We start from the raw sequence: 55994 nt of genomic DNA on the forward strand, positions 1-55994 counted from the left end.
CCGGAACGCCCGATTTCGCCAACCGGACGCAGGGGTGGGCCGTGCTGGTGCACGGCTGCTTCTGGCATAGACACGGCTGCAAGCGGACCACCACGCCGGTGCACAATGCCGAGCATTGGGCCGCCAAGTTCGCCCGCAACCAGGCCCGCGACGCGCGGGTCGAGGCGGCGCTGGCGGCTGCCGGGCTGAAGGTCATCACCATCTGGGAATGCGAGACCCGCGACGCCGCCGCGCTTCAGGCGCGTCTGGCGGGGGAACTGGCGCGAACGCCGCCGCGATCTGATATGGGCGGCCGATGACCCCGACCGACGCTCCCGTCCGCCATTCCCGCCGCGACCTGATTCTGCCCTTCGCCGTCGTCGGGCTGATCCTCCTCGCCTGGACCGTGTGGTGGTTCGTGCTGGCTCGGCAGGTGGAGACGCGGGCGGCGGCGCGGATCGAGGCGTTGCGCCAGACCGGCTGGACGGTCGAAACCGCGCGGCGGTCGGTCGACGGCTGGCCGTTCCGGGTGCGGCTGGACCTGGGCGAGACGCGCGTGCTGGCGCCCTCCGGCCACGGGATCGAGACGCCCCGCCTGATCGCCGAGGCCAACGCCTGGGCGCCGCTCGCCTGGGTGGCCATCGCGCCGGAGGACCTGATCCTGACCCGGCCGGACAAGGGGCGCGTCCGCATTTCCGGCGACGGGGCGCGGATGAGCCTGGTGGGGATCGACAGGCCGTGGCCGCGTTTCGCCCTGGAACTGATCCGGCCGACCTTCACGCCCTTGGGCCGGTCCGAGGCCTTCCCCATCTCCCGCGCCGGGCACGTGTCGCTGGAGACCAAGCCGGGGCCGCAGGACGAGGCCGTAGACGTCCTGTTCCAGATGGTCGAGGGGCGCGGGCGGGCCGGCGGGCCGGTCGAGGGCGTGACCGACAGCGGCCTGCTGAGCGCGCGGATCGAGTTCCGCATGCAGAACGCCGAGGGCCTCCGCACGCCTTCGAACGACGGCCTGATGGCCGGCTGGAGCCGGAGCGGCGGCCGCTTCACCCACGTGCGCGGCATTCTGGAGAGCGGCGAGAACCGCGCCCTGATCGAAAGCTCGGATCTGTCGGCGCGGGAAGACGGGCGCCTGGAGGGGCGGATCACCATGCGGGCCGACCGTCCCGCCGCCGTGGTCTCGGGTCTGGCCGGCGGCGGCGAGGGCGCGGCGCGGCTGGCTGGGGCGGCGGGCAGCGACGTGGCCCTGACGCTGGAGTTTCGCGACGGCCGCGCCTTCCTCGGTCCGTTCGCCGTGGCCCCTGCGCCGCGCCTGTTCTGATGCTGGTCGAACCGCAGGACGACCCCGCGCGGGCAGCGGCGGACGCGGCCCTGCTGGCCGCGCTGATGGACCGCTTGGCTCTGGCCGCGACGACGCCGGACGCCGAGGCCCTGGCCCTGCGCCGCCTGCTGGCGGGGGCGCCCGACCGGGCGGAGGCGATCAAGGCGCTGTGGGGCCGGATGGACCGCGGCCCGCTGCACGTCCACAGCGCCGACGCCGCCCTGCTGGCCGCCGACCGGCACGGGCTGGGCTTTCAGATGCACGAGACGGCCGACAAGGCGCTGGCGGCCGTGGAAGCCGGCGGCGCGGCCCTGATCGGCCTGTCCGGCGTGACGCCGTGGTGGGGCCGTCTGCTGGCGAGGCCGCACCTGCGGGTGGTCGGAGCCCTCCCCGACGACGCAACTCGCACGCCGCGCGCCCTGCGGGTCTCCACCGCCCGGCCCGGTCCGACGGGCGACGACCGCACCTTCTGGGTCACCGACGCGGGCCAGGGCGATCACGCGATCCTCGCGTCGCTGGCGCAGAACGGCCTGGCCGGCACGCCTCTGTCGCAGGCGGGCGGGTTGAAGCTGTTCCTGCTGGCGGGCTATGTGCAGGCCGAAGACCCGCGCCTGATCGGGCTGCCGGGAACCCTGTCCGGCGTCGTCGGCGCCGCCCCCGTGTTCTGAAAGCGCCCCATGACCGATCTCCCCACGCCCAAGCCCGGCATCCTCGACATCGCCCCCTACGTCGGCGGCAAGTCGAAGATCGACGGCGTGGCCGAGCCGATGAAGCTGTCCTCCAACGAGAACATGCTGGGTGCGGGCGAAAAGGCGCGCGCGGCCTATGAGGCGGCCATCCGCAACATCCACATCTATCCCGACGGCCGCGCGACGAAGCTGCGCACCGCGGTGGCCGAGCATCACGGGCTGGAGCCCGAGCGGTTGATCTTCGGCAACGGCTCCGACGAGGTCTTCGCCCTGCTGAACCAGACCTATCTGACGCCGGGCGACGACATCGTGACCGGCCAGTACGGCTTTTTGGCCTACCGCATCTCGGCCCTGGCCAATCAGGCGAGCGTGCGCCTGGCGCCCGAGCCGGAGTTCAAGGTCACGCCCGAGGCCCTGCTGGAGCAGGTCACCGGCCGCACCCGCATCGTCTACGTCTCCAGCCCGTCGAACCCGACCGGCAGCTACAACACGCCGGACGAGATCCGCCGCCTGCACGAGGGCCTGCGCCCCGACGTGCTGCTGGTGATCGACGAGGCCTATGCCGAATACGTCACCGAGCCGGACTGGGAGACCAGTTTCGAACTGGCGCGGTCCAGCGAGAACGTCGTCGTCACCCGCACCTTCTCCAAGATCCACGGCCTGGGGGGCCTGCGCATCGGCTTCGGCTATGCGCCGCTGAAGGTGGCCGAGGCGGTGGATCGCATCCGCCTGCCCTTCAACGTCTCGGTGCCGGGCATCGAGGCGGCGGTGGCCGCGCTGGGCGACGAGGCGCACCAGAAGGCGTCGCGCGACCTGATCCAGACTTGGCGGCCGCGCCTGACCCAATCGCTGCGCGGCTTCGGCTTCGACGTCCTGCCCTCGGCCGGCAACTTCGTTCTGGTGCGCTTCGCCGACGTGGAGACCTGCCAAGCCGCCAACGACTGGTTGAACCAACAGGGCATCATCGTCCGCCCCGTCGGCGGCTACGGCCTACCGGACTGCCTGCGCATCACCGTCGGCACCGACGACCAGAACCGCGCGGTCATCGACGCCATGAGCGAGTTCGCGGCGAGGTAGGGTTCCCTCTCCCGGCTGGAGAGGGCTTGAGCGCACGGCGGCGAAGCCGTCGTCCTGGCGCGAAAGGGTGAGGGGCTCATCGGCGCTCGGTCGGCTTCCAGCCGACCCTCATCCTCCCACCGCTTCGCGGCGGGCCCCTCCTTCTCCCAACGGGAGAAGGAAAAAGAAGCCTCACCCCCTCCTGAATACGCGGCTCGAGGCCCAGCCCGTGAACGCCGCCAGCAGGACGCACAGCACGCCGTACAGCCATGGCCGGCGGTGCGCGAACTCATAGACGTCGCGCTCCAGCCCGACCTTCTGCACCGTAAGCGTCAGGTTGGACGAGGCCACCGGCCGGCCGTCCTGGAACAGCCAGACTTCGGCGAAATAAGCGCCCGTCGGGGCCGTGGTCGGCAGGTCCAGCTGGGCGCGGAACAGGCCGCGATCCACGAACTCCACCCCGTCCGGCCGGGTGTCGTAGAGGCCGCCCTCCTCCCGCAGCCGGATCACGGCGCGGCGCCAGTCCAGATAGTCGTCGCCCAGACGGCTGACGACGACGTCGCGCACGCCGTAGCGGGTCTCGACCCGACGCTCCTCCGGCGCGGCGATCCTCAGGTGGTCGACGCCGACGCCCAGCCGGCGCAGCTGGCCGAAGTTGGCGATCTCCGACAGCGGCCGGGTCGAGGCCGTCATGTAGAAGCCGGGCGCACCCTCGAACACCACCGGCCGGCTGTTCAGCCAGAAGGGTCCGGCCTGCACCTTGCGCACCAGACGCAGGGGCGCGTCGGGGCCGCGTACCACCACGACCACGTCCACGGGGGCGTCGGTCGGGTTGAAGACCGCGCCGTACAGCACGATCGACGCCCCCTGGAAGCCGGCGTCGACCTTGACCTCCGCATCGGTCAGGGCGGCGGAGACGCGCACCGGCTCGGCGGCGTTCAGCGTGTCGATCGACCGCTCGATGACCACCGCGGGATCGGGAGGGGGCACGTCCTGGATCATCAGTCCGGCGCCCCTTCTCCAGGAATTCCAGGCGCGATCTCGAACATGTCGGATGGCCGGACGATCAGCTCCATGCCCATGTAGATGCCGACGCCCAGAACGATCAGGCCCAGCGCGGCGCGCAGCTCCTCCGCCCGGAAGCGGCCCGACCACCGGGCCCCCAGCTGAGCCCCCACCACCCCGCCGAACAGGAGCAACGAGGCCAGCACGATGTCCACCGTCTGGTTACGCCCGGCCTGAAGCACCGTGGTGACGGCGGTCGTGATGATGATCTGGAACAGGCTGGTCCCGACCACCACCGACGCCTTCATGCGCAGGACGTAGAGCATGACCGGCACCAGGATGAAGCCGCCGCCCACGCCCATGATGGCCGACAGCACGCCGACGAACCCGCCCAGCGCCATGGGCGGAATGGCCGAGACGTAGAGGCCGGATTTCGGGAACCGCATCTTCCACGGCAGGCCATACAGCCACAGCGGACGACGCCGTTCCTTGCGCTCCGGCGCCAGGCCGCGGCGGCGTCGCAGGATCTGCTCCAGGCTCTCCTTCAGCATCAGGCTGCCGATGACGCCGAGGAACAGAAGATACGACAGGGCCACGATCAGATCGGCCTGGCCCAGCAGGCGCAGCCAGCGGAACAGCTCGACCCCCAGGAAGGCGCCCATCACCCCGCCCGCGGCCATGATCCCGCCCATGCGGAAGTCGACCTGGCCCGCGCCGGAATAGGCGATCACGCCCGAGGTGGACGAGGCGACCACGTGGCTGGCCTGGCTGGCCACGGCCACGGTCGGCGGCACGCCCAGGAACACCAGGATCGGCGCCATCAGGAAGCCGCCGCCGATGCCGAACAGTCCGGACACGAAGCCGACCACGGCCCCCAGCATCAGCATCAGGGGCCAGTTCACCGAAACCTCGGCGATCGGCAGATACAGGTCCAAAGGTCGGGCCTTCGGCTGGGTGTGAAGGGAGGCCGCTCCGGGGAACGACGCCCCGGTTTAGGCCGCCTCGCGCGCCGACGCCACCGGCGGCACGCGGCGCGCGATCATTCGGGGCTGCGCGTCTGGAAGTCCGCCGCCGCCTGACGCGCCGTGGCGCGCTGTGCGTCGGTCAGGGACGAGGCCAGGCCCTCGGCCTCCTCACGCGCCTGGGCGTCGCCGCCGCGGGCCGCGATCAGCAGCCAGCGATAGGCCGCCGCCGGATCTGCGGGCGTGCCGCCCTCTCCGGTCTTCAGGATCAGGCCGACGTTGAACTGGGCGTCGATCAGGCCGCCCTCGGCCGCCTTGGTGATCCAGTCCAGACCGGCGCGGGCGTCGCGGTCGCCGCCCTGGCCCTCGAACAGGAACATGCCGTAGCCGAACATGCCGCGCGGATCGCCCGCCTCGGCCGCGCGCCGCAGCCAGCGCCGCGCCTGCACCAGATCCGGCGTCACGCCCGCGTCGCCGGTCTCGTACAGGCCCGCCAGCGTCAGCTGGGCCGGCGCATGCCCCATCTCGGCCGCGCGGGTCAGCGTGTCGACGCCGGTCAGGTCGTCGGCGGCCAGAGCCTCGACCGCCTGGTCGTACAGGGCGGCCGCTTCGGCCAGCACGTCGGGCGAGGGCCGCGCGGCGACGGCGTCCGTGGTCGCCAGCGCCAGCGTCGTCGGCGCTTCACCGCCGGTCAGGCCGGCCCAGGGCGCCGCGCCGTCTTCCAGCCGCATGAAGCCGTAGATGCCGCCGGTCAGGGCCACGGCGATGGCCGAGGCGCCCAGCGCCTTGCGCACCGTCGATCCCGCCGCCTGCTTGTCCAGCCGTTCCTGCAGGCGCGACTTGCCGCCCTTCTTCAGGCCGAAGCCGGTGCGGGCCGGGGCCTCTTCCGCCGGCTGGGCCATGGCGGCGCGGGCCTGGTCGATGGCGGCGCGGGTCGAGGAGGCGCGGCCCGCCTGGGCCGCCGCACGCAGGGCGCGCGGATCGACGAAGTCGGTCTCGGCGGCGAAGTCGTCCGCGTCCAGATCAGGCGCCGTCGCGGCGAGAGCGTCCGACACGTCGGCCCCGCCGAAGGCCGCGGAGCCTGCGGCGGGAGCGGCGCGGCCGAAAGGTCCGGCCATAGGTGCGGGCTCCGGCTCGGACGCGAAGGCCGGCTCGATCGGAGCCGGCTCGGGCGCGGCGGCGAACGGCGCGGCGAAGGGAGCCTGCGGCAGCGGCTCCGGCTCGAACGACTGCAGGCCGTCCGAGAACGGATCGTCCAGCCCCAGATCGACGTCGGGGAAGGCGGCGGCGCGCCAGTCGGCCTCGACGGGCGGCGGCTGGGTGGGGGCTTCCGGGATGGGCGCGAACACCACATCGGGTCGTGCCGCGGGCTCAGGCACGGCGGCAGGCGCGGGCGGCGGCGCTGCGGCGGCGCGCGTCTCCAGCGCCTCGCGGGCCTCGGTCAGCAGTCTGGCCGTGCGCTCTTCCGACAGGCGCATGCGTTCGGCCAGTTCGCCCGACGCCCGGTCGTAGCGCTGCTCGATCCGCCCGGCGCCGTCGGCCAGACGGCGGCCGATCTCCTCGATCGCCTGCGCCGATTTGCGCTCCGACTGGGCGATGCGGTCCGACAGGCGGTCGGAGATGCGCGTGATCTCGACGCCCAGCTTTTCCAGCGCCAGGGCGTGGCGGTCCTCGGCGGCGGCCTGGCGCTGTTCCAGCGCCTGGGCCTGACGCTCGCCCTGCTGTTCGACCACCTGCATGCGGCCGTGCAGGTTCTGGCCGATGCGCAGCACCTCGCGGCCCATGGCCTCGATGCCCTGGGCCGACTTCTGCTCGGACGACTTGACCTGATCGCCGATGGCCAGAACCGCGCGCTCGATGCGGTCCATCCGCCCTTCGGCCTCGGCGGCGTCCATGCGGCGCATCATCTCGGCGCGGTTGGCGTCCACCTGACGGCTCAGCGTCTCGGCCAGTTTCTCGAAGCGGGCCGCTTCGCGCGCGCCCTCGGGCTCGACCCGCTGCTCCGCTGCGTGCAGGCGGCGATCCAGCTGTGAAAAGCTGGCCTCCAGCCGACGCAGGGCCTCGGCCGTGCCGCTCTGAGCAGCGTCCAGCCGACGGCCGACCTCGCTGAGCATGTCCGTGCCGGCGCCGGGCGCGCTCTTCTCCACCGCCTCGATCCGGCGGCGCAGCTCCTCGGCCTGGCGCGCCTGACGGTCCTCGGCCTCCAGCAGGCGACCGGTGATGGCCTGCAGGCCCTTTTCGACCTTGCCGAAGGTCTCCTGCGTCGTGGGGCCCGTCTCCTGCTCGAAGCGGCGCAGGCGGCGGTGGCCCTCCTTCAGCTCGTCGGCGACGTCGTCCAGACGGCGGGCCAGCACGCCCGCGCTCTTGTCCTGTTCGTCAAGGCGGCGCAGCAGACCGGAAACGGCCTGGTCCACGCCCTGGATGGCGATGGTCGAGCGGCGCTCGGCCGCCTCCAGCCGCGCGGCGATGGCGTCGACGGAGGCCCCGATACGGTCCCAGCCGCGCTCCTCCATCTCGTAGGCGTCGTCCAGCCGGCGGCTGCGGCCGCGCCGCTCATAGCTGTCGGCGGCGTGTGGACGGCGGCCCAGCGGCACCACGCCGTCGTCGTCCTCGTCCTCCATGATCATGGAGTTCAGCCATTCGCCCAGCGTCATGCCCGAGCGACGCGCAAGGTCCTTGGCGATCTCGCGGGCCTTGGGGTCTATGCCCTTCACGCTCCACGGGGACGCCGCTGCGCTCACTGATTCGCCTCCCGACCTGTGGGCTCACGCTACATGACCCAGATCGAGGGTGTAAACGCGTCGTTAACCCCAAGATGTGGGGGCGCCGCGACCTTCCTGTGGATCGTCCCGCCGCCTTCCGTCGATCTCGCCCGGCGTCGGTTAACGCCCGCTTAAGATTAAGGAGTCCGTAAGCTTTGCCGTCGGCCGCCGGCTTGCGCTCCGTCGCCGTCGGCGCCATCTCGCCGCGACCATGAGCCTGACCCTGACGCTGATCCTGACGGCCCTCACCACGGCACTGGTGTTCTACGCCGGCTGGCGCGGGGCCCAGCTGCCGAACATCTCCAAGGGGCCGCGCATGATCCCCTGGCGGTTCGTCATGCTGATGTCGGCCGCGCTCGGCGTCCTGCTGCTCATCCACCTGGCGCGTCTGGCCGCAGGGGCGGAATAGGCGGAACGGGCGCGCCGGCCGGGCATTCAGCGAGGGAACCCTCAGGAGACCTCCCCATGTCCCATCACGACGACCTGACCCCCGAAAAGGCCGAAGCCGAGTTCTGGAAGGCGCTGGAGAAATCCAACACCGGCATGCTCGGTCTGGACCGCCCCGGAAACCACGCCCAGCCGATGACGGCCTATCGTGAGGAGGAGACCGGCACGATCTGGTTCTTCACGCGCGACGACACCGACCTGGCCCGCGACGTGGCGGCGGCGGGCGAAAGCGCGGCCATGTTCCACTACGGATCCAAGGACCAGAAGGTCTGGGCCTGCATCGCCGGCGAATTGACCGTGCACGGCCACGACCGCGAGATCATCGACCGCTACTGGAACCCGGTGCTGGCCGCCTGGTATCCAGAGGGCAAGGACGACCCGCACCTGATGATCCTGCGCTTCGATGGCGAGGACGGCCGGATCTGGGTGTCCGACGGCGGCCTGGTGAAGTTCGCCTTCGAGATCGCCAAGGCCAACCTGACCAAGACCCTGCCCGACGCCGGCGGCGTCACGGACGTGCGGCTGAACTGATCAGCCGCGGAAGCACCAGGCGAGGACCGCCTTCTGGGCGTGAATGCGGTTCTCCGCCTCGTCCCAGACCAGCGAGCGGGGGCCGTCGATGACGGCGTCGGTCACCTCCTCGCCCCGGTGCGCCGGCAGGCAGTGCAGGAAGACCGCGTCCGGCGCGGCGGCGTCCATCAGGGCGTCGTCGACGCCGTAGCCCTCGAAGGCCTCCAGCCGCGCCTCATAGTCCTGATCGCCCATCGACACCCAGGTGTCGGTGACGACGACGTCGGCCCCGTGCACGGCCTCCTGCGGGTCGCCGGTCAGGAAGACGTCGTCGCCGCCCTTGGCCAGATCGTGCAGGTCGGGGTGATACTCCGCCGGGCACGCCACCCGGAACTGGAAGCCGAACAGCGGCGCCGCGTGCATGAAGCTGTGGCAGACGTTGTTGCCGTCGCCGACCCAGGCAATCGTCTTGCCGGCTATCGGCCCCCGGTGCTCCTCGATCGTCATCAGGTCGGCCAGGATCTGGCAGGGATGGCTGCGGTCGGTCAGGCCGTTGACTACCGGCACGGTGGCGAACCGGGCGAAATTCTCGACGTCCTCATGGCTGTTGGCGCGGATCATCACCGCGTCGACCATGCGCGACAGCACCCGCGCGGTGTCCTCCACCGGCTCGCCGCGGCCCAGCTGCATGTCGCCGGCGTTGACGATGATGGACGCCCCGCCCAGCTGGCGCATCGCCGCGTCGAAGCTGAAGCGCGTGCGGGTGGAGTTCTTCTCGAACACCATGGCCAGCACCCGGTCCTTCGCCGGCGCGTCCGCGTCCACCCACCCCTTCGGCCTGCCCTTGCGGGCGGCCTTGCGGGCATGCGCGTCGTCCAGAATGGCGCGCAGCGTCGTTGCGTCGAGGCGGTGGATGTCGAGGAAGTGCCGGGTCACGCCGCCATCTTCCCTCTGGCCGCCTCGCAGGTCGCCTCGAAGCGGGCCACCGCCTCGCGGGCTTCCTCAAGGGTCAGGTTCAGCGGCGGCAGGATGCGCACGCAGTTGTCGCCGCCGCCGGCGACCAGCAGCTGTTGGCCGTCGCGCGCCCAGCCCATGAATTCGCGGTTGTTCGGCACCAGCTTCACCCCGATCAGCAGACCCTTGCCGCGCACGTCGACGATGACGTCGGGATAGCGGTCCTTCAGCCCCACCAGCTGCTGCTTCAGATAGCCGGCGACCTCGTTCACATGCGCCAGGGTCTCGGGCTTCGACACCTCGCCGAAGGCCGCCAGGCCGACCGCCATGGCCAGAGGGTTGCCGCCGAAGGTCGAGCCGTGGACGCCCACGACCATGCCCTTGGCCGCCCGCTCGGTCGCCAGGCAGGCGCCGACGGGGAAGCCGCCGCCCAGCGCCTTGGCGACGGCCATGATGTCCGGCGCCATGCCGGCCCACTCATGCGCCCACAGCTTGCCGGTCCGGCCCATGCCGCACTGGACCTCGTCGAAGATGATCAGCACGCCGTGTTCGTCGGCCAGTTCCCGCAGGCCGCGCAGGCATGGCTCGGGCATGGCTCGGCAGCCGCCCTCGCCCTGGACCGGCTCGACGATGACGGCGGCGCAGGTCGGGCTGGCGAGCGCCGCCTTGATGGCCTCGTGATCGCCCCACTTCAGCTGGTGGAAGCCCTCCATCTTGGGCCCGAAGCCCTCGGTGTAGCTGGGGTTGGCCGCGGCGTTGATCGCGCCGTAGGTGCGGCCGTGGAAGCTGCCGTCGAAGCCGTAGACGTCGATGCGTTCGGGCTGGCCGTTCGCCACGTGGAATTTCCGCGCCGTCTTCAGGGCGCACTCGACGGCTTCCGTGCCCGAGTTGGTGAAGAACACCACGTCCGAGAACGACTTGGCGCACAGGTCGTCGGCCAGGGCCTCCTGGTCCGGGATGCGGAAGATGTTGGACACGTGCCACAGCTTCTCGGCCTGGGCCTTGACCGCCTCGACCAGCACCGGATTGGCGTGGCCGAGCGCATTCGTCGAAATGCCCATGACGCAGTCCAGGTACTCCGTCCCGTCGGTCGACCAAAGTCGGGCGCCCTGTCCGCGATCCACCTCCAGCGGCGCGCGGTTGTAGACGCCCATCAGGTGCTCGGTCGACACGGCGGTATCCTCCCGGAAAAGCGACGCGGCCCCGAGCGCGCCTGCGCCGGGACCGCCTTCAGTCTCGATGCCGTCTTGTCGAACCGGGGGAGGAGTCAGTCAACCCCGCGCGGGCGTCCGTGCGCGACCGGCTTAGTGTGCGGCCGCTCTCTATCGCGCGAGGGTTCATCACCAAGGACACCAAGGAGGCACGAAGGACACCAAGGTACCGAGCGCGGCGCAGCCGCCTTCAAGGCTCTTGAAGATCAAAGACGCTGCGCGTCGATGCGCGCCTAGGTCTCTTTGTGTCCTTCGTGCCTCCTTGGTGTCCTTGGTGATGAACCGACCGTCGAGGCCACGCGCTCAGCTCTTCAGCCGCCACCCCGACTTGAACACCGCCCAGCACGTCCAGGCCAGGACGACGGTCAGGACCGCCGCCATGATCCCGCCGATCAGGACGTCGCTCTCGGCGCGGCCGATGAAGCCGGCGCGGAAGCCGTCGATCAGGTAGAACATGGGGTTCCAGTGGCTGATCGTGGCGAAGGGTTCGGGCAGGCGCTCGACCAGATAGAAGGTGCCCGACAGGAAGGTCATGGGCATGACCACGAAGTTCTGGACCGCCGCCAGCTGGTCGAACTTCTGCGCCCACAGGCCGGCGAACACGCCCAGCATCCCCATGATCAGGCAGGCGGCCAGGCCGAAGCCCAGCACCATGGCGAGGTTCGAGATCGACAGGCCCGCGAACGGCAGGACGCAGATCGCCGTCACGATCCCGACCACCAGGCCGCGCGTCGCCGCGCCCAGGGTGAAAGCCGCCGTCACCTCCAGCGGACTTAGCGGCGGGGTGAGGAAGTCGGTCGCCGTCCCCATGATTTTGGCCTGGATCAGGCTGGACGACGCGTTGGCGAAACTGTTGTTCAGCATGGCCATCATGATCAGGCCCGGGGCCACGAACTCCGGGAACGGCGTGCCGTGCAGCGGGGCCCGCGTCCCCTGCGTCGCGACCACGAAGACCAGCATGTAGAGCAGGGTCGTCACCACCGGCCCGGCCACGGTCTGGGCCCCCACCTTCCAGAACCGCCGCACCTCCTTGAGGTACAGGGTCCAAAACCCGATCCAGTTGACGCCGCGGTGTTCCAGCGGCTGCGGCGGAGCGGGCGGGGTCAGGGCGTCTGCGGACATGGGCCGACAGATGCGCCCAGCGAGTCCCGTCCGCAACCCTCTCCCGGTGGGAGAGGGCTTGAGCGTCCAAGAGCGAAGCGACTGGAAACGCGAAAGGGCGAGGGGTTCGGCGGGGCCCGATCGGACACCTTAGCCCCCTAACCCTTTCGGCTTGGCGGCTCGCACACTCGCCGAGCCTCAAGCCCTCTCCCGCCGGGCCAAGAGAACAGATCAACATGTTTGCATTATAAACTTGTCTGTTAGATACAGCCGCATCCAAGGAGGAGGCGTCATGTCCCACACCCCAACCACTGGCGAACGGCTGCACGGCCTCGACGCCGCGCGCGCGATCGCGCTTCTGCTCGGCGTCGTCCTGCACGCCATGATGGCCTATCTGCCCTTTCCCGTATGGCCCGTGCCGGACGCCCAGACCTCGGTCGGAGCCTATCTGGTCTTCTTCGTCATCCACCTGTTCCGCATGACCGCCTTCTTCGTCATCGCGGGCCTGTTCGCCCAGATGCTGATGGCGCGGCGCGGCCCGTGGGGCTTCACGAAGAACCGGCTGGCGCGGATCGCCAATCCGCTGTTCGGCATGTGGTGGGTGGTGTTCCCGGCCATCGTCGCCGTGATCGTGTGGAAGGCCGCGATCGACAACGGCGGGGCCATCCCGACCGACGGCCCTCCGCCCCCGCCGCTGACGCTGGAGACCTTCCCGCTGACGCATCTGTGGTTCCTGTGGGTGCTGCTGATCTTCTACGCCGGCGCCCTGATCCTGCGTCCCCTTGCGCGGCTGCTCGACCGCAACGGCAAGCTCGCCGACCGTCTGGCCGGCTGGATGATCGGCCCATGGACGCCCCTGATTCCGACCGTGCCCCTGGCACTGGCCCTTAACGCCCACCCCGACTGGTATCCCATGTTCGGCGTGCCCACGCCCGATTACGGCTTCGTGCCGAACGTGGCGGCCCTGGTCGCCTACGGCTCGGCCTTCCTGATCGGCTGGCTGCTGGCGCGGCGGCTGGATCTGCTGCCCCGGCTGACCCGGCTGTGGCCCCTGTTCCTGATCGTCGGTGCGGCCACGGGCGTCGCGGCCTTTCAGCTGGCCGGCGGACTTCAGCCGGTGCTGGAACCCCAGGCCGACCCCTCGATGAAGATGACCCAGGCCTGGGTCACGGCCTTCGCCACCTACGCCTCGGCCTTCGGCTTCCTGGGCCTGTGCGTCACGGCGCTCAGCCGCGCCAACGCCGTGATCCGCTATCTGTCCGACGCCTCGTACTGGACCTATCTGATTCACCTGCCGCTGGTGATGGTCGGGCACGTCCTGCTGCTTGACATGGCCTGGCCGTGGTGGGCCAAGGCGGGCGTGGTGGTCGTCGGCGTCACGGCGGTCTGCCTGGTCACCTACGAACTTCTGGTTCGCCACACCTTCGTGGGCAAGGCGCTGAACGGTCGTCGCATTCCATGGCGCAAACCCCGCGAGACCGAGGTTCAGCCCGCCGAATGACTTGCCTTCCCCGAACGGCTCGTCCACGCCAGGACGAGCCGTTCACCGCGTGAGATCCCCATGCCCGAACCCCGCCCCCGCTCCGAACTCCGATCGTCCGCCGAGGCCGACCTGGCCTTCCTGCGCTCCATCGTGGACGGCGGAGGACGCACTCCGATGACTCTGGCGGTGTGCTACCTGGCCGGCGGCCTGCTTTACGGGGTGCAGTGCCTGTTCCACGCCGGTCAGGCCTTCGGCCTGATCCGTTGGCCGGACCTGGCCAACCTGCTGTTCGTCGTCGGCATCTCCGCCGCCTTCCTGTCGATCCTGACCTGGGCGATCCTGAAGGACCGAAAGGACGGCGGGACCAATCGCGGCCCGGTCGCCGGGCGCACGCTGAACGCCGCCTTCAGCGCCACCGGCATGGCCAACACGGCGGTGATCATCGTCTTCGCCGTCGGCGCCTGGCGGGATCAGGACTTCGCCATCTGGCTCTACTACGCCGCCATCGTCTTCGCGCTTCAGGCCGCGGCCTGGTACGTCGCCTGGACGCTGAAGAAGAAGGGCTGGATGCTGGCCACGGCCCTGGGCGGCTGGGTCACGGCCGTGGCCCTCGGCGTCACGGTGCGCGAGCCGCTGATCTATCTGGGCATCTGCACCGTCGCCCTGTTCCTGCTGTTCGCCCTGCCCGGCTGGATTCTGTTCAACGACGCCCGATCGAAGCCGGCCTGAGCATGGGGCTGCACGATCTCGGCCGCATCGACGAGGTCATCCACGGCCGCATGCGGCTGGGGATCATGGTCTATCTGGCCGACGCCGAGACCGCCGACTTCACCGAGCTGAAGACCGTGCTGGAGGCGACTCAGGGCAATCTGTCGGTCCACCTGAAGAAGCTGGAGGAGTCGGGCTACGTCTCCATCGCCAAGAGCTTCAAGGACAACAAGCCCCTGACCAGGGTCTCCATCACCCCCGCGGGCCGCGCCGCCTTCGCCGCCTATCTGAAAGCGCTGGGCGGCCTGATCGGAGGGCGCGGCTGATGGCGCCGATGACGGTCGATCCCGCGCGCGTGCGCCCGTTCGAGGACTTCCAGGCCTTTCACGACTGGCTGGCGGCGAACCACGACCGCGAGCCGGAGGTGTGGGTCAAGATCCACAAGAAGGGCTCGGGCCTGAAGTCGATCGACTGGAGCGGGGCGGTGGACGCCGCCCTGTGCTGGGGCTGGATCGACGGGATCAAGAAGACCTTCGACGAGACCAGCTTCCTGCAGCGCTTCACGCCGCGAAAGCCGAAGAGCAGCTGGTCGCAGATCAACGTCGACAAGGTCGCCGCCCTGACCGCCGCCGGCCGCATGCGGCCGCAGGGAATGGCGCACGTCGAGGCGGCCAAGGCGGACGGCCGCTGGGACGCCGCCTATCGCGTAAGGGATGCCGAAATGCCCGCCGACCTTCTGGCCGCCATCGACGCCGACCCGAAAGCCTGCGCCGCCTTCGCCACGCTGACCGCCCAGAATCGCTTCGCCCTGATCTTCCGCACCACGCAGATGAAGACCGAGGCCGGCCGCAAGAAGAAGATCGCCGACCTCACCGCCATGCTCGCGCGCGGCGAGACGCCCCATCCGCAGAAGGCCAAGCCATGACCCCCCGCGTCATGGGCATCGTCAACGTGACGCCGGACAGCTTTTCCGACGGCGGACGGCTGGGCTCGGCCGAGGCGGCGGTCGCCCACGGGTTGCGGCTGGTCGAACAGGGCGCCGACCTGCTGGACGTCGGCGGCGAGAGCACGCGGCCGGGCGCCGAGCCGGTGTCCGAGACCGACGAAATCGCCCGCGTCGTGCCTGTGATCACCGGACTGCGCGCCGCCTGGACCGGCCCGATCAGCGTCGACACGATGAAGCCGGCGGTGGCCCGCGTCGCGGTCGCCGCCGGCGCGACGATGTGGAACGACGTCACGGCCCTGACCTTCTCGCCCCACGCGCCAGCCGTCGCCGCCGAACTGGGCTGCGACGTGGCGCTGATGCATATGCGGGGCCATCCGCGCACGATGCAGGCCGATCCCCGCTACGACGACGTTGTCGCCGAGGTCCGCGACTGGCTCCTCGCCCGCGCCGAGGCGGCCATGGCGGCGGGCGTCGCGCGGGACCGCGTCTGGCTCGACCCCGGCATCGGCTTCGGCAAGACGGCGGCCCACAACCTGCTGCTCACCGCCCGCCTCGACGCCCTGACCGCGACCGGCTTCCCGGTGCTCTACGGGGCCAGCCGCAAGCGCACGATCCAGTTCGTCGACCCCACCGCCACCGACCCTGGCGACCGTCTGGGCGGCTCGCTGGCGCTTGCGCTGGAAGCGGCCCGGCTGGGCGCGTCAATCCTCCGCGTTCACGACGCGCGCGAGACGGCGCAGGCGCTGAAGATGCTGGCCGCGGTCAGGGCGGCCATCTGACGCTTGCCCCCGGGGCTCGCCTGTCCCATCTGGGCCGCATGAACCCTTGGCTCGCCCTCATGATCGCCGGACTGCTGGAAGTGGGCTGGGCGTCCGGCTTCAAATTCGTGGGGCCCCAGCGGCCGGTGACCTCGCTGGCCGTCGGCGCGGCCATGATCGCCAGTTTCTGGTTCCTGTGGCTGGCGACGCAGAAGCTGCCGATCGGCACCGCCTACGCCATCTGGACCGGCATCGGCGCGGTCGGCGCAGCCTCTGTCGGCATCCTGGCCTATGGCGAACCCGCGACGGCGCTGCGCATCGTCTGCATCGTCCTGATCGTCGCCGGCATCGTCGGGCTGAAGCTGTTCTCCGGCGCCCCGGCGTGACGACCTCCGATCGCGCTCAAGCATCGAGCGCCCGCGGCGCGAGCGGTAGCGCCACCAAGAAAGGCCGCGTTCTGATCGTCGCAGGGTCCGACTCCGGCGGCGGCGCAGGCCTTCAGGCGGACGTGAAGGCGATCACGATGCTGGGCGGGTTCGCCGCCACGGCCGTCACCGCGATCACGGTCCAGAACACCCTCGGCGTCCACGCCGTGCACCCCCTGCCCGTCCACCTGATCGCCGCCCAGGCGGACGCCGTGCTGGAGGACATCGGCACGGACGCGGTCAAGACCGGCATGCTGGGCTCGGTCGAGGTCGTGGAGACGGTCGCCGCCATCTTGGACCGCGCGAACGCCCCCGCCGTGGTCGATCCCGTCATGGTGGCCAAGGGCGGCCATCCCCTGTTGCCGGTCGAGGCGGTCGAGGCGGTCAAGGCCCTGATGGTCCCCAGCGCGGCCCTGCTGACCCCCAATGCGCTCGAGGCCGAGGCCCTTACCGGCATCGAGGTCCGCGACCTGGACGGCCAGCGCCGCGCGGGCGAGGCCATCCTGGCGATGGGCGCCCGCGCCGTTCTGATGAAGGGCGGCCATGTGCCAGGCGAGGCCGTGGTGGACCTGCTGCTCACGTCGTCGGGCGAGACCCTGCTGGAGGGCGAACGGGTCGAGACGCGGCACACCCACGGCACCGGCTGCACGCTCGCCAGCGCCTGCGCCGCCGGCCTGGCGCGCGGCCTGCCGCTGGAGGTCGCGGTGGCCGAGGCCTGGGCCTACGTCGCGGAGGCCATCCGCCGCGCGCCCGGCCTGGGCGGCGGTCACGGCCCGCTGGACCACGGCTGGCCGATCCGGGACCGACTCGACAAACGCTGATTTCGGGCGGAGCGTGGCGGTTCCTTCAGGAGGGCTCCCCATGCGCACCGTCATCGTCGCCGCCGTCGTCGGCCTGGTCTGCACCGGCGTGACCGCCGCGGCCCAGGACCCCGTCCAGATCGGCGCGGCCGAGGTGGTCGCCGGGCGCAAGGCGGGCATGGCCCTGTCGGGCGCGGCCATGTCGTCCATAAAGGCCACGATCGACGCCGGCGGCCCGGTGCGGACCCAGGCCTTCGCCTCTGGCGGCCTTGCCCGCTGGGGCCAGGCCATCCCCGGCATGTTCCCGGCCGGCACCGGTCAGGGCCGGCTGGGCGCCGAGGCCACCGATGCGAAGGACGTCATCTGGGCGAACCGCGCCGACTTCGACGCCAAGGCCGCGTCCTTCGCCACGGAGGCCGGCAAGCTGGCCGAACTGGCCCGCGCCGACGACGCGGCGGGCTTCGCCGCGCAATGGACGGTGGTCCGCGCCGGCTGCCAGTCGTGCCACGAAGTCTACAAGGCGGAGTGAGCTGAGAAAAAGGAGCGCGGACCTCCAGGTCCGCGAATTCCCGCCGGCCCCAAGTCGCGGACCTGGAGGTCCGCGCTCCGATGGCTATCCAGGCGGCAAAGGCAGGATCAGGATCGCCACCAGCGCCAGCCCGCCGATCAGCAGGGCGGACAGCGCCGCCGTCGCCGCCGTGCGGGGTCCGGCCCGGACCACCGCCCTAGGATCCACGCTCAGCCCCAGCGCCGCCATGGCCGTGAGCGTCAGCGCCGTGACTCCGACCTCCAGTGGCGGCAGGAAGACGTCCGGGATCAGTCCCATCGACCGCAGCGCGGTCAGGGCCAGGAACGCCACGATGAACCAGGGCAGGAGGTGGTGCAGCGACGGACGCCCCGCCGGCGCCGGCCCGCCGAACCGCTCGGGCCCCAGCAGGGCCAGGATCAGGCATACGGGCCCCAGCGTCAGCACGCGCACCAGTTTGACGATCGCGCCCAGCTGGATCGCCGCGGCCCCGGCCGGCGCGGCCGCCGCCAGCACCTGCGGCACCGCATAGACCGTCAGCCCGGCCAGGGCCCCCGTCTCCAGCGCGTCGAACCCCATCAGGGCCCCGACCAGCGGCACGATCAGCACCACGCCGATGCCCAGCACGGCGGTGAAGCCGATGGCGGCCGCCACGTCCTCGCCCTCTGCCCGGATCACGGGCGCGACGGCGGCGATGGCGGAGTTTCCGCAAATGGCGTTGCCGCACGCGACCAGCAGCGCCATCGCCGGCGGCAGGCCGAGCAGGCGGCCTATGGCGTAGCCTCCCACCAGGGCCAGGGCGACCACGACCACGATGGCCAGCAGCAGCCACAGGCCAAGCGCCATCACCGCCGCGCCGCTGATGGTCGCGCCCAAAAGGGCGATCGCGATCTCCAGCAGGGTCCGGCCGCTGAACCGCACGCCGGGCGCCCAGGTCTCGGACGGCGTCCAGACCAGCCTCAGCCCGGCCCCGATCAGGATGGCCAGGACCAGGGCCTCGACCCAGGCCCGGCCCATCATCCGGGCCTCCAGCGCCTGCACGCCGAACGCCACCGCGCCCACGGCCGCGCTCAGAAGCACGCCCGGAAGGACGCGCAGCACGCCGGTCATGGCGTCAGAGAGGAAAGAGGGGGCGTCGGCCCCCTCACACCTTCGCCGACCGGTTGATGATCCAGCCGTAGAGCAGCACGGTCAGCGCGGCGAACACCGCGATGCCCACCGTCATGGCCGGCCAGGTGTCCGCCAGTCCGAGCACGGCGGCCCATTCGGCGTTGCCGGTGCCCACGATGGTGGCGGCGTTGAACACGCCGAACAGGCTCTCGCCCACGATCAGGCCGGACGCCAGCAGCACCCCCATCCGCTTGGCCACCTCGCCATAGGCGCGGCCGGAGACGGTGCGGTTGTAGATGAAGCCGCAGACGGCCCCGATCACCAGCATGAAGGTGACGGCGGCGGGCAGGTAGAAGCCGATGCCGACGGCCAAGGGCGGCAGCTTGATCCTGTCGCCGCTGACCTTCCGCAGCACCTCGTCCAGCACGATGATGACCGCGCCGATCGCCGCGCCGATGCCGATCAAATCCCAGCGCAGGTCGCCGGAGATGACCCCACGGGCCAAGGCCGAGATCAACGTCGCCTGGGGCGCCGCCAGCGGTTCATCCGCGATCCCCTTCGGCCCACCCTCGAAGCCGAAGGCCAGATTCAGCTGGTTAAGCACGAAGGGGATGACCAGGGCGCCGGCGACGCAGCCGACGATCAGGGCAGTCTGCTGGCGCCACGGCGTGGCGGCCACCAGCTGGCCGGTCTTGAGATCCTGAAGGTTGTCGTTGGCGATGACCGCCACGGCGAAGACGATGGCCGTCACGATCAGGGCGAAGGCGACGACGTTCGGATTGGCCGGCAGGCCGGTGATCCCCAGCACCACCAGCATCAGCAGGGACGCGATGACGATGGCCAGGATGCCCACGCCCGACACCGGACTGTTCGAGCTCCCGATCAGGCCGGCCATGTAGCCGCAGATGGCCGCGACCGCGAAGCCGATGACCACGACGTAGATCAGCCCGCCGACCACCAGGATCGGCGCCGCCGACCCGAGCCCCATGCCGTTGGCCACGACCGCCAGCAGCACGCCGATGCCGCCCAGCGCCAGCAGCGACAGCAGGGCCACGCGCGTGATCGGAATGTCCTGCTCGGTCAGGTCCAGCGCCTCGCCCGCGTTGCGCCGACGGTTCGCCGCCAGCGCCGACGTCAGGCCGCCGATCAGCGGACCGGCCAGCTTGATCAGGGTCCAGATCGCCGCGACGCCGATGACGCCCGCGCCCATGAAGCGCACCTCGCGCGCCCAGACCGTGCCGGCCAGCTCCTCGGCGCCCGCGCCGGGTTCCAGCGTCGTGGCGATCGAGGGGATGCCGTTGGCGGTCAGCCAGGCGATGGTGTCCGGGCTGGTCAGGATCGGCACGGCGATCAGCCAGGCCAGCGCCAGGCCGAACAGCTGGGCCAGACCCACGGCCAGACCGATCAGGTGACCGGCGCCCAGCAGGGCGAACTGCATGCCCACGCCGATCCCGGTTGCGCCGCCGCCCAGCGAAGCCGGCAGGCTGACGAACCGCGCCGCCTCGCCTGCGAACGCCTTCGCCGCCGCGCCCAAGGCATAGGCCGCCGAAACCACCGCGCCCCAGATCACGACCCACAGACCGGCCCGGTTCTCGCGCACGGCCTCTTCCGTCTGCTCCGCGCCCGGCGAGCCGACCTTCAGCACCTCGGCCGCGGCGACGCCCTCCGGATACGGCAGCCCGCCGTTGACCACCAGCGCGCGGCGCAGCGGGATCGAGAAGGTCACCCCCAGCACGCCGCCCAGGATGCAGATCATCACCGACTCCCAGAACGGGAACTCCAGCCACCAGCCCACCATGACCAGGCCGGGCAGGACGAAGATGATCGAGCTCATGGCGCCGCCGACCGAGGCCACGGTCTGGACCGTCATGTTCTCCCAGATGGTCGAGCCGCGCAGCGTCCGCAGCACGGCCATGGAGATGACGGCCGCCGGAATGGCCGAGGCGAAGGTCAGACCCACCTGCAGGCCCAGGTAGGTGTTGGCGGCGGTGAAGATCACCGCCAGCAGGCAGCCCAGAACCAGCGCCCTCAGCGTCAGTTCGATGCGGCGCCCGCCAGGCGCGCCCGTGGGCGCCGCGCTCGGCACGTCGGTCATTTCGGTCATCCCTCTCCCAAGAGGGCGCGAGGTAACCAAGTCCGAGGGGTTTCGTCTACGGACAATCCGGCGGGCGCAGGCCCGGACGCGCCCGATCCGCGCGGAACAGCCAGACGGTCCGCATCTCTCCTGGCCCCGTCGCGACCTGACGCGGACCCAGGGAGGCCACCCCCTCGGCCGCCGCCGCGATCCTCTCGGGCGACGCGCAGCCGGCCACGATCAGCAGCGGCCCAGCCTCCCGACCCGTCGCCGGCACGCTCATCTGGAAATGGTCGTCCGGCACGCCGCCCGGCCCCGGCCAGGCCAGCACCGGCAAGGTCTCGCCCCGCAGATGATAGGTCAGGGCCGCGGCGTCGCGCCGTCGTTCGGTCACCACGGCGACCGCGCCCTGGGCCCGCGCCGTCTCGGCCACGGCGCGCGCGGTCGCCTCCCACCCCAGGGCGACGGCATAGGGCGCCCGCCCCGCGATCGACAGCCGCGCGGCGTTCGCGTCCGCCAGGAACAGCCCGGCTTGCGCCGCCGCACCAAGCGCCAGGGCCCCCGCCAGCCAGCCCCGCCGCTCCCTCGCCAGCAGGTGAGCCGCGCCCAACACGAAGGTCGCGATCAGTGCCGTCGCCGCCCAGTTCCCGTGCGCCCGCGTCAGCAGGGCCAGCCCGGTCACGACCAGGAAGATCGGCAGACTGAAGGCCAGCAGCAGCCGCGTCTCGGCCATGCGGGGCCTGACCGCCGCCAGGATCAGGCCCGTCAGGATCACGGGCCCGGCCAGGGCGAACTGCGCCGCCACGAACTCGACTCCGTCCGCCAGCCCCAGACTGAGCCCGGCCCCCGACGCATTGGCCGCTGTGTGCCTCACGGTGGCGCCGCCGTGCTCCAGGTTCCACAGCAGGTTCGGGATCAGGGCGGTCAGGCCGACGGCCAAGGCCGCGACGGCCGCCCGCTTCGTCAGGACACGCCGGCTGGCCGGATCGGCGACGGCGGCGACGGCCACGCATCCATAGAAGTAAAGCATGGCGTACTTCGACAGCAGCCCCAGCCCCAGCGCCCCAGCCAACAGGGTCGCCCAGCCGACGCCGCCTCCGGCCCTCAGCCGCACCCAGGCCAGCAGGGCCAGGGCCCAGAACAGGAGCAGCGGCACGTCGGTCGACAGGATGCGCGCCGAGAACGCCGCGCCCGGAGCCAGCAACGCCGCCCATCCGGCCCAGACTCCGACGCGCCGCCCGAACAGCGCCGCCCCGACCCCGAACGTCGCCAGCGCCGTGCCGGCCCACAGCAGGGGCGCCGGCGACCGCACGCAGGCCGCACCCGACCCGCAGACCGGCTCGGCCAGGGCGATCAGCCACGCCACCATCGGCGGCTTGGAGAAATAGCCCCAAGCCGGATCCTGGGCCCAAACCCAGTACTGCGCCTCGTCGTAATGCAGCCCGGCGGTCGAGGTCCACAGCATGGCCAGACGCAGCGCCGTCAGCGCCGCGACGGTCGCCAGGAAGACCGCCGTGCCGCGATCACGGATCAGGCGGCCGCTCCGGCCCGCGCCGCGTGCCGCTCCAGAATGCGCCGACGCGCCGGCTCCGGCGCCTCGACCATGACGCGCCACAGCACGCCCAGCACCAAGGCGGTCAGCGACCACGACAGCAGCACGTCCGAGAGGAAATGCCCCCCGAACGCCAGCCGGTTCAGCGACAGCGCCGCCCCATAGGCGACCGCCGGTCCGACCGCCCAGCGCCGGATCGCGGGCGGCAGCATGACCACCGCCGCCGCCGTCCAGGCCGCAGAGGCCGCCTCGCCCGACACGAAGGAGCAGTTGGCGTCGCACCAGTCGGTCACCCGCCATACCGGCACATAGGGGGCGTCGCCGCCGAACGCCTCCAGATGCACCGGGCGTGGCCGGCCCCACAGCGCCTTCAGCGTCCCGTTGACCAGAAGCCCGGGCCCGAGCGCCAGCCCGGCCAGCAGGAACCACGCCTTACGCGCCGTGCGCGAGGTGAAGGGCCGGCCTTGCCCCACCCGGCACCCCAAGGCGATCAGCACCCCCAGCAGCGCCAGCCCCATCACCCAGGTCGAACTTTTGCGCAGCGCCCGCAACGCCGGCTCCTGCGCCAGAGGGAAGCCCTCACCGACCCGATGAAAGGCCTCGCTGACGGCCACGTCCACGCCCGGCGCAATCAGGAAGTAGACCGTCAGCAGCAGCGTCGCGGCGAGGGCGAGCACCGCCGGCTCCTCCACCCGCGCGCCGGCGGCGATCGCCAGACGGGCTCGGGCGCCCGCACGGCGCAGGGCGCGCCTGGACCTGTCGACCCATGCCGGCGCGGCGACGAAATCGGGATGTCCGGCCGTCATGTCTCCCCCAGGGCGGCGTTCGCCCGACATGCCCGAGTCGGGTGTCGCGTCGGTCACGTTTCGACGTCGGCCGCATGGCGTTTCTGCGCAGGTTCGGTTGCGCCTCGTCCCGGATCGGACGACCGCTGGCGGGCGCCGCCTCGGCGCGCTAGATCGAACCCATGCCCGAGCTTCCCGAGGTCGAGACCGTCCGGCGCGGACTGGAGCCCCTTCTGGCCGGCGCGCGGCTGTCGGCGGTGCGGGTCAACCGGCCGGACCTGCGCTTCCCTTTCCCGGAGCGGTTCGCCGAGCGGCTGGACGGCGCGCGGGTCGAGCGGGTGCTGCGCCAGGCCAAATACCTGCTGATGCCGTTGTCGACCGGCGAGACCTGGGTCACTCACCTGGGCATGACCGGCCGCTTCACCCTGGACGGCCGTCAGCTGGGCGAGTTCGAGGAGCCGGCGCCGATCGCCGGCAAGCACGAGCACTTCAGCCTTTGCGCCGACGCCGGCTCGGGCCGCACCCGCATCGGCTTCGCCGACGCGCGGCGGTTCGGTTTCATGGGCCTGATCCCCGACGATCAGGTGGACACGCATCCGTGGTTCGCCGGACTGGGCCCCGAACCGCTGGGCAACGCCTTCTCGGCCGAGCACCTGAAGACCGCGTTCCGGGGCAAGGCGCAGAACGTCAAGGTGTCGCTGCTGGACCAGCGCATCGTCTCGGGTCTGGGCAACATCTACGTCTGCGAAGCCCTGTGGCGCGCCCGGATCTCGCCCCGGCTGGCGGCGGGCAAGGTGTCGTCGCCCCGGCTGGAGGCGCTGACCGCGGCCATTCGAGACGTCCTGACCGAGGCCATCCTGGCCGGAGGCTCTACCCTGCGCGACTTCGCCAATGCCGACGGCGGACAGGGCTACTTCCAGCATCGGTTCGACGTCTACGGCCGCGAGGGCGAGCCCTGCCGCAGGGTCGAGACCCATCCCGTGATCCGCCGCATCGTCCAGGGCGGCCGCTCCACCTTCTTCTGTCCGGAATGCCAGAAGCGGTGACCGAGCGCCGCATCATCCTGTTCCGAGGCATGAACACCGGCGGCGTGCGCGCGCCGGTGGCGGAGCAGCGGGCCATGGCCGGGCGCATGGGGCTGAACAACCCCCGCACCCTGCTGGCCAGCGGCAATCTTGTGGTCGAGAGCGACCGCGATCCCGCCGCGCTGGAAGCGGAGATCGAGACGGCGATGCAGGAAACCTTCGGCCTGAAGATCGCCGCCATGGTACGCACGGCGGATCAGTGGGCCGGGCTGATCGCCGCCTGCCCCTTTCCGGCCGAGGCGGCGGCGCATCCGTCGAAGACTCTGCTCATGGTCATGAAGGGCACCATAAAGGACGACGTGCCCGACGCCTTGCGCGGCTTCGCCGTCGGCGACGAGCGGGTCGAGACCACCCCCGGCGCCCTGTGGTTCTTCCACCCCGACGGCATCGGCAAGTCCAAGATGGCCGAGAAGGCGGCCCAGGTCCGCCTGACCGGCATGGGCACGGCCCGCAACTGGAACACGGTGCTGAAGCTGGCGGACATGGTCGGGGTGAAAACGTGAGACGGGCGCATCTCTGGATCAGCCTGCTGGTCGGGACCGGCGTCTGGGGCGCCTATTTCCTGCACGTGGCGCACGCGGTGCGGGCCGACGACCTGTCCGGCCTCATCTGGGGGTTCTTGGCGGCGCTGGTCGCCGCCGTGGCGCTGGAAGCGGGGGCCACCTCGGTCGTGGCCTGGCTGTTCCGCAAGCGCGCCCGCGATCTGGACGACGGCCCCAGCCTGAACGCGGCGCTGAAGGCCGGGCACGTGGCGCTGATGGCGCTGATCGTGCTCCTGCTGGGCCTCGCCTTCACCTTGGCCCTGGCTTCGCGCTTCGGCTGGAGCCTGGACTTCTCCACCGCCCGCGCCCAGGCGGTGGCCGCCAACGTCCTGCTCGGCCTCGTCGTCCTGACGGAACTGATCCGCGCCGCCTTCACCCTGATGCTGCTGCCGCGTCGGTGACTGCGACCGCATCCGTCGCAGGCGTGTGGCAGACTGCCCGGATCGCCAAATGTGCACTATGTGCACTCAAAAAATCGGAGTGCACATGGCCGACAGCTACGCCAACCTTCTGATCGAACGCCACGCCGACGGCTATGCGGTGGTCACCCTGAACCGGCCCGAAGCGCTGAACGCGCTGAACTCGGCGCTGTTCAGGGATCTGGCCGACTTCCTCGACGCCGTGGAGCACGACGACGGCGTGCGCTGCCTGATCCTGACCGGGTCGGGCGACAAGGCCTTCGCCGCCGGCGCCGACATCAAGGAGATGGCGGACCAGACCTATGCCCAGATGTACGTCGGCAACTATTTCGCGCTCGGCCACGACCGCATCACGCGCTTCCGCAAGCCCATCATCGCGGCCGTCAACGGCTTCGCGCTCGGCGGCGGCTGCGAGCTGGCCATGCTGTGCGACTTCATCGTGGCGTCGGAGAAGGCGAAGTTCGGCCAGCCGGAGATCAATCTGGGCGTCGCCCCCGGCATCGGCGGGTCGCAGCGCCTGACCCGCCTGGTCGGCAAGTCCAAGGCCATGGACATGTGCCTGACCGGCCGGATGATGGACGCCGCCGAGGCCGAGCGCGCCGGTCTGGCCTCGCGCGTCGTGCCGCACGACCAGCTGCTGGACGAGGTCCGCAAGATCGCCGCCCGCCTCGCCGAACAGAGCCCACTCGCCGTCATGGCCAACAAGGAGATGGTGAACGCCGCCCTGGAGACCACCCTGACCCAGGGCGTCCAGTTCGAACGCCGCCTGTTTCACAGCCTGTTCGCCTTCGAGGATCAGAAGGAGGGCATGGGCGCCTTCGTCGAGAAGCGGAAGCCGGAGTTCAAGGGACGCTGACACCGCGTTGACCCCCGCGGCCCCTTCCGCTATACGCCGCGCCTCTTGAGATTTCCGCGCCGCGGACGTTTGGTCTGCGGCGTTTTCCGTTCCGAAGGTTTGATCGATGGCCAACAACGCCGGCGCCAAGAAGGCGATCCGCAAGATCGCCGCCCGCACCGAGGTGAACAAGTCGCGCCGCACGCGCGTCCGCACCTTCCTGCGCAAGTTCCAGGAAGCCGTCGCCGGCGGCGACGCCGAAGCCGCCAAGGGCGCCTTCGTCACCGCCCAGTCAGAGCTGATGCGCGCCGTCTCCAAGGGCGTGGTTCACAAGAACACGGGCTCGCGCAAGGTCGGCCGTCTGGCCGCTCAACTGAAGAAGATGACCGCCGCCTGATCTGTCGACTTCGGACGGGCCTTCACGGTCCCGTCATGGTAAATCCAAACGATTTCAAGGGCGAGGCAGGATCACCTGCCTCGCCTTCGTCATGTCCGGCTCTAAGCGGATTCGTGAGATTCATTCTCTCCACAGAGCGTCGCTCGACAAAATTCCAAGGCCGTTTTTGGGGTTGCGCGAGTCAAGCGAATTAACTTCTCGAAGCGATTCGAATCAGCGTTGACGGGTCCCGTCCGGGGAGTAGTTTTCCCTTCTGACGCACTTCCATCCCATCACGGATGAAGACGGCGCGAGACCTCCGTTTCGCGCTGGCGGGAGAAGTCTGCCCGGACGGCGACCTAGCCCCTGAAACCCATGTTTCAGGGCACGGGGAAACACGTCCCCGGGCCCGACCCTCCCTGCGCGCTCGGGGCGGAGAGAGAACAAGGGGCGGTGACGATGGCGGCTGAAGCGGCGCGTGTGGCGATGACGGATCCGGATCGCATCTGGGCGGAAGCGGCCGGACGGCTGCGCGCCGAGATCGGCGACGGCCCCTTCAGCAGCTACATCGCCCCCTCGGCCGTGCGTCTGGACGGCTCGGGCCAGCTGGTGCTGGTCACGCCCACCGGCTACGCCCGCGACTGGGTGCGCAAGAACGCCCTGCGCCGCCTGAACGAGCTGTGGCTGGGCCTGGACGGTCTGTCGCGCCGGCTGGACGTCCGCTGCCGCGCCGACATGCCGGCCGTGACCCCCTCGGTGATCGCGTCGGCCCCGTCGGCCGCAAGCGCCGTCGCGGCTCGCCCTGCCGCCATGCCCGCCCCGACCGTGGGCCCCGTCGCCGACGGCGCCCGCGCCGTGCGCGCCGCCGGTCTGCAGGAGCGGCTGACCTTCGACGGCTTCGTGGAGGGCCACGGCAACGCCTTCGCCCTGGCCATCGCCCGCCAGATCGCGTCGTGGACCGACGGCCACTTCAATCCCGTCGTCTTCTGCGGCCCCTACGGCTACGGCAAGACCCACCTGCTGAACGCCGTCGCCTGGGAAGCGCAGCGCCTGCGCCCCGACGCCAAGGTCATCTACCTGACCGCCGAGCGCTTCCTGTCGAACTTCATGCGGGCGGTTCAGGACCGCACCACCGCCGGCTTCAAGGAGGCCCTGCGCGGCGCCGACATGCTGCTGATCGACGACGTCCAGTTCGTCGGGAACAAGGCCGCCACTCAGGAAGAGCTTCTGTCCACCCTGACCTCGCTGATCGAGGACGGGAAGCGCGTCATCCTGTCGGCCGACCGCGCGCCCATGGCCCTGAGCGAGATCGAGCCGCGCCTGCGCAGTCACCTGTCCGCGGGCCTGACCTGCCCGATCGAGGCGGGCGACCGCGCGCTGAAGCTGGCCGTGGCCCGCAACCGCTTCCAGACCCTGGCCGCGCTGGGCGTCGTCTCGGGCGAGGCGCCGGACGCGGTGCTGGAGCATCTGGTCGATCAGACCCCCGGCACGATGCGCGAGCTGGAAGGCGCGGTGAACACGGTCGCCGCGGCCGCCGGCGCCCGCCTGTCGGCCCTGACCACCGACGAAGTGCGCGGCCTGCTGGGCGCCGCCTTCCGCGGCGGGCCGGAGCGTCGCATCACGGTCGACGAGATCCAGAAGACCGTCGCCGAGCACTTCCAGCTGAAGCAGGCCGACCTGCTCAGCGACCGCCGCAACCGCGCCGTCGCGCGTCCGCGCCAGATCGCCATGTACCTGTGCAAACAGCACACGACGCGGTCCTATCCGGACATCGGCCGCCGCTTCGGCGGGCGCGACCACACCACGGTCCTGCACGGCGTGCGCAAGGTCGGCGAGCTGATGACCCAGGACGACCAAGTCGCCCGCGACGTCGAGACCCTGACCCGCAAGCTGAGGGGCTGATGCCGCGGGCTTAGGGCTTAGGGCTTAGGCTGCGATATGCGGCGGCGATGTCGTTGTCCACCGGGTTATCCACGGGCGGCGGCGATGCGTCCTAAGCCCTAAGCCCTAAGCCCTACCCCCTTTCTTGCCCCCCACCCCCAATCCGCTAGTGTCGCGGGCCACAGTGTAGAGGCGGCCTGAGTCGCCTTGGGCGAGACGACATGCAGCTGACCATCGAACGATCCGCGCTCCTTCGGGCCCTGGGCCACGTGCAGAGCGTGGTCGAGCGCCGCAACACCATCCCGATCCTGTCCAACGTCCTGCTGTCCGCCGGGCGCGACAAGCTGTCGTTCGCCGCCACCGATCTGGACATGGAGATGGTGGACGAGGCCGAGGCGACGGTGAACGTCGAGGGCCAGATCACCGCCCCGGCCCACACCCTGTACGAGATCGCCCGCAAACTGCCGGAGGGCGCCGAGGTCTCGCTGTCCTACGACGGCGACGATCCGCGGCTGGTGGTCCAGGCCGGCCGGTCCAAGTTCAACCTGCCGGTCCTGCCGGCCGGCGACTTCCCCGTCATGTCGACCGAGACCGGCGGCGCCCGCTTCTCCATGCCCAAGGAGGATCTGGCCCGGCTGATCGACAAGACCCGCTTCGCCGTCTCCACGGAAGAGACGCGCTACTATCTGAACGGCCTCTATCTCCACACCGTGGCCGAGGGCGGCGTGCCCTTGCTGCGCGCCGTCGCCACCGACGGCCACCGCCTGGCCCTGGCCGAGACCCCCGCGCCCGAGGGCGCCGCCGGCGGACCCGGCGTCATCGTGCCGCGCAAGACGGTGGATCAGGTCCGCCGCCTGCTGGACGACGGCTCCGGCCCGGTCGAGGTCATGGTCTCGGCCCAGAAGATCCGCTTCGAGTTCGGGCAAGCGTCCCTGACGTCCAAGGTCATCGACGGCGCCTTCCCCGACTACGTCCGGGTCATCCCCAAGGGCAACGACAAGCAGGCCGACATCGACAACGCCGTCTTCGCCTCGGCCGTCGACCGGGTGGCGACCATCTCGGCCGAGAAGAGCCGCAGCGTGAAACTGGCCTTCGACAACGACCGCGTCACCCTGACCGTGCGCAACATGGAGGCCGGCCAGGGCGTGGAGGAGGTCGAGATCGGCTATTCCGAAGAGCCCTTCGAGATCGGCTTCAACGCCCGCTACCTGCTGGACGTCGCCGGCCAGATCACCGGCGAGACCGCCCACTTCAAATTCGCCGACCCGGCCAGCCCCACGCTCGTGCTGGACCCGGGCGACCCGGGCGTTCAGTACGTGCTGATGCCGCTGCGGGTGTGACATGCCCCGCGCGCTCGACCAGTTCGAGCGGGTCGAGATCACCCAGCGCGGCCAGTGGCGGGCCTGGCTGACCACGCACCACGCGCAGGCCGACTCCGTCTGGGTCGTCACCTTCAGGAAGGGCGCCTCCAGGCCCCGCGTCCCCTACGACGATCTGGTGGAGGAGGCCTTGGCTTTCGGCTGGGTCGACAGCTTGCCGCGTCGGCTCGACGACGAGCGCACCATGCTTCTGATGTCGCCGCGCAAGCCGGGGTCCAACTGGTCGGCGGTCAACAAGGCGCGGGTCGGGAAGATGACCGCCGCCGGCCTGATGCATCCTGCCGGTCAGGCGAAGGTCGATCAGGCGAAGCGGGACGGCACGTGGACCGCGCTGGACGCCGTGGAGCGGCTGGAGGTTCCCGACGATCTGGCTGAGGCGTTTACCGCCCGCCCCGGCGCGCGCGAGGCCTGGGACGGCTTTCCGAAGTCCGTACGGCGCGGCGTGCTGGAATGGATCGGTTCGGCGAAGACGCCAGAGACCCGAGCGAAGCGCGTCACCGAGACCGCCGAAAGGGCCGCACGCGGCGAGCGGGCCAATCAGTGGCGGGGAGGCGCGGGCGCCGCTAAACCGGGCGCTTGATCACCGCCCTCACCCTCACCGACTTCCGCTCCTACGGTGCCGCGCGGCTGGAGCCCGATCGCGCGATCACCGTGCTGCACGGGGCCAATGGGGCGGGGAAGACCAATGTGCTGGAGGCCCTGAGCCTGTTCACGCCGGGCCGGGGCCTGCGCGGGGCCACGGCGCCGGAGATGGGGCGGCGCGAGCCGGGCGAGCGGTCGGGCCGGGCCTGGGCCGTGGCGGCGACGCTGACGACCGACGGCGACGAGGTGAGGCTGGGCACGGGCGTCCAGTCCGCCGGCGGCGCGCGCCGCGTGGTCCGCATCGACGGCGAGACCGCCCCGCCCGGCCGCCTGCTGGATCACCTGCGCCCCGTCTGGGCCACGCCCGAGCAGGACCGGCTGTTCTCGGACGCGCGGGCCGAGCGGCTGAAATTCTTCGACCGTTTGGTTTTCGCAGCCGACCCCGACCACGCCGCCCATGTCGCCGCCTATGAGAAGGCCCTGCGCGAGCGGCTGCGTCTGCTGGTCGATGGGGCCGAGGGGCGCGCCGCCGACCCGCTGTGGCTGGATGCGCTGGAGGTCCGGCTGGGTCAGGCCGGGGCCGCGGCCGCCTTTGCCCGGGCCGGGGCGCTGAAGGATCTGCAGGCCGCCATCGACGCGCGCGGCGACCGCCCCTTTCCGCAGGCCGACCTGGGTTTGACCGGCGAGGCCGAAACCCTGGCCGCCGACGACGCCGAAGCCGAGGCCGTCGCGGCGTCGATCCGCGAGGGCCTGTCGCGTTCCCGCGCGCGCGACGCCGCCGCCGGCCGCAGCCTGTTCGGCCCCCACCGCTCGGACCTGACCGCGCTCCACCGCGAGAAGAACCGTCCCGCCGCCGAGGGCTCCTCGGGCGAGCAGAAGGCGCTGGTGCTCAATCTTGTGCTGGCACAGCTGAACCGGTTGGCCGATCAGGCGGCCCCGCCGCTCCTGCTGCTGGACGAGGCCCCCGCCCATCTCGACGCGAACCGCCGCGCTGCCCTGTTCGACGAGGTCGAGGCGCTGGGCCTGCAGGCCTTCATGACCGGCACCGAGGCCGACCTGTTCGCCCCCCTGCGCGGCCGTGCCGGCTTCGTGCGCGTCCAGGGCGGGGCCCTGCTCCCAGAGGCCTAGCGCAGGAAGCGCAGCACCGCCGCCTCGAACCGTCGGGGCTGGTCGATCATCACCATGTGCTCGGCGCCCTCGATCGGCTCCAGCGTCAGCGGCGCGCGCAGGCCGCGGAAGGCGGGGCGCAGGCGGCGCTCGATGTCGCGGCGGGGCGAGTCCTCCGCCCGGCTCCAGCCGTAGGCGACGGTCACCGGCGCGGTGACGTCGTCCAGCCGGTGCCGCATGTCCAGCGTCATGACCTCGTACAGCCCCTGCGCCAGCACGCGCCGGTCGCCGCCCTGCCAGCCCATGCCGGACATCACGGCCTCGCCCGCGCCCTGTCCCCAGCCCGCCTGCGTCAGGGCGTCGTCGCCGAGGAACAGCACGGCCTGATAGGCGACCCGCGCGATCGGCTCCACGTCCCGCGCCGACGCGCCGCCGTCCAGCAGCGAGGGGAAGAAGGGCGAGGCGTCCACCACCATGACCCGGCCGATCGCCGGGCCGCCGTCAGCCGCCATCCGAATCGCCACCAGCCCGCCCATCGAATGACCGATCACCGCCGGCGCCCTCAACCCTCGCGCCCGCACATAGCGCAACACCTCGCCCGCCACCGGGCCGACAAGAGGCCCGGACGCATTGGCGGCGGCCGGCAGTTCCCCAAAGCCCCGGACAGAGACCAGATGCACGGTGTGGTCGTCGTCCAGCCGGTCCGCCAGCCGCGTCCAGACCAGCGACGTCGAGGCCAGACCTGGGATCAGGACGACGTCGGGGCCCCGCCCGCGCGTCTCGACCGTGATCCGGTCAGATCGGAAGCCGCCCGTCTGCGCCTGCGCCGCCGCGGCGGGCGACGTCAGTACGATCAGGAACAGGAGGGCGCACAGGACTCGGGGGCTCATCGCCTCATCGTGCGAACGTCGTGCGGCGAAGTGTGGGCGAAAGCCTTGCCAATCGCGTGGGAAGGCGGATCATTGCGGTGGGGCCGTTCAGGAGGTGTGAGATGAAGCTGTGGGGCATTCTGATCGTCGGGGCGTGTCTGGCCGCGCCCGGCATGGCGATCGCGCAGGAGGAGGTTCTGACGGCGGAACCCGCGGCCCCGGCCGGGGCGCCCGCCTGGCGCACCTTGTCGCGGACGTCGGGTTCCATCTATCTCGCGGATGTGGGCGGCATGAGACAGGCCGACGGCGTCACGGCCATCCGCATGGCGCGCGCGCCGCGGACCCCCGCCTCCAGCTCGGATCGCGAGCACGCGATCGAGACCTATGAGTTCCGCTGCGGCCAGGACCAGTGGCGCGTGATCCGGACCGAGGAATACGGCCCGGACGGCGCGGAGCTCGACGCCTGGGACGAGGCCGACGCCGCCTGGCTGGCCGTGCCGCCGGGCAGCAACATGGCCTTCCTGGACGCGGTCGCCTGCGACGGCGAGCTGCCGACCGGGCGGCCGTGGGCCCGGCTGGAGGACTTTCTCGCCTCCAACCGCAACTGACGCGCGTCAGGCGTCGACGGCGGCGTCCAGCGCGTTCTCCTGGATGAACTCGCGGCGGGGCTCCACCACGTCGCCCATCAGCTTGGCGAACAGATCGTCGGCGTCCTCCTGGTGCTCGACCTTCACCTGCAGCAGGGTGCGGGCGTCGGCATCCAGCGTGGTCTCCCACAGCTGCTCGGGGTTCATCTCGCCCAGACCCTTGTAGCGCTGGATCTTGATGCCCTTCTTGCCGGCGTCCAGCACCGCCTCCAGCAGATCCAGCGGCCCGCGGATGGTCACCGACTTGTCCTTGCGGCGATAGACGGCGGGGGTGTCGAACAGGCCCTCGAAGGCCGTCGCGCGCTCGGCCAGACGCCGCGCGTCCAGCGAGCGGATCAGCGCCTCTTCCAGCACGATGCGCTCGGTCACCGCCCGGCGCACGCGCTCGAAGGCCACGGCCCCCTGCGCGCCCGGCGCGCCCGACCAGGCCCCGTCGCCCTCTTCGGCATAGAGGTTCAGCCGCTCCGCCGCCTTCGCGGGGTCGCCGCCGTCGTCCGCGAACAGGCCGGCCAGCGCGGACTGCTCGACCGCGAAGGCCGGGGCCCGCTGCGACAGGCGATCCACGCCCGCCTTGAACGCCTTGGCCTCGCGCACCAGCGCGGCCAGGTCGAACCCGGTGCGGCGCTCGCCGGTCGGCAGGTCCAGCTCGGCCTCGGCCACGCCCTCCTCGATCAGATAGGCGTCCATCCCGGCCTGGTCCTTGAGGTAGCGGCCCTGCTTGCCCTTCTCGACCTTGTAGAGCGGCGGCTGGGCTATGTAGACGTGGCCGCGTTCGATCAGCTCCGGCATCTGCCGGTAGAAGAAGGTCAGCAGCAGGGTCCGGATGTGCGCGCCGTCGACGTCGGCGTCGGCCATCAGGATGATCTTGTGATAGCGCAGCTTGTCGGCGTTGAAGTCGTCGCGGCCGATGCCGGTGCCCAAGGCCAGGATCAGCGTGCCGATCAGGTCCGACGACAGCATGCGGTCGAACCGCGCCCGCTCGACGTTCAGTATCTTGCCTCGCAGGGGCAGCACGGCCTGGTTTTCGCGGTTGCGCGCCTGTTTGGCCGAGCCGCCGGCGCTGTCGCCCTCGACGATGAACAGCTCGGACTTGGCCGGATCGCGTTCCTGACAGTCGGCCAGCTTTCCGGGCAGGCTGGAGATGTCCAGCGCCGACTTGCGGCGCGTCAGCTCGCGCGCCTTGCGGGCGGCCTCGCGCGCGGCAGCGGCCTCGACGATCTTGGCGACGATGGCCTTGGCCTCGACCGGATGCTCCTCGAACCAGGTCGACAGCCCCTCCGTGCACAGGGCCTCGACCGCCGGACGCACCTCCGACGAGACCAGCTTGTCCTTGGTCTGGGAGCTGAACTTCGGATCCGGCACCTTGACCGACAGGACGCAGGTCAGGCCCTCGCGCGCGTCCTCGCCGGAGACGGAGACCTTCTCCTTCTTGGCCGCGCCGGCGGCCTCGATGTAGCCGCTCATGACCCGCGTCAGCGAGCTGCGGAAGGCCGACAGGTGCGTGCCCCCATCCCGCTGGGGGATGTTGTTGGTGAAGCACAGCATGGTCTCGTGGTAGCTGTCGTTCCACCACAGGGCCAGGTCCAGCTCGATCCCGTCGCGCCTGCCGCGGACGACGATGACCTCCTTCAGCAGCGGCGACTTGGACTTGTCCAGGTGGCGCACGAAGGCCTCGACCCCGCCCTCGTAGTGCAGGATCTCCTCGAACGGTTCGGCGTGCCGGTTGTCGGCCAGGCGGATGACGACGCCGGAGTTCAGGAACGCCAGCTCGCGCAGGCGGTGTTCCAGCGTCTTCAGGTCGAAGTCGATGTGACTGAAGGTGGTGACCGACGGATAGAAGGTGACCTCGGTGCCCGTCAGCGGCTGACCGGCCTTGGGCCCCTCGGTGCGCGTCGGCGCCGTCCCGGTGACCTCCAGCGACTTCGCCGTGTCGCCGCGCTCGAAGCGCATCTCGTGCTGCTTGCCGTCGCGATAGATCTTCAGCTGCAGCCAGTCGGACAGGGCGTTGACCACCGACACGCCCACGCCGTGCAGGCCGCCGGAGACCTTGTAGGAGTTCTGGTCGAACTTCCCGCCCGCGTGCAGCTGGGTCATGATGACCTCGGCCGCCGAGACGCCCTCGCCCTCGTGGATGTCCGTCGGGATGCCGCGCCCGTTGTCGGTCACGGTGACCGATCCGTCGGCGTTCAGGATCACCTGGACCAGGTCGGCGTGCCCGGCCAGGGCCTCGTCGATGGCGTTGTCGACCACCTCATAGACCATGTGGTGCAGGCCACTGCCGTCGTCGGTGTCGCCGATGTACATGCCGGGCCGCTTGCGCACCGCGTCCAGGCCTTTGAGAACCTTGATGGAGTCGGCGCCGTATTCCGGCTGGTCGGCGGTCGTGTCGGTCATGCGGTCATCTGTCCGGGGATGCAGGGTCCGCGGCATGAATCACGCCTGTGCGGAACAGCGGAAATATAGGAAACGCGGGCACAAAAGGCGAGCTTTGATGCGCCCTTCTCCCCTTGGGGGAGAAGGTGGCTCGCGGAGCGAGACGGATGAGGGGTGGGCTACCGCGCGACGTGTGGTGGCTGATGAGCGCGGTGCCTCCAGCCCCCTCATCCGAGCGGCTCCGCCGCCCACCTTCTCCCCCAAGGGGAGAAGGCTTCTCTACGCCGCCAACGCCTTCAGCACGGCCTCGCCGTAGCGCGCCATCTTGGCCTCGCCGACGCCCGGCACGGGGGCCAGTTCGGGCAGGCGGGCGGGGTTGAGGCGGGCGATCTCCAGCAAGGTCCGGTCCTGGAAGATGACGTAGGGCGGCACCCGCTGCTCCGCCGCCCGGTCGCGGCGCCAGGCGCGCAGGCGCTCGAAGCGCATCCGCACCTCTTCCGGCAGATGCTCCAGCGCCGCCGAGGCCTTGCCCTCGCCGCGGCGACGCGGCGTCGACCGCACGGACGACGCCGGCGCCTGCGCCACCTCCACCGTCCGCTCGCCGCGATAGACGGCGCGCACGCCGGCAGGGTCGCCCAGCCGCAGCAGGGGGCGGCCGTCGTTGGCGTCCTCCTCCAGCAGGCCCTCGAACATCAGGTGGTCGATCACCTCGCGCCAGCCGTGCGGCGACAGGTCGGCCCCGACGCCCCAGGTCGACAGGCCCTGCTCCCAGCCTTGCACGTCCTTCGTCCGGCCGGTCAGGTGGTCAATGACCCGGCCCCGGCCGAAGCGCTGGTCCAGCCGCTGCACCGCCGCCAGCGCCTTCTGGGCATGGACGGTGGCGTCATAGGTTTGCGGCGGATCCAGACAGACGTCGCAGACGCCGCAGACCTCGGCCCCCTCCTCCCCGAAATACCGTCGCACAGCCTGCGGCCGGCAGACCGCCCCATCCAGCATGGCGAACAGCCGCCGCGCCTTGCCCACCTGCGCCGCCTTCACCGCCTCGTCCATGGGCCGGCCGTCCAGCCGCTTCAGCGTCCAGGCGATGTCTGAAGGTCCGTACAGCGTCAGCCCCTCGGCCGGCTCTCCGTCGCGGCCGGCGCGGCCGATCTCCTGCCAGTAGGCCTCCAGCGACCCCGGCGGATCGGCGTGGATGACGAAACGCACGTCCGGCTTGTCCACGCCCATGCCGAAGGCGATGGTCGCCACCATCACGCCCGCATCGGCCGCCAGGAACCGCGCCAGGCGCCGGTCGCGCTCCCGCCCGTCCATGCCGGCGTGATAGGCCAGGGCGTCGATGCCCGCGCCGGCCAGGGCCTCGGCCAGCCGCTCGCAGCCGTCGCGGCTGCCGCAATAGACCACGCCGGATCGGCCGCGCCGCGCTGAGACCAGCTCGACCACCCGCCGCTCGGTCCAGGCGCGCGTGCCCGCACCCTTCTTCTCCGCCGCCAAGGCCAGATTGGGCCGCGCGAAACTGTCGACGAAGACCCGCGCCTCGCCCAGCCGCAGCGAGGCGACGATGTCGTCGCGCGTCCGGGCGTCGGCCGTCGCCGTGACCGCCAGCCGCGGCACGTTGGGGAACGCCTCCGCCAGCCGCCCGAGGTTGCGATAGTCCGGCCGGAAGTCGTGGCCCCACTGCGACACGCAGTGCGCCTCGTCGATGGCGATCAGGCTGAGCTCGATCTCCGACAGCCGCTCCAGCATGGCGCCGGCCGCCAAGCCTTCCGGCGAGACGTAGAGCAGGTCCAGCTCCCCCGCCCGCGCCGCGCGCCAGACGGCGGACCGGTCGTCCAGCGTCATGCCGGAATCCAGCCGCGCCGCCCTCACCCCCTGCTGGCGCAGCCCCTCCACCTGGTCCGTCATCAGCGCGATCAGCGGCGAGATCACCAGACCCATGCCGCGCCGCAAGATGGCCGGCACTTGATAGCAGACCGACTTGCCTCCGCCGGTGGGCAGCACGGCCACGGCGTCGCGCCCGGCCAGCGCCTCGGCCACCACCCCGGCCTGCAGACCCCGGAAATCCGCATGTCCCCAGACGCGCTCTAGCAGGGCGCAGGCCTCGGTCAGGTCGATGGGGGATTCGGCGGGCACGGGCCGTGAGTGCCCCAGCGGCGCCCGCATGTCATGCGCGACATTTGATTTCGGGGCCGATCCCGTGGATTGAGCCGGGGATGACCGTGATCCTCTACGGCCGCCCGCCGGCGGTGTTCGACCCGCCCGTGCAGGCGATCCAGACCTCGCCCCTGATCCCCGGATCGACGGCGCTGGAAGAGGTCGCGCCCGGTTCATCCGATCTGGCCGTGATCTACGCGCCGCCCGGGGCGCTGGAGCGGCGCGCGGTGCTGGCTCTCGCCCTGCGCGCGCTCAAACCGGGCGGCCGCATCGACGCCATGGCGCTCAAGGACAAGGGAGGGTCGCGCCTGAAGAAGGAGCTGGAGAGCTTCGGCCTGACGGTGATGGACGAGCCTAAAGCGCATCATCGCCGCTGCCGCGCGACCGTGGACGGCCCCGCGACCGGACTGCACGATGCGATCGAGGCTGGCGCCCTGCGCCAGGTTCACGAGACGGGCCTGTGGTCCCGCCCCGGCGTCTTCGCCTGGGACCGGATCGACGCGGGCACCCTGATGCTGGCGGTGCTGCTGCCGCCGATGAAGGGCGCGGGCGCCGATCTCGGCTGCGGGCTGGGAGTCTTGTCTGAGGCCGTGCTCACGAGCTCCGCCGTGACGGCGCTGACCGGGATCGACCTGGACCGCCGCGCCGTCGAGGCCGCGCGACTGAACGTTGCCGACCCCCGCGCGACCTTCGACTGGGCCGACGCGCGGACCCTGACGGCCTCCGGCGACCTGGACTTCGTCGTCATGAACCCGCCCTTCCACGACGGCGGGCAGGAGGATCGCCGCCTGGGCCAGGCCTTCGTGCGCAAGGCGGCGGAGATGCTGAAGAAGGGCGGCGTCCTCTGGATGGTCGCCAACCGCCACCTACCCTACGAGGCCGAGCTCAACGAGGCCTTCCGTCGGGTTCGCGTGGTCGCCGAGGCGCAGGGATACAAGGCGTTCGAGGCGACGAAATGAAGCCCGTCAGACTGGACAGGCTGCTGGGCGGCATGGGTTACGGTTCGCGGCAGGAGATCGCGAAACTGGCCAGGGTCGGCGGGATCGCCCTCGACGGCCGCGACCTGACCGACGCGTCGGCCAAGATCGCCCCGACCTCGGACCTGCCGGATCGCATGACGATCGACGGTCGGCCCGTCGATCCGACGCCGGGGCTGGTGATCCTGCTGAACAAGCCCCTGGGCATGACCTGTTCGCACAAGGAGGACGGGGCGCTGGTGTACGACGTCCTGCCTTCGCGCTGGCGCCGACGGGACCCGGCGATCTCGACGGTGGGGCGGTTGGACAAGCAGACCTCGGGCCTGCTGCTGCTGACCGACGACGGCGACCTGCTGCACCGGATCATCAGCCCACGCCGCCACGTGGCCAAGGTCTATCACGCGACCCTGGCCCGGCCGCTCGAGGGGCACGAGGCGGCGCTGTTCGCCGCGGGCGCGCTGATGCTGGACGGCGAAGACAAGCCGCTGGCCCCGGCTTTTCTGGACGTCATCTCGCCCACCGAGGCCTGGCTGACGGTCCATGAAGGCCGCTACCACCAGGTCCGCCGCATGTTCGCCGCCGCCGGCAATCACGTGGAGGCCCTGCACCGCGAACGCATGGGCGCCCTGACGATCCCCGCCGACCTCGCCCCCGGCGACTGGCGCCTGCTGACCCCGGGCGAGGTCGATCTCGTGTTTCGGGAACCCGACACAGGGTGAGGGCTTATGGCTTCGCTTCGACGGAGCCTGAATGTCCGCCACCCACGAACGCGACCTCCGCACCGGCGCCTCCCTATGGGCGCAGGGCCAGGGCCTGAGCGTCCCGACGCGCCCGCTGACGCGGTCCATCAGCGTGGACGTGGCCGTGGTCGGGGCGGGCATCTCCGGCGCCTTCATGGCCCATGGGCTGGCGAACGACTTCAGCGTCGCCGTCCTGGATCGCCGCCCGCCGCTGAGGGGCTCCACCATCGCCTCGACCGCCTTGCTGCAGTGGGAGATCGACCTGCCGCTGATCGAGCTGTCGAAGAAGATCGGCCCTGCGAAAGCGCGACGCGCCTACGCCCGCTCCCGTCAGGCGGTGGACAACCTCATGGAAATCGTAGCCAGAGAGCGCATTCCCTGTGCCCTCAAGCCCAGCCGGACCCTTTATCTGGCCGGGGACGAGCACGGTTTCCGCGCACTGGAGGCCGAGGCGGAGGCCCGCGCGGTGATGGGGCTCGACAGCGCTTTCGTCCCCGCCGCGACCTTGCGCGCCCAGTACGGCATCGATCGCACCGGCGCGATCCTGTCCGACGGGTCCGCCCGCGCCGACCCCGCCCGCCTGGGCGCCGGCCTGCTGCGCCGCGCCCACGACGCCGGCGCGCGCATCTACTCGCCGGTGGAGGTGACGGAGGCCGTGTCGGACCCGGACGGCGTGACCTTGATCACGGGGGTGGGCCACGCGGTGAGGGCGAAACACGTCGTCTTCTGCTGCGGCTATGAATTTCCCAAGGGCGTGCCCACGCCCGGCGCCAAGGTGATCTCCACCTGGGCGCTGGCGACCGAGCCGCGCGCGATCTGCCCCGACTGGTTGCGCGACATGCTGGTCTGGGAGGCGTCGGACCCGTACCTTTATCTGCGCATGGCCCGCGACGGCCGGCTGATCGCTGGCGGCGAGGACGAGGACGGTCCCACGGCCCATGCCTCGATCCCGAAACTGAGGGCCAAGACGGCGCGCGTCGCCCGCAAGCTGAAGACGCTGATGCCCGACGTCGAGTTCGAGGTCGAACACGCCTGGGCCGGCGCCTTCGGCGAGAGCGAGACCGGCCTGCCCTCCATCGCCCCCGTGCCCGGCATGGACCACGCCTTCGCCGTCATGGGCTTCGGCGGCAACGGCATCACCTATTCGGTCATCGCGTCCGAGATCGTCGGCGCCGCGATCCGGGGGAAGACCAATCCGGACGCGGATCTGTATCGGTCTTGACCGCGGAAGCACGCCGCCGCACCTGCACCGAATGACCCTCGCCAAGATCTGCGGCCTGACGACGCCGGACACGCTGGACGCCGCGCTGGATCACGGCGCGGCCTTCGTCGGCGCGGTGACGTTCGGCAAGAGCCCGCGCCATCTGGAGCCGCTGGAGGCCGCGACGCTGTTCGACCGGGCGCGGGGGCGGGCGAAGATCGTGTCGGTGGTCGTGAACCCCGACGACCTGCTCCTGACCACGCTGGCGCTCAGCCTGCGGCCCGACTTCATCCAACTGCACGGGTCGGAGACGCCGGAGCGGGCGGCGGAGGTCCGACGCCTGACCCGGGCCGGGGTCATCAAGGCCCTGCCCGTCCGCGACGCGGCCGATCTGGCCGCCGCCGACGCCTGGGCCGGGGCCGCCGACCACCTGATGTTCGACGCCAGGCCGCCCGAGGGCGCGGCCCTGCCCGGCGGGGTCGGCCATGCCTTCGACTGGTCGATCCTGTCGGGCCACGCCTTCGACCGACCGTGGTTCCTGGCCGGCGGTCTGGACCCGGACAATGTGACGCGCGCGATCCGCATGACCGGCGCGCCCCTGGTCGACGTCTCCTCTGGCGTGGAAAGCGCGCCGGGTGTTAAGGAGCCGGCCCGCATCGCGGCCTTCTTGAAGGCCGTCGCCGAGGCCTGAAAGCCGGTTCCGTGAACGCTCCCATCCCCAACTCCGCCTACGCCTGGCCCGACGCCGAGGGCCGCTTCGGCCCCTTCGGCGGTCGCTTCGTCGCCGAGACCCTGATGCCCGCCGTACTGGAGCTTCAGGACGCCTATGAGGCGGCCAAGGCCGACCCGGCGTTCCAGGCCGAACTGGACGACTGGCTGGAACACTACGTCGGCCGCCCCAGTCCGCTGTATCTGGCGCAACGCCTGACCGACCATCACGGCGGGGCCAACATCTGGTTCAAGCGCGACGAACTGAACCACACCGGCGCGCACAAGGTGAACAACTGCATGGGCCAGATCCTTCTGGCCATGCGCATGGGCAAGACGCGGATCATCGCCGAGACCGGCGCCGGCCAGCACGGCGTCGCCACCGCCACCGTCTGCGCCCGCTTCGGCCTGCCCTGCACGGTCTACATGGGCGCTGTGGACGTGGAGCGGCAGGCGCCGAACGTCTTCCGCATGAAGCTGCTGGGCGCCGAGGTGGTGCCGGTCGTCAACGGCCGTTCGACGCTGAAGGAGGCGATGAACGAGGCCATGCGCGACTGGGTCACCAACGTGGCCGACACCTATTACATCATCGGCACGGCGGCGGGCCCGCATCCCTATCCGGAGCTGGTGCGCGACTTCCAGTCGGTGATCGGCAAGGAGGCCAAGGCCCAGATGAGGGCCCGGCGCGGCAAACTGCCCGACGCCTGCGTGGCCGCGATCGGCGGCGGATCGAATGCGATCGGCCTGTTCCATCCCTTCATCGAAGATCCGTCGGTGCGCCTGATCGGCGTCGAGGCCGCCGGGCTGGGATTGGACGGCCCCGACCATGCCGCGAGCCTGCAGGGCGGCCGCCCGGGCGTTCTGCACGGCAACCGCACCTATCTGCTCCAGGACGACGACGGCCAGATTCTGGAGGGCCATTCCATCTCCGCCGGGCTGGACTATCCCGGGATCGGGCCGGAGCACGCCTGGCTGCACGACTCCGGCCGCGCCGAGTACCGCTCCGCCACCGACCAGGAGGCGCTGGAGCACTTCCAACTGTGCTCGAAGCTGGAGGGCATCATCCCGGCGCTGGAGCCGTCGCACGCCCTGGCGCGGGTGGGCGAGATCGCGCGCGAGGTTGGCAAGGGCGGCGACGTCGTGCTGAACATGTGCGGGCGGGGCGACAAGGACATCTTCGCCGTGGCGAAGCATCTGGGTGTGGAGTTGTGATCATGCGGACCCTTTTCACCGCCGTCGTCGGGGCCGGACTGCTCGCCGCCGGCGCCGCGGCGGCCCAGCAGCCGGCGGAGGAGGTCGGCCTGCCGCTCGCCGAGGGCATGGAGTTCGACCAGACCTGCGGCCCCCGACCCCAGTATCAGGGTCGGGCACGTTGCGTGCGCGGCCCCCTGGCGGTCATCTCACCGGCGGCCGATGCCTACATCATCCACTTCCAGGGTCAGGGCTGGCAAGTCGTCGGAGGCGAGGAGAATGCGGTGATCTTCGCGCGCCGCCGCACCGACGGCCGGTGCGACGGTCTGGAGATGGCGGCCTTCTACGACCAGACGCGGCCGGTCGGGCCCGCGACCCAGGGCTGGCTCGGCTTCGCGCCCATCCCCGGCGACGTGTGCGCAGGATCCGCCGCCCAGTGACCGTCGCTCGCATCGATGCGCGCTTCGCCGCGCTGAAGGCCGAGGACCGGGCCGGGTTCGTAACCTACGTCATGGCCGGCGATCCGTCGCGTGAGGTGACGCTGGACATCCTGCGCGGCCTGCCCGCCGCGGGCGCCGACCTGATCGAGCTGGGCTTTCCCTTCTCCGACCCCATGGCCGAGGGTCCGACCATCCAGAAGGCCGCCGCACGCGGGTTGAAGGCCGGGCTGACGTTGAAGGGCACGCTGGAGCTGGTCCGCGACTTCCGCGCGGGCGACGCCCATACGCCCCTGATCCTGATGGGCTATCTCAATCCGCTGGAGACCTATGGCCATGCCGCCTTCGCGCGCGACGCCGCGACGTCGGGCGTGGATGGCCTGATCGTGGTGGATTGCCCGCCGGAGGAGGCCGGGCCCCTGACCGACGCGCTCGACGCCGAGGGGCTGGCCCTCATCCGTCTGGCCACGCCGACGTCGGACGACCATCGCCTGAAAACGGTCACGGCCCGCACCAGCGGCTTCGTTTACTACGTCTCCGTCGCCGGGGTGACGGGGGTCAAAGAGGCCGACGCCGACGCCGTGGCGCCCGCCGTGGCCCGCGTGCGCGCCGCCTCCGGTCTGCCGGTCGCGGTCGGCTTCGGCATCAAGACGCCTCAGCGCGCCGCCCAGATCGCCCGCGTCTCGGATGCGGTCGTTGCAGGCTCCGTCCTCGTCGACGAAGGCGCGGCCGCGGTGGCCGAGAACGCCGACCCCGTGCGGCGCGTTCTGGACAGGGTGCGCAGCCTGGCCGACGCAGTCAGGGGTGCGCGCGCCTCTCAGATGGCGTAAAGGCGCCGCCCATGGCCAACGAAAAGACCCCGAACGAGCGCCCGGTCACCGGCTGGCTCAGCCGCATCGCGCCGGGCGTGCGCAAGATCGTCAGCCGCCGCGACGCCACGCCGGACAATCTCTGGATCAAGGATCCGGACACCGGCGACATGCTGTACCGCACGGATCTGGAGGCCGCCCTGTGGGTCACGCCGGCGGGCCGGCACATGCGCCTGAACGCCGAGCAGCGGCTGAAGGTCACCTTCGACGACGGCCTGTGGGAAGACGTCGCCACGCCCGACGTGCCGGAGGATCCGCTGAAGTTCTCAGACGGCAAACCCTATCGCGAGCGTCTGGCCACAGCCCGCAAGGCCGCCGGCCGCAAGGACACGATGGCCATCGGTGTCGGCGAAATCGACGGCGTCGAGGCCGTGGTCATCGTTCAGGACTTCTCCTTCATGGGCGGCTCGCTGGGCATGGCGGCCGGCGAGGCCTTCATCAAGGCGGCGCAGGAGGCCGTGTCGCGCAGCCTGCCGCTGGTCTGCTTCACCGCCGCCGGCGGCGCCCGGATGCAGGAGGGGGCCCTGTCCCTGATGCAGATGGCGCGCACCACCCTGGCGATCCAGGAGCTGAAGGCGGCGGTCCTGCCCTTCGTCGTCGTCCTGACCGACCCGACCACGGGCGGCGTCACCGCCAGCTACGCCATGCTGGGAGACGTCCATCTGGCCGAGCCCGGCGCCCTGATCGGCTTCGCCGGTCCCCGCGTGATCGAGGCGACGATTCGCGAGAAGCTGCCCCCCGGCTTCCAGCGCGCCGAATACCTGCAGGAAAAGGGCATGGTCGACCGCGTGGTCCCCCGCCCCGACCTGCCGCGCACGCTCGGCCTGATCCTGTCCATGCTGATGGACGGGAAACGCGCGGCCTAGGCCCGTTTGCCGAAGGGCCAGTCGATCACCGCCCCTGCCCAAAGCGCCCACCAGACGACGACAGGCTGAAACGCCAGTCGAGGCACGTGATACCACAGGCTGAGCGACGGGCCGCCGCCCACCAAGGCCTGCCGGGCATGCTCGAAGTTCGCGGGCCAGACGCAGACGGCGTAAATCGCCAACCCGACGCCGGCCGCCCGTCGCAGGCGCGGGATCAGCAGGCCGACCGCGCCCACGATCTGCGCCACGCCGGTCAGCGCCACGACCAGATCAGGCTGCGGAACCCAAGCCGGCACGATGCCGACGAAGGTCCCGGGAAACGCCAGATGAAGCATGCCCGCCGCAATATAGACGGCCGCCAGCACCCATCGGGCCGCGACGCGTGCGCGTTCGGGCTTGAGGTTCGTCATGATCCGCTGAATAGCACCGCCATGCGCGCCGCGGCCCCCGTTTCCTGATGGACCCCGTCTCCGAGCGCCTGCGGCTGCGCCACCCGCAGAGGATCGACCTGTCGCTGGACCGCATGGCGGCGCTGTGCCGGGCGCTGGGCGATCCGCAGGAGCGGCTGCCGCCGGTGGTCCACGTGGCCGGCACCAACGGCAAGGGCTCCACCGTCGCCTTCGTCCGCGCCATGGCCGAGGCGGCGGGTCTGCGCGTCCACGCCTACACCTCGCCGCATCTGGTGCGGTTCAACGAGCGCATCCGGCTGGCGGGCGCGCTGATCGACGACGACCGGCTGAACGCCGTCCTCGACCGCATCGAGGCGACGGAGCTGGAGGCCACGGTGTTCGAAAGCACCACCGCCGCCGCCTTCCTCGCCATGGCCGGGACGCCGGCCGATCTGGCGATCGTCGAGGTGGGGCTGGGCGGCCGTCTGGACGCGACCAACGTCATCTCCCGGCCCCTGATCACCGCCGTCGCGCCCGTCGATCTGGATCATGCCGAGTTCTTGGGTACCGACCTCGCGGGCGTGGCGGACGAGAAGGCCGGCATCTTCAAGCCCGGCGCCCCCGCCATCCTCGGTCGCCAGTCGGAGATCGCCCACGCCGCCCTGATCGCCCGGGCCGAGGCCGTCGGCGCGCCCGTCACCGCCATGGGTGTGGACTTCGACGCCTGGGCCGAGCGCGGCGGAATGGTGGTGCAGACCGCCGAGCGCCTGCTGGACCTTCCCGCGCCGCGCCTTCCCGGCCCACACCAGACCGACAACGCTGGACTGGCGACGGCGATCGCGCTGGAGCTGGGCCTGCCGGAAGACGCGATCGGGCGCGGGATCGAGACCGCGACCTGGCCCGCCCGCATGCAGCGCCTGACGGTCGGCCCCTACGGCCGCGCGGCGACGGCGGCGGGCGCCGAGCTGTGGCTGGACGGCGGTCACAATCCGCACGCAGCGGCGGCGCTGGCGGCCTTTCTGGCCGAGCGTCAGGCGCGCGATCCGCGGCCCACGGCCCTGATCGTCGGCCTGCTGGCCAACAAGGATCACGCGGGATTCTTCGAGGCCCTGCACGGATCGAACGCCCAGGTCTTCACCGTCGCCTTCGACGGAGCCTGCGCGCCGCCCGAGGCGCTCGCCGCCGTCGCGACCGGCCACGGCCTCGGCGCGATGGCCGTCGGTCAGGTCGACGCCGCGCTGGATCGCGCCTTGTCGCTGGGCGCCGGCCGCGTGGTCATCTGCGGCTCGCTGTACTTGGCCGGCGAGGTGCTGGGGGCGGATGCGGAGACGTGGCCCAACTGACGACCCTCTCCCGACGGGAGAGGGCTTGAGCGCCCGAGAGCGCAGCGATCGGTCTTGCGCGAAAGGGTGAGGGTCGGCTGGCGAGAGGGTGCCCCTAGCCCTTTCGGCTTAGCGCATCGCTGCGCTCTGCGAGCCTCAAGCCCTCTCCCGCTGGGAGAGGGGACTCAGTTAGCCGTCACGCCCGCTTCGGCCAGCCATTCGACCAGCTTGCCCTTGGGCATGGGGCCGACCTTCATGGAGGTCATTTCGCCGTCGCGGAACAGCATCAGGGTCGGGATGCCCTTCACGCCCAGCTTGGACGGGGTCATGGGGCTGTCGTCGATGTTCACCTTGGCCACCGTGACGGCGCCGGCCATCTCGTCGGCGATCTGCTCCAGCGCCGGGCCGATCTGCTTGCAGGGGCCGCACCACTCCGCCCAGAAATCCACCAGCACGGGGGTGGAGGACTTCAGCACGTCGGTCTCGAAGCTGTCGTCGGTGACCTTGACGGTGGGCATGGGCGCATCCTGAAACGGGGAGAAACTCGGTCGGCCATGATGTGGGGCGAATCGGGCCGGGTTCAATCCCGCGCCAGCATCGCCTCCGGGATCGGCATCAGCCTTGGGCCGTCGGTCCACACCAGAGCGGCCTCGACCCGCCGTCCCGGCCACACCGTCTTCAGCGCTGCGACGTACAGCGCCATCTGCGTCAGATAGGCGGGGTCGGCGTCCTCGATGCGGTCCGGGGCGGGGCGGTTGGTCTTGAAGTCGACCACCAGCACCCGGTCGGGCGTGATCGCCAGCCGGTCGATGCGCCCCGACACCGTCAGCCCGCCGACCTTGCCCGCCACCGCCACCTCGGCGCGGGAGCCCGGGCCGAACACCTCGGCGAAGCGGTCGTCGTCCAGCACTCTCAGTGCCGCGGCCACCATCTCATCGATGCGCGCCTGATCCAGATCCGGCTCGCGCGCCAGCAGCCGCCGCGCCGTCGCCTCGCGCCGACCGGGCTCCACGTCCGGCAGCCGCTCCAGCAGGCGGTGGATCAGGTCGCCGCGCCGGAACCGGCCCAGCGGCGCCCCCGCGCCCGCCGCCGTAGCCAGCGGCGAGGGCGCCGGCACAAGGATCGACCCCTCCAGCCGCGACGGCGACGACGGCCGCGCCAACACGTCCGCCGGCGGCGTGCGCCGGGTCCAGTCGGGCACGCCGGTCGGCGCCGCTTCCGAGGCCGCCGCCGGTCCGACCGCCGTCAGCGGATCGGCCCCGAACCGCCGGATCGTCCGGCCGCCCGGCCCCTCCAGATCGCGCACGTCCTCCAGCCGCCCGAACGTCTCCTCGATCACGTCGCGCCAGCTGCCCTCCGGCGCGCCCTTCCGGTTGGCGGCGTGGCGGCCCATGACGATCACCCGGTCGCGCGCTCGCGTCAGCGCGACGTAGAGCAGCCGCAGCCCCTCGGCCTTGCCCCGTTCGTCACGCTCCGCCCGCGCGGCCGAGGCCACGTCGCAGTCCTCGCCCTTGGAGCTGGCGCACAGCACGCGCCCCTCGGTCCCGTCCGGCAGGGTCAGCGGCAGCAGCGCCACGCCCTTGCCGCCGCCCGGCGCCCCCGTGGTGTCGGGCAGGATGACCACCGGCGCCTCCAGCCCCTTGGCGCCGTGCACGGTCATGACGCGGACCTGCCCGCGCGGCCCCTCCAGCTCGCGCTTGACCTGGACCTCGGCGGTCTCCATGCGGCCCAGCGCGGTCTCCAGATCGACCGCCCCGCGCGCCTCGACCGCCAGCGCCAGGTTCAGCGTCTCATCGATCGCCTCCGCCGCCTCGGCCCCCAGCCGGTTCAGCATCCGCACCCGCCCGGTCAGACCCCGCGCATCCACCCGGTTCAGCAGGCCCGCGAAGAAGCCGAAAGCGTCGCGGTCGGCCAGATCGCGCGCCGCCTCCAGCAGCGCCCGCGCGTGCACCCACTCCGGCCGTTCGCCCCCGCGGCGGCGCAACTCGCCCCACAGGCCGCCGCGCCCTTCGCGCCCGGCCAGATCGAACAGGCTGTCCTCGTTCACCTCGCAGAACGGCCCGCGCAGGATCTCCGCAACCGTCAGATCGTCGTGCGGGAACAGGGCAAATCGCGCCAACGCGCGCAGATCGTGAAACGCCACGTGCTCCGAGAGCATCAGCCGATCCGCCCCCGCTGTCGGCACGCCCTCGGCCTTCAGCGCGCGCAGGATCTCCTCGAACAGCCCGTCGCGCTTGCGCACCAGCACCAGATAGTCGCCATATCCGGCGGGCTTCAGCGCACCGCCCTTGTCGTGCACGGCGACGCCGCCCTCGACCTGGCGCTTGATCTCCTTCGCCAGATCGCGCGCCAGCGCCTTGCGCGACCCTTCCTCCGGCTCGGCGTCCACGGGCTCCCAGGCGTCGCGCTCGACCTTTTCCGGATCGACGTGCATCTGCCACAGGTCGATGGAGCCGGGCTGGTCGCCGCGGAAGGCGACGTGCTTCGCCCACTCGCCGGTCTCGCCCACGGCGGCGACGGCGCGGTCGGGCCGGTCGAACAGGGCGTCGACGAAATCCAGCACGGTCTTCGTCGAACGGAACGAGGTCGCCAGATCGACTCCGGCATAGTCCAGCCCGGCGCCCTCGGCCCGCTGGAAATACCGGCCGCGCTCCTCGCGCAGCCGCTCCGGCCGCGCGCCCTGGAAGGAATAGATCGACTGCTTCTCGTCCCCGACCGCAAAGACCGTGCGCGGACGGTCGGAGGCGCGCTCTGCGCCCGCCCCGTCGAAGAACGCCTCGGTCAGCGCCTTCAGGATCTCCCACTGCTCCGGCGCCGTGTCCTGGGCCTCGTCCAGCAGAACGTGGTCGACCCCGCCGTCGAGCTTGAACAGCACCCAAGCCGCGTCGGCCTTCACGGTCAGCAACTGCACCGCCGCCGCGATCAGGTCGGCGAAGTCGAGCGCCTGCGTCCTGGCCTTGGCCGCCTCGTAGAAGGCGGCGTGCACGCGCGCGAGCGCCAGCACGTGCGCCGTCTCCTCCGCCGTGCGGATTTTCCGGGAGACGTCCAGCGCGTGCAGATAGGCCGTCTGCAGCTGCATCAGCTCCTCGGCGGCGGCGGGCGGCGCCTGTTTCGTCGCCATCTTGGCGCGCGGGCCGTCCTTGGTCAGGAACACAGACCGGATCGCCTCGAAGCTCCACTCTGCCGTCCGCATCCGCGCGGCGCAGTCGGCGTCGGTCTTGGACCCGGTCGCCATCGCCTCGGCCAGTTCCAGCCAGCGCCCCCGGTCCAGCCGCCGCATGAAGCCGGACTGGTGCTCTTCCAGCGTCTCCGTGCCGTCCAGCCCGAAGGCCCTGTGCGGCCCCTGGCTGGTCCCGTCGGCGATCCGGTCCAGCCAGGCGGTCAGCACCTCCCGGTCCGCCTCGATCCGCCCCAGCAGGTCCTGGAAGCTCTGCCAGTCCAGCGTCACGGCGAAGTGGGCGTAGGCCCGGCCCACCTTCCCGTCCGGATCCGTCAGGGCGTGACGGGCCAAGTCGTCCCGCGCCTGCGTCGACAGCTCCGTCGCGCCGGCGTCGTCCAGCACCTCGAACCCCGGATTGACCCCCGCCTCCAGCGGGAAGCGCCGCAACAACTGTTCGCAGAAGGCGTGCAGCGTCTGGATCTTCAGCCCGCCCGGCGTCTCCAGCGCGCGCGCGAACAGGCGGCGCGCGCGCGACAGGCCGTCGGGCGTCAGCCGGTCGGCGTCCGACCCGTCCAGCGCCGCCAGCTGGCCGCGCAGCCTGGCGTCGTCGAGGATCGCCCACTCGCCCAGCCGGGCGTACAGCCGCCCCTGCATCTCCGCCGCCGCCGCCTTGGTGTAGGTGACGCAAAGGATTTCCGCCGGCCGCGTGCCGGTCAGCAGCAGGCGCGCCACGCGGTCGACAAGCGTCGAGGTTTTGCCCGACCCGGCGTTGGCCACGACGAAGACCGTCGCGCGCGGATCGGCCGCCGCGCGCTGGGCCGGGTCGGCGACGAACAGGGCGGGGGCGGATGCGCCGCTCATGCTTCGTCCCCCTCGCCGCCGCCCGCCACGTGCCATTCCCACACCCGCGCCAGATGGTCGTAGTTGCCGCCGAAATTGCCCATGAACTGCGGCGCCGCCCAGCTGACGTAGGGCGTCGCAGGGTCGTCGAAGCGCTCGACGCCGGCCTTCAATCTGGCCAGCGCCGCCATCGAAAGGGCCAGCGCCTCCGCGCCGGAAGCCCGAATGGCCACTTCATCAGCCCGGTCGCGCCCGGTGACGCGGACGTATGTCAGCTCTTCTGGCTCGATTGGACCTCTGTCTTTCAGTCCCGCTTCCGCGAGTATCGCGCCGGTCAGCGACAACTGGGGTGCAAAGTTGGCCTCGATCTGCTTCTTCGAGGGGATCTGCCCGGTCTTGAAGTCCATCACCGCCGCGCCGTGCGCAGAGATTTCGATCCGGTCCGCCTTGGCCGTGACGGTGAAAGGGCCGAACGGGGCGGCGAAGGTGTGCTGCACGCTCTCCTCCACCCGCACCTCGATCCCGCGCGCCCGTCGCTCGGCTTCCAGACGCGACAGGGTGCGGGCGCAGTTGCGCGCCAGCGGGCCCTCGCGCGCCATCGCCGCCGCGTCGAAGCCCGCGTGGCCCAGTTCCTCGATCAGCAGGTCGTGCAGCACGCCCTCGCAGTCGTCGGGCAGGGCTTCGGGCCACGACACCACCAGCCGCTCCAGCGCCTTGTGCACCGCCGTGCCGCGCGCCAGCGCCTCGGCCGACCGCCCCGGCCGTTCCAGCTCCTTCAGGCCCAGCACATAGCGGGCATAGACCGCATAGGGATCGCGCACCCAGCGCTCGACCGCGGTGACGGGCAGCTTGCGCGGACGCCGCGCCACCGGCGGCGTCGGGCGCGGCCGCTTGGCCGGCTTGTCGTCCCCCGTCGGCGCGTCCAGCGCCCGGGCCAGCGTCAGGGGCGTGGTCGCCTCGGCCACCTGCACGCCCGCGCCCCTGGCCAGCATCCGCAGCCGCCACAGCCATCTGCTCGGCACCGCCGGCTGGCCGCCGCGCCGCCGCCGTTCGACCAGCACCACCTCGGGCGAGGACGCCGCCTGGATGAAGTCCTGCGCCGTCTGACCCAGTCTTTTCTCGGGCGGCGGCAGGCCGACCGCCGCGCGCATCGGGCGCGACAGCAGGGGATCGACCGAGGCCGCGCCCGGCCAGACGCCTTCTTCCAGCCCCGCCAGAATGACCCGGTCGGCGCGGACCAGCCGCGCCTCGATGGCCCCCAGAATCCGTAAGGACGGGTGCGTCGCGTCGCCCGCGCGCACCGTCTCGGCGTCCATCAGCTTGGTCAGCAGCCGCGCGAAGGCCGTCGCGTCCAGCTCGCCCAGCGGCGCGCCGTGCGCGATCAGACCGGCCAGCAGCACCGCCGCCGCCTCGCCGTCGTTCCCGGCCCAGGCGTCCAGCCCGGCGACCGACTCGACGAAGCCCGTCAGGGTCCGCGCCGCTTGGTCCAGCGTCGGCTCCGGCACGGCGCGCGCCGGGGCGATCAGCGCCTCCAGCCGGTCCAGCAGCGCCTCGGCCGCCCGCGCCTGGGTCGCGGTGCTATCGGACGGCACCTTGCCGTCGTCACGAACCGAGCGGGCCTTCAGCAGCTTCGTCCGCGCCCGGGTGAAGTCCCGCAAACGCGGACCACGCAGAGCCAGCCGCTCCAGCCCGCGCCGCGCGTCCGTGTACTCGTGCCCTTCCAGCGTGATGTTCACCGCCGGATGCTTCAGCAGGCCCAGCAACGCCTGCGGGTCCAGCGGATCGGCCAGCACCCGCGCCGAGAGACTCAGCAGTCGCCCGGCCGAGGTCCGCGACAGGGGCGCGCCCGATGAGCTGTCGGCCACCACGCCCCACCGCTCCAGCCGCGCCGACACGCGGCGCGACAGGTCCAGGTCGGGCGTGACCAAGGCGCAGGTGCGGCCCGGCGTCTCCAGCGCCTCGCGCATCATCACGGCGATGGCTGCTGCGGCGTCCTCCTCATTCTCGGCGGTCAGGACCGACAGGCCCTCCAGCCCCTCGGCCACCGGATCGGCGCCCGTCACGTCCGCCACCTCGTCGCGCAGGGCGTCGATGGCGGACTTCCAGTCGCCGGTCGTCTCGGCGGGCCGCAGGGCCTCGGCCAGCACCCGCCCCCTCGCCCGACCCTTGCGCGCCGCGACGGCGTCCTCGGCCGGGCGGAACCACGGACGCACGGCGCCGCGCTCGACCTCCACTGCCGTCAACAGTTTCGCGAGAGCGTGCTGAGGATGCTGGGCGTCGCCCGGCCGTTCAGGCGTGCCGACCACCTCGCCCCAGACGTCGTCGGCCATGTCGCGGTCCAGCCCCGGCACGACCACGGCCCCGCGCGGCGCCTGCGCCACCGCCTTCAAAACCGCCGCCGCAGCCGGGGCGGTGCCGGTCGATCCGGCCGCCAGAACGGGCCGGTCGGGCGGGCTTTCCGTCCACCGCTCCGCCAGCAGGCGCAGCAGTCTCGACTGCCGCCACGCCGGGTCGACCATCCCCAGTTCGGCCAGCCGCGCGGGCCATCGTTCGGTCGCCAGACGCAGGAAACGCGCGCTCTCCTGCCAGTGCCGCGCCAGATCGCCCGAGACCATCTCGTCCAGCTTCGACAGGTCCTCGACCTCCTCGATCTGGCAGCTGTCCAGAAAACGGCTCAGGGCGTCGGCAAGCCCCAGCGCACCGACCGGCGTCAGGTCGGGCCGCAGGTCGGACTCCACGATCAGCCGCGCCAGCTCGAACCGCCGCGCCCGCGCCTCGATGGCCGGCGGCAGGTCCAGCCCCACGTCGCCCGGCGAAAACGGCGGCTCGTCCTCCTCCAGATCCCCTAGCGGCCGCACCTCGGGCAGCAGCACGGCCCGGTCGCCCGCCCGTCCGGCCAGGGCCTGCGAGAACGCCCGCGCAGCCCGCCGGTTGGGCAGCAGCACCACCGCGTCCGACAGGGCCTCCGGATCGCGCTCGCCCAGCCACGCCAGCACCCCGTCCGCCAGGTCCTCGAGGAACGGCCGGTGCGCGTCGATGGAGAACCAGCGGGGAGAGGGCCCGACGAAGGGGTCGAATGAACTCATGCGCCCAGCCGCGCCTCGGCCTGATCCCGCGCCTGCGGGTCGCCGACGTGCATCCAGTCGCCGTTCAGAACGCATCCGAACAGACGCCCCTCGGCCGCCGACCTGCGCCACAGCGGACTCAGCGAGAACGGCCCCTCCGGCCCGCCGTCGGCATAGTCCGGCCGGGTGATGTGCACGCCCATGTAGGCGTAGGGCGCGCTCGCCGCGTCGCCGCGGAACGCCAGCCGCCCGTCGTCGGCCAGGAAGAAGTCCCCGTCGCCCTCGAACCCGATCGAGCCCTCGCGCCGCGCCAGCAGCAGGGCCGCGTCCATCCGCTCCGGGTCCCACAGGCGGATCAGGTCGCCCAGCGCGTCGCCGCGGTCGATCCAGACGCTGTCGATGTTGGCCACGAACACCGGCTCGTCGCCCAGCAGCGCCCGCGCCTTCTTCAGCCCCCCGCCGGTCTCCAGCAGTTCGGCGCGCTCGTCGGAAATCACGATCTCCGGCCCGCGCCCGCGCGCCCTCAGATGCGCCTCCAGCCGGTCGGCGAACCAGTGGACGTTGACCACCGCGCGCTCCGCCCCCGCCTCGGCCAGCCGGTCCAGCACGTGGTCGATCAGCGCCCGCCCCCCGACCTCGACCAGCGCCTTGGGCCGGTCGTCCGTCAGCGGCCGCATCCGCGTGCCCAGCCCCGCGGCCAGCACCATGGCGGTCTTGAGCGCGGTCACAGGCGAGCCTCCACGGGCACGTGCCGGGCGAACCAGGCGGCGACCCTCTCGAGCCCCGGCCTCTGCAGATTGCGGTCCAGATGCGCCCACATGCGCGGCATGAACTGCGCATAGCGCGGCTTGCCGTCGCGCGTGATCAGGCGGGCGAAGACGCCCAGGATGCGCGCCTCGTTCAGCGCCGCCAGCGCCGCGTAGTCGGCGCGGTATTGCTCCCGGTCCACCAGCGCCACGTCGCAATAGTGGTCGAAACAGACCGCCTCCAGCTCCGGCGGCACGTCGCGCCGCGCGTCCTGCAGCAGCGAGTGCAGGTCCCAGACCGGATGCGCCAGCACCGCGTCCTGGAAGTCGATCAGCCCCACCCGCCGGTGATGCGTCCGGTCGGGCAGCCAGATCAGGTTCTCGGCGTGATAGTCGCGGTGGGCGATCGTCCACGCCTTCGCCTCGCCCATGGCCGCGATCGGCGCCCAGGCCTCGGCCCATTCGTCCAGCGCCCCCTGTCCGAAGTCGACCTGCGGCCGGAATTTCGGCCACCACTCCACGAACAGGTCCGCCCCGCCCTGCAACGCCGTGACGTCATAGGTCAGCAGCGGCCAGTCCCCGCCCGGCCCCTGCATCACCGGCGGCTGCAGCGCCGCCATGTGGATGCGGGCGACGGCGTCCACCGCGGCCAGATACAGCGGCGTCTGCGGTTCTCCGTCCGCGATCACGCGCGCGAACAGGTCGTCGCCGAAGTCCTCGATCACCGCCAGCCCGTTCGGCGCATCGACCGCGATCACCTCCGGCGTCGACAGGCCGGCGTGGCGCAGGTGCTCGGCCACCGCCGTGAAGGCCTCGATCCGGCCGGCCGACAGCCGCGCCGTGGCGTTCCAGCCCGCCGCCTTGCGCTGCTCCGGCGTCCACGACGGGTCGCACGGCGGGCTCTCGGCCGAGGGCGCCTGATCCATCAGCATCAGCGTCTGGCCCGACGTGGTCGTCAGCCGCTCGTATCGGCGCGTGGAGGCGTCGCCGGGCAGCGGCGCGCGCGCCGCCTCCGACAGGCCGGCGGATTTCAGGAAGTCGAGCCTCAGGGCTTCACGATCGGACATGAATCTCCTTCAGGGCCTCTTCCCACCGTCCTGCGCCAGAAACGGTCGCAAGGCGGCCGGCGCCGTCCTCTTCCAGCCGGATCGTCAGGCGGTCGGGGCCCAGCCAGGCCTCCGGCTCTTCCCCCAGACGTTCCGGCCATTCGATCACGACCGCGCCTGCGTCCAGCGCCTCGTCCAGCCCGATCTCGGCCGCCTCCGACGGCCGCTCCAGCCGATAGAGGTCGAAGTGCGCGACGGGCGGCGCGGTCTCGTAGAACTGCACGATCGTGAAGGTCGGGCTGGGAACGTCGACCTCCTCGCTCGCCAGCGCCCGGATTAGCCCGCGCGCCAGCGTCGACTTGCCCATGCCCAGCGGCCCGTCCAGCAGCACGGCGTCGCCAAGCCGCAGCAGGGGCGCGATCGCCCGCCCCAGCGCCGTCGTCGCCGCCTCGTCAGCCAGGGCGACCCTCATGCGAATTCCGCATCCGGCTGGGTCGGCAGCACCCGCTCGGTGAAGGCCTTGAGGGCATAGGTCGCCTTGCCCGCGTCGATGTCCAGCCTCTCGGGCGGGATCGGTTTGCCGACCATCAGCCGGAACGGCTTGCGTCGCTTGTTCAGCAGCTCGTGGAACAGGGTCACGTCCCTCAGCTCGCGCGAGAACCGGTCGAAGATGTGGAACAGCCGGCTGTAGGGCCCGGACACGTGGATCGGCACGATCGGCGCCTGGTACTTCCGCGCCAGCGACGCCGCCGTCGGCGCCCATTCCGGATCGGTCAGGGCCCCGTCCTCCATCCGCGCCAGCCGCCCCGCGGGGAACAGCACGACGCACCGCTCGTCCTCGAACGCCGCCCGCGCCGCCTCCAGCGTGGCGCGGGTCTTCTCGCGCGTGCGCTTGTCGGCGACCCATTCGACCGGGATCACGGCTTCTGAAAGACGGGGAGAGACCCTCAGGGCGTCGGCGTTGGCGAAGAAGATGGCGTCGGGCCTGCGGGTCTTCACCGCGTCGAACACGGCGATCCCGTCGGCGATG

Annotated in this window: 54 protein-coding genes (2 of these 54 cut by a window edge); 33 read left to right on the top strand and 21 right to left on the bottom strand. The window is 71.4% G+C overall.

Features of this window, described 5'->3' with window-relative positions; all coding sequences use genetic code 11:
* The 4 genes in view from VGN45_RS01160 to hisC are tightly spaced (at most 9 nt apart) and all read left to right on the top strand, a layout consistent with a single transcriptional unit that may run on beyond the window.
* A protein-coding gene (locus VGN45_RS01160; RefSeq protein ID WP_327458422.1) for a very short patch repair endonuclease crosses the window boundary here: on the top strand, positions 1-299 show its 3' portion. The gene continues 133 nt to the left of window position 1, outside the view; only the last 299 of its 432 coding nucleotides appear in the window; its start codon lies off the left edge, out of view; its stop codon occupies positions 297-299.
* Positions 296-1297 (top strand): DUF2125 domain-containing protein, encoded by a 1002-nt coding sequence (locus VGN45_RS01165; protein ID WP_327458424.1) that lies wholly within the window; start codon positions 296-298, stop codon positions 1295-1297. The genes VGN45_RS01160 and VGN45_RS01165 overlap by 4 nt, the downstream gene beginning before the upstream one ends.
* Positions 1297-1965: a hypothetical protein gene (locus tag VGN45_RS01170; protein WP_327458428.1), complete on the top strand. Its 669-nt coding sequence runs from the start codon at positions 1297-1299 to the stop codon at positions 1963-1965. The genes VGN45_RS01165 and VGN45_RS01170 overlap by 1 nt, the downstream gene beginning before the upstream one ends.
* A 9-nt stretch (positions 1966-1974) precedes the next feature.
* Entirely contained in the window at positions 1975-3063 is a 1089-nt protein-coding gene (gene hisC / locus VGN45_RS01175) for a histidinol-phosphate transaminase (RefSeq protein ID WP_327458430.1), read from the top strand.
* Positions 3064-3234: 171 nt separating this feature from the next.
* Here the strand turns inward: hisC and VGN45_RS01180 are convergent, their stop codons facing one another.
* The 3 genes from VGN45_RS01180 to VGN45_RS01190 all read right to left on the bottom strand — a co-directional run bounded on the left by VGN45_RS01180 (position 3235) and on the right by VGN45_RS01190 (position 7750).
* Positions 3235-4044, bottom strand: coding sequence for a TIGR02186 family protein (locus VGN45_RS01180; protein WP_327458432.1), 810 nt, complete (start codon positions 4042-4044; stop codon positions 3235-3237).
* Positions 4044-4982, bottom strand: a complete 939-nt coding sequence (locus tag VGN45_RS01185; protein WP_327458434.1) for a sulfite exporter TauE/SafE family protein — start codon at positions 4980-4982, stop codon at positions 4044-4046. The genes VGN45_RS01180 and VGN45_RS01185 overlap by 1 nt, the downstream gene beginning before the upstream one ends.
* Positions 4983-5086: 104 nt before the next feature.
* Entirely contained in the window at positions 5087-7750 is a 2664-nt protein-coding gene (locus VGN45_RS01190) for a hypothetical protein (protein WP_327458436.1), read from the bottom strand.
* 232 nt (positions 7751-7982) lie between these two features.
* Between VGN45_RS01190 and VGN45_RS01195 the strand changes: the two genes are divergently transcribed.
* Together VGN45_RS01195 and VGN45_RS01200 are read left to right on the top strand one after the other, a co-directional pair.
* Positions 7983-8180 (top strand): hypothetical protein, encoded by a 198-nt coding sequence (locus tag VGN45_RS01195; protein WP_327458438.1) that lies wholly within the window; start codon positions 7983-7985, stop codon positions 8178-8180.
* 56 nt (positions 8181-8236) lie between these two features.
* On the top strand, positions 8237-8749 hold the full coding sequence (locus VGN45_RS01200; RefSeq protein ID WP_327458440.1) for a pyridoxamine 5'-phosphate oxidase family protein: 513 nt from the start codon (positions 8237-8239) through the stop codon (positions 8747-8749).
* On the opposite strand, the gene argF is transcribed toward VGN45_RS01200, so the two are convergent.
* The 3 genes from argF to VGN45_RS01215 all read right to left on the bottom strand — a co-directional run bounded on the left by argF (position 8750) and on the right by VGN45_RS01215 (position 12015).
* Positions 8750-9664: an ornithine carbamoyltransferase gene (gene argF, locus VGN45_RS01205; protein ID WP_327458442.1), complete on the bottom strand. Its 915-nt coding sequence runs from the start codon at positions 9662-9664 to the stop codon at positions 8750-8752.
* The gene (locus tag VGN45_RS01210; RefSeq protein WP_327458444.1) at positions 9661-10854 is read right to left on the bottom strand and encodes an aspartate aminotransferase family protein; all 1194 of its coding nucleotides are present in this window, start codon (positions 10852-10854) and stop codon (positions 9661-9663) included. Before VGN45_RS01210 ends, argF begins: the two co-directional genes overlap by 4 nt.
* Positions 10855-11196: 342 nt before the next feature.
* The gene (locus tag VGN45_RS01215; RefSeq protein ID WP_327458446.1) at positions 11197-12015 is read right to left on the bottom strand and encodes an ABC transporter permease; all 819 of its coding nucleotides are present in this window, start codon (positions 12013-12015) and stop codon (positions 11197-11199) included.
* A gap of 271 nt (positions 12016-12286) precedes the next feature.
* On the opposite strand from VGN45_RS01215, the gene VGN45_RS01220 reads away from it, so the two are divergent.
* The 8 genes from VGN45_RS01220 to VGN45_RS01255 all read left to right on the top strand — a co-directional run bounded on the left by VGN45_RS01220 (position 12287) and on the right by VGN45_RS01255 (position 17643).
* A complete protein-coding gene (locus tag VGN45_RS01220) occupies positions 12287-13495 on the top strand; it encodes an acyltransferase family protein (RefSeq protein ID WP_327458448.1) in 1209 nt (402 codons plus the stop codon).
* A gap of 60 nt (positions 13496-13555) precedes the next feature.
* Positions 13556-14206, top strand: coding sequence for a hypothetical protein (locus tag VGN45_RS01225; RefSeq protein WP_327458450.1), 651 nt, complete (start codon positions 13556-13558; stop codon positions 14204-14206).
* A 2-nt stretch (positions 14207-14208) separates the two neighbouring features.
* Positions 14209-14511, top strand: a complete 303-nt coding sequence (locus VGN45_RS01230) for a transcriptional regulator (protein ID WP_327458453.1) — start codon at positions 14209-14211, stop codon at positions 14509-14511.
* Positions 14511-15110, top strand: coding sequence for a YdeI/OmpD-associated family protein (locus VGN45_RS01235; protein ID WP_327458455.1), 600 nt, complete (start codon positions 14511-14513; stop codon positions 15108-15110). The genes VGN45_RS01230 and VGN45_RS01235 overlap by 1 nt, the downstream gene beginning before the upstream one ends.
* Positions 15107-15910: a dihydropteroate synthase gene (gene folP, locus VGN45_RS01240; protein ID WP_327458457.1), complete on the top strand. Its 804-nt coding sequence runs from the start codon at positions 15107-15109 to the stop codon at positions 15908-15910. Before VGN45_RS01235 ends, folP begins: the two co-directional genes overlap by 4 nt.
* Before the next feature lie 38 nt (positions 15911-15948).
* A complete protein-coding gene (locus VGN45_RS01245; protein WP_327458459.1) occupies positions 15949-16275 on the top strand; it encodes a multidrug efflux SMR transporter in 327 nt (108 codons plus the stop codon).
* A 71-nt stretch (positions 16276-16346) separates the two neighbouring features.
* Entirely contained in the window at positions 16347-17135 is a 789-nt protein-coding gene (gene thiD / locus VGN45_RS01250; protein WP_327458633.1) for a bifunctional hydroxymethylpyrimidine kinase/phosphomethylpyrimidine kinase, read from the top strand.
* A gap of 40 nt (positions 17136-17175) precedes the next feature.
* The gene (locus VGN45_RS01255; protein WP_327458461.1) at positions 17176-17643 is read left to right on the top strand and encodes a cytochrome c; all 468 of its coding nucleotides are present in this window, start codon (positions 17176-17178) and stop codon (positions 17641-17643) included.
* Positions 17644-17727: 84 nt separating this feature from the next.
* Here the strand turns inward: VGN45_RS01255 and VGN45_RS01260 are convergent, their stop codons facing one another.
* Genes VGN45_RS01260 through VGN45_RS01275 form a run of 4 tightly spaced genes read right to left on the bottom strand, consistent with a single transcriptional unit; the run spans position 17728 to position 23182 of the window.
* The gene (locus VGN45_RS01260) at positions 17728-18750 is read right to left on the bottom strand and encodes a YeiH family protein (protein WP_327458463.1); all 1023 of its coding nucleotides are present in this window, start codon (positions 18748-18750) and stop codon (positions 17728-17730) included.
* A gap of 34 nt (positions 18751-18784) precedes the next feature.
* The gene (locus VGN45_RS01265; protein WP_414643375.1) at positions 18785-20845 is read right to left on the bottom strand and encodes an OPT family oligopeptide transporter; all 2061 of its coding nucleotides are present in this window, start codon (positions 20843-20845) and stop codon (positions 18785-18787) included.
* A 55-nt stretch (positions 20846-20900) separates the two neighbouring features.
* A complete protein-coding gene (locus tag VGN45_RS01270) occupies positions 20901-22439 on the bottom strand; it encodes a glycosyltransferase family 39 protein (protein WP_327458467.1) in 1539 nt (512 codons plus the stop codon).
* Positions 22355-23182 carry a phosphatase PAP2 family protein gene (locus VGN45_RS01275; protein ID WP_327458469.1) on the bottom strand — a complete coding sequence of 276 codons (828 nt, stop codon included), beginning with the start codon at positions 23180-23182 and terminating at the stop codon, positions 22355-22357. Before VGN45_RS01275 ends, VGN45_RS01270 begins: the two co-directional genes overlap by 85 nt.
* Before the next feature lie 161 nt (positions 23183-23343).
* On the opposite strand from VGN45_RS01275, the gene mutM reads away from it, so the two are divergent.
* From mutM to recF, 9 genes are all read left to right on the top strand, one after another.
* A complete protein-coding gene (gene mutM / locus VGN45_RS01280; RefSeq protein WP_327458471.1) occupies positions 23344-24207 on the top strand; it encodes a bifunctional DNA-formamidopyrimidine glycosylase/DNA-(apurinic or apyrimidinic site) lyase in 864 nt (287 codons plus the stop codon).
* Positions 24204-24749 (top strand): DUF1697 domain-containing protein, encoded by a 546-nt coding sequence (locus VGN45_RS01285; protein WP_327458473.1) that lies wholly within the window; start codon positions 24204-24206, stop codon positions 24747-24749. Before mutM ends, VGN45_RS01285 begins: the two co-directional genes overlap by 4 nt.
* Positions 24746-25189 (top strand): hypothetical protein, encoded by a 444-nt coding sequence (locus VGN45_RS01290; protein WP_327458476.1) that lies wholly within the window; start codon positions 24746-24748, stop codon positions 25187-25189. Before VGN45_RS01285 ends, VGN45_RS01290 begins: the two co-directional genes overlap by 4 nt.
* 85 nt (positions 25190-25274) lie before the next feature.
* The gene (locus VGN45_RS01295; protein WP_327458478.1) at positions 25275-26063 is read left to right on the top strand and encodes an enoyl-CoA hydratase-related protein; all 789 of its coding nucleotides are present in this window, start codon (positions 25275-25277) and stop codon (positions 26061-26063) included.
* A 106-nt stretch (positions 26064-26169) separates the two neighbouring features.
* On the top strand, positions 26170-26439 hold the full coding sequence (gene rpsT, locus VGN45_RS01300) for a 30S ribosomal protein S20 (protein WP_327458480.1): 270 nt from the start codon (positions 26170-26172) through the stop codon (positions 26437-26439).
* Between the two features lie 438 nt (positions 26440-26877).
* Entirely contained in the window at positions 26878-28320 is a 1443-nt protein-coding gene (dnaA, locus tag VGN45_RS01305; protein WP_327458482.1) for a chromosomal replication initiator protein DnaA, read from the top strand.
* A gap of 200 nt (positions 28321-28520) precedes the next feature.
* Positions 28521-29639 carry a DNA polymerase III subunit beta gene (dnaN, locus tag VGN45_RS01310; RefSeq protein ID WP_327458484.1) on the top strand — a complete coding sequence of 373 codons (1119 nt, stop codon included), beginning with the start codon at positions 28521-28523 and terminating at the stop codon, positions 29637-29639.
* 1 nt (position 29640) lies between these two features.
* Positions 29641-30258 (top strand): YdeI/OmpD-associated family protein, encoded by a 618-nt coding sequence (locus VGN45_RS01315; RefSeq protein WP_327458486.1) that lies wholly within the window; start codon positions 29641-29643, stop codon positions 30256-30258.
* Positions 30255-31388: a DNA replication/repair protein RecF gene (gene recF, locus VGN45_RS01320; RefSeq protein WP_327458488.1), complete on the top strand. Its 1134-nt coding sequence runs from the start codon at positions 30255-30257 to the stop codon at positions 31386-31388. Before VGN45_RS01315 ends, recF begins: the two co-directional genes overlap by 4 nt.
* On the opposite strand, the gene VGN45_RS01325 is transcribed toward recF, so the two are convergent.
* Positions 31385-32257 (bottom strand): alpha/beta hydrolase, encoded by an 873-nt coding sequence (locus VGN45_RS01325; RefSeq protein WP_327458491.1) that lies wholly within the window; start codon positions 32255-32257, stop codon positions 31385-31387. The genes recF and VGN45_RS01325 overlap by 4 nt on opposite strands.
* A 101-nt stretch (positions 32258-32358) precedes the next feature.
* Here VGN45_RS01325 and VGN45_RS01330 point away from each other — a divergent pair, with 101 nt between their 5' ends.
* Positions 32359-32844 (top strand): surface-adhesin E family protein, encoded by a 486-nt coding sequence (locus VGN45_RS01330; protein ID WP_327458493.1) that lies wholly within the window; start codon positions 32359-32361, stop codon positions 32842-32844.
* Positions 32845-32850: 6 nt separating this feature from the next.
* Here VGN45_RS01330 and gyrB read toward each other — a convergent pair whose 3' ends face one another.
* A complete protein-coding gene (gene gyrB / locus VGN45_RS01335) occupies positions 32851-35277 on the bottom strand; it encodes a DNA topoisomerase (ATP-hydrolyzing) subunit B (protein ID WP_327458495.1) in 2427 nt (808 codons plus the stop codon).
* Positions 35278-35535: 258 nt separating this feature from the next.
* Positions 35536-37416, bottom strand: coding sequence for a DNA helicase RecQ (gene recQ / locus VGN45_RS01340; protein ID WP_327458497.1), 1881 nt, complete (start codon positions 37414-37416; stop codon positions 35536-35538).
* A gap of 50 nt (positions 37417-37466) precedes the next feature.
* Here recQ and VGN45_RS01345 point away from each other — a divergent pair, with 50 nt between their 5' ends.
* From VGN45_RS01345 to VGN45_RS01380, 8 genes are read left to right on the top strand one after another with little or no spacing between them, the layout of a single operon-like run.
* Positions 37467-38366, top strand: a complete 900-nt coding sequence (locus tag VGN45_RS01345; RefSeq protein WP_327458499.1) for a class I SAM-dependent methyltransferase — start codon at positions 37467-37469, stop codon at positions 38364-38366.
* The gene (locus tag VGN45_RS01350) at positions 38363-39103 is read left to right on the top strand and encodes a pseudouridine synthase (protein ID WP_327458501.1); all 741 of its coding nucleotides are present in this window, start codon (positions 38363-38365) and stop codon (positions 39101-39103) included. The genes VGN45_RS01345 and VGN45_RS01350 overlap by 4 nt, the downstream gene beginning before the upstream one ends.
* Before the next feature lie 31 nt (positions 39104-39134).
* Positions 39135-40346, top strand: a complete 1212-nt coding sequence (locus VGN45_RS01355) for an FAD-binding oxidoreductase (protein WP_327458503.1) — start codon at positions 39135-39137, stop codon at positions 40344-40346.
* Between the two features lie 31 nt (positions 40347-40377).
* Positions 40378-41016, top strand: a complete 639-nt coding sequence (locus VGN45_RS01360) for a phosphoribosylanthranilate isomerase (RefSeq protein WP_327458505.1) — start codon at positions 40378-40380, stop codon at positions 41014-41016.
* Between the two features lie 11 nt (positions 41017-41027).
* Positions 41028-42245: a tryptophan synthase subunit beta gene (trpB, locus tag VGN45_RS01365; RefSeq protein WP_327458507.1), complete on the top strand. Its 1218-nt coding sequence runs from the start codon at positions 41028-41030 to the stop codon at positions 42243-42245.
* 2 nt (positions 42246-42247) lie between these two features.
* The gene (locus VGN45_RS01370) at positions 42248-42664 is read left to right on the top strand and encodes a hypothetical protein (protein WP_327458509.1); all 417 of its coding nucleotides are present in this window, start codon (positions 42248-42250) and stop codon (positions 42662-42664) included.
* Positions 42661-43491, top strand: coding sequence for a tryptophan synthase subunit alpha (trpA, locus tag VGN45_RS01375; protein ID WP_327458511.1), 831 nt, complete (start codon positions 42661-42663; stop codon positions 43489-43491). Before VGN45_RS01370 ends, trpA begins: the two co-directional genes overlap by 4 nt.
* A gap of 11 nt (positions 43492-43502) precedes the next feature.
* Positions 43503-44396 carry an acetyl-CoA carboxylase carboxyltransferase subunit beta gene (locus VGN45_RS01380; RefSeq protein WP_327458513.1) on the top strand — a complete coding sequence of 298 codons (894 nt, stop codon included), beginning with the start codon at positions 43503-43505 and terminating at the stop codon, positions 44394-44396.
* On the opposite strand, the gene VGN45_RS01385 is transcribed toward VGN45_RS01380, so the two are convergent.
* On the bottom strand, positions 44393-44806 hold the full coding sequence (locus VGN45_RS01385) for a DoxX family protein (RefSeq protein ID WP_327458515.1): 414 nt from the start codon (positions 44804-44806) through the stop codon (positions 44393-44395). The two genes, VGN45_RS01380 and VGN45_RS01385, sit on opposite strands and share 4 nt — an antisense overlap.
* Positions 44807-44853: 47 nt before the next feature.
* Here VGN45_RS01385 and VGN45_RS01390 point away from each other — a divergent pair, with 47 nt between their 5' ends.
* On the top strand, positions 44854-46128 hold the full coding sequence (locus VGN45_RS01390; RefSeq protein WP_327458517.1) for a folylpolyglutamate synthase/dihydrofolate synthase family protein: 1275 nt from the start codon (positions 44854-44856) through the stop codon (positions 46126-46128).
* Between the two features lie 164 nt (positions 46129-46292).
* Here VGN45_RS01390 and trxA read toward each other — a convergent pair whose 3' ends face one another.
* The 7 genes from trxA to VGN45_RS01425 form a co-directional block, all read right to left on the bottom strand.
* Positions 46293-46625 (bottom strand): thioredoxin, encoded by a 333-nt coding sequence (gene trxA / locus VGN45_RS01395; protein ID WP_327458519.1) that lies wholly within the window; start codon positions 46623-46625, stop codon positions 46293-46295.
* A 62-nt stretch (positions 46626-46687) separates the two neighbouring features.
* Entirely contained in the window at positions 46688-50128 is a 3441-nt protein-coding gene (gene addA, locus VGN45_RS01400) for a double-strand break repair helicase AddA (RefSeq protein ID WP_327458521.1), read from the bottom strand.
* Entirely contained in the window at positions 50125-53193 is a 3069-nt protein-coding gene (gene addB / locus VGN45_RS01405; RefSeq protein ID WP_327458523.1) for a double-strand break repair protein AddB, read from the bottom strand. The genes addA and addB overlap by 4 nt, the downstream gene beginning before the upstream one ends.
* Positions 53190-53879 carry an N-acetylmuramate alpha-1-phosphate uridylyltransferase MurU gene (murU, locus tag VGN45_RS01410; RefSeq protein WP_327458635.1) on the bottom strand — a complete coding sequence of 230 codons (690 nt, stop codon included), beginning with the start codon at positions 53877-53879 and terminating at the stop codon, positions 53190-53192. Before murU ends, addB begins: the two co-directional genes overlap by 4 nt.
* A gap of 17 nt (positions 53880-53896) precedes the next feature.
* Complete coding sequence (gene amgK / locus VGN45_RS01415; RefSeq protein WP_327458525.1) at positions 53897-54985, bottom strand: N-acetylmuramate/N-acetylglucosamine kinase AmgK; 1089 nt, start codon at positions 54983-54985, stop codon at positions 53897-53899.
* The gene (gene tsaE / locus VGN45_RS01420) at positions 54972-55436 is read right to left on the bottom strand and encodes a tRNA (adenosine(37)-N6)-threonylcarbamoyltransferase complex ATPase subunit type 1 TsaE (RefSeq protein ID WP_327458527.1); all 465 of its coding nucleotides are present in this window, start codon (positions 55434-55436) and stop codon (positions 54972-54974) included. Before tsaE ends, amgK begins: the two co-directional genes overlap by 14 nt.
* Positions 55433-55994 carry the 3' portion of a GNAT family N-acetyltransferase gene (locus tag VGN45_RS01425; RefSeq protein ID WP_327458529.1) on the bottom strand. Its footprint extends 275 nt past the window's final position, so 562 of the gene's 837 nt are visible here — the last part of the coding sequence; its start codon lies off the right edge, out of view; its stop codon occupies positions 55433-55435. Before VGN45_RS01425 ends, tsaE begins: the two co-directional genes overlap by 4 nt.

This window comes from Brevundimonas sp., from assembly GCF_035999125.1.
Taxonomy (GTDB): domain Bacteria; phylum Pseudomonadota; class Alphaproteobacteria; order Caulobacterales; family Caulobacteraceae; genus Brevundimonas.

Coding starts and splice junctions, on each gene's coding strand:
- VGN45_RS01165 (WP_327458424.1), top strand. CDS start 296: ATGACCCCGACCGACGCTCCCGTCCGCCATTCCCGCCGCGACCTGATT.
- VGN45_RS01170 (WP_327458428.1), top strand. CDS start 1,297: ATGCTGGTCGAACCGCAGGACGACCCCGCGCGGGCAGCGGCGGACGCG.
- hisC (WP_327458430.1), top strand. CDS start 1,975: ATGACCGATCTCCCCACGCCCAAGCCCGGCATCCTCGACATCGCCCCC.
- VGN45_RS01180 (WP_327458432.1), bottom strand. CDS start 4,044: ATGATCCAGGACGTGCCCCCTCCCGATCCCGCGGTGGTCATCGAGCGG.
- VGN45_RS01195 (WP_327458438.1), top strand. CDS start 7,983: ATGAGCCTGACCCTGACGCTGATCCTGACGGCCCTCACCACGGCACTG.
- VGN45_RS01200 (WP_327458440.1), top strand. CDS start 8,237: ATGTCCCATCACGACGACCTGACCCCCGAAAAGGCCGAAGCCGAGTTC.
- VGN45_RS01215 (WP_327458446.1), bottom strand. CDS start 12,015: ATGTCCGCAGACGCCCTGACCCCGCCCGCTCCGCCGCAGCCGCTGGAA.
- VGN45_RS01220 (WP_327458448.1), top strand. CDS start 12,287: ATGTCCCACACCCCAACCACTGGCGAACGGCTGCACGGCCTCGACGCC.
- VGN45_RS01225 (WP_327458450.1), top strand. CDS start 13,556: ATGCCCGAACCCCGCCCCCGCTCCGAACTCCGATCGTCCGCCGAGGCC.
- VGN45_RS01230 (WP_327458453.1), top strand. CDS start 14,209: ATGGGGCTGCACGATCTCGGCCGCATCGACGAGGTCATCCACGGCCGC.
- VGN45_RS01235 (WP_327458455.1), top strand. CDS start 14,511: ATGGCGCCGATGACGGTCGATCCCGCGCGCGTGCGCCCGTTCGAGGAC.
- folP (WP_327458457.1), top strand. CDS start 15,107: ATGACCCCCCGCGTCATGGGCATCGTCAACGTGACGCCGGACAGCTTT.
- VGN45_RS01245 (WP_327458459.1), top strand. CDS start 15,949: ATGAACCCTTGGCTCGCCCTCATGATCGCCGGACTGCTGGAAGTGGGC.
- VGN45_RS01255 (WP_327458461.1), top strand. CDS start 17,176: ATGCGCACCGTCATCGTCGCCGCCGTCGTCGGCCTGGTCTGCACCGGC.
- VGN45_RS01260 (WP_327458463.1), bottom strand. CDS start 18,750: ATGACCGGCGTGCTGCGCGTCCTTCCGGGCGTGCTTCTGAGCGCGGCC.
- VGN45_RS01265 (WP_414643375.1), bottom strand. CDS start 20,845: ATGACCGACGTGCCGAGCGCGGCGCCCACGGGCGCGCCTGGCGGGCGC.
- VGN45_RS01275 (WP_327458469.1), bottom strand. CDS start 23,182: ATGACGGCCGGACATCCCGATTTCGTCGCCGCGCCGGCATGGGTCGAC.
- mutM (WP_327458471.1), top strand. CDS start 23,344: ATGCCCGAGCTTCCCGAGGTCGAGACCGTCCGGCGCGGACTGGAGCCC.
- VGN45_RS01295 (WP_327458478.1), top strand. CDS start 25,275: ATGGCCGACAGCTACGCCAACCTTCTGATCGAACGCCACGCCGACGGC.
- rpsT (WP_327458480.1), top strand. CDS start 26,170: ATGGCCAACAACGCCGGCGCCAAGAAGGCGATCCGCAAGATCGCCGCC.
- dnaA (WP_327458482.1), top strand. CDS start 26,878: ATGGCGGCTGAAGCGGCGCGTGTGGCGATGACGGATCCGGATCGCATC.
- dnaN (WP_327458484.1), top strand. CDS start 28,521: ATGCAGCTGACCATCGAACGATCCGCGCTCCTTCGGGCCCTGGGCCAC.
- VGN45_RS01315 (WP_327458486.1), top strand. CDS start 29,641: ATGCCCCGCGCGCTCGACCAGTTCGAGCGGGTCGAGATCACCCAGCGC.
- VGN45_RS01325 (WP_327458491.1), bottom strand. CDS start 32,257: ATGAGCCCCCGAGTCCTGTGCGCCCTCCTGTTCCTGATCGTACTGACG.
- VGN45_RS01330 (WP_327458493.1), top strand. CDS start 32,359: ATGAAGCTGTGGGGCATTCTGATCGTCGGGGCGTGTCTGGCCGCGCCC.
- gyrB (WP_327458495.1), bottom strand. CDS start 35,277: ATGACCGACACGACCGCCGACCAGCCGGAATACGGCGCCGACTCCATC.
- recQ (WP_327458497.1), bottom strand. CDS start 37,416: ATGCGGGCGCCGCTGGGGCACTCACGGCCCGTGCCCGCCGAATCCCCC.
- VGN45_RS01345 (WP_327458499.1), top strand. CDS start 37,467: ATGACCGTGATCCTCTACGGCCGCCCGCCGGCGGTGTTCGACCCGCCC.
- VGN45_RS01350 (WP_327458501.1), top strand. CDS start 38,363: ATGAAGCCCGTCAGACTGGACAGGCTGCTGGGCGGCATGGGTTACGGT.
- VGN45_RS01355 (WP_327458503.1), top strand. CDS start 39,135: ATGTCCGCCACCCACGAACGCGACCTCCGCACCGGCGCCTCCCTATGG.
- VGN45_RS01360 (WP_327458505.1), top strand. CDS start 40,378: ATGACCCTCGCCAAGATCTGCGGCCTGACGACGCCGGACACGCTGGAC.
- VGN45_RS01370 (WP_327458509.1), top strand. CDS start 42,248: ATGCGGACCCTTTTCACCGCCGTCGTCGGGGCCGGACTGCTCGCCGCC.
- VGN45_RS01380 (WP_327458513.1), top strand. CDS start 43,503: ATGGCCAACGAAAAGACCCCGAACGAGCGCCCGGTCACCGGCTGGCTC.
- VGN45_RS01385 (WP_327458515.1), bottom strand. CDS start 44,806: ATGACGAACCTCAAGCCCGAACGCGCACGCGTCGCGGCCCGATGGGTG.
- VGN45_RS01390 (WP_327458517.1), top strand. CDS start 44,854: ATGGACCCCGTCTCCGAGCGCCTGCGGCTGCGCCACCCGCAGAGGATC.
- trxA (WP_327458519.1), bottom strand. CDS start 46,625: ATGCCCACCGTCAAGGTCACCGACGACAGCTTCGAGACCGACGTGCTG.
- addA (WP_327458521.1), bottom strand. CDS start 50,128: ATGAGCGGCGCATCCGCCCCCGCCCTGTTCGTCGCCGACCCGGCCCAG.
- addB (WP_327458523.1), bottom strand. CDS start 53,193: ATGAGTTCATTCGACCCCTTCGTCGGGCCCTCTCCCCGCTGGTTCTCC.
- murU (WP_327458635.1), bottom strand. CDS start 53,879: ATGGTGCTGGCCGCGGGGCTGGGCACGCGGATGCGGCCGCTGACGGAC.
- amgK (WP_327458525.1), bottom strand. CDS start 54,985: ATGTCCGATCGTGAAGCCCTGAGGCTCGACTTCCTGAAATCCGCCGGC.
- tsaE (WP_327458527.1), bottom strand. CDS start 55,436: ATGAGGGTCGCCCTGGCTGACGAGGCGGCGACGACGGCGCTGGGGCGG.